Genomic DNA, 56,286 nt, shown 5'->3' with positions numbered 1-56,286 from the left:
GCCCAGCGGTCTAGCCGACGCCGGGGGCTCCTTGGCGCGCCGACCGGGGGCGTCCTTCTCCGCGTCGTCCGCCCCGGTGCCGTCCGTCTTCGCGTCGTTGGTCTCCGGGTCCAGCAGGGCCAGGTCCTCGACGGACTTGAAGGGCTTCGCGCCGGGCGGGTCCGGCGGCTCGGCACCGTACCCGGCGACGATCGCCGCCCACGCGGCCTCCTCGTCGAAGGGCACGCTCTGCTCGTCACCGAGCGGCGGGTCCTTCTCGTCTGGCTCGCCGCGGTCCGCGTCGTACTCAGCCACCGGTGGCCGTCCCTTCCTGCTGACTCACCTGACCCGCTTCGGACTCCTCGCCGACCTCGGGCGCGAGCCGGCCGATGAACGCGTAGCTCTCCTCGAAGATCCGGTCCGCGTCATGGTCCAACGTCGCGACGTGGTAGCTCTGTTCCAGCAGGATCTCGGTCACGTCCGTGGACGACACCCGGCTGAGGATGCGGGCCGAGTCGGCGGGCGGCACGACATGGTCCTGGGGGCTGTGCAGCAGCAGCATCGGCTGCGTGACCTGCGGCAGCTCCGCGTCGACCACCCGGAAGAAGTTCCGCAGCGAGTGGGCGGCGTGCAGCGGCACCTTGTCGTAGCCGATCTCGACGCCGCCCTCCTTGGCGATGTCGCTGGTGAGCCCCTTCGTCGTGCGCACCAGGTGCCGCAGGACCGGAAGGGCGTACGCGGAGAGTCCGTGCACCTTGTTCGCCGGGTTGACGACGACGATGCCGCTGATGTCGTCCCCGTGCCGGGCGGCCAGCCGCAGGGTCAGGGCGCCGCCCATGGACAGGCCGCAGACGAACACGCGCGTGCACCGCTCCCGCAGGGCCCGCAGCTCGCGGTCCACCTCCGCGTACCAGTCCTGCCAGCCGGTGAGCTGCATGTCCTCCCAGCGCGTGCCGTGCCCGGGCAGCAGCGGCAGCGCGACGGTCAGACCCCGCTCGGCCAGGTACTCCGCCCAGGGGCGCAGCGACTGCGGGGAACCGGTGAAGCCGTGACAGAGGAGGACGCCGGTCTCTCCGCCTTCGTGGCGGTACGGCTCGGCTCCGGGAAGGACCGGCACCTTCGGTCTCCTTGCTCATCAGGGGGCGGAACGGTCATGTGCGGGCGGAACGGGTCACGGGCGGGCGAACCGGAGACGGCACGACGACCGGGGCGGCACGTGCGCCCGAGGGTCCCGAGGGTTCGGGGCGTACTTCACCGTACGCGACCGCACTGACACCGACCAGGGTCGTCGGGGCCATTGGCAGTGCTCCGGGTTAAGGTCTGACCGACGACACAGGAGGCACTCGGTTGATCTACGGCGCAATGAAGTTTTCCATCGGAGGGCCACTGAAGCTCGCCTTCAGGCCCTGGGTGGAAGGCCTCGAGAACATTCCCGCCGAGGGCCCCGCCATCCTGGCGAGCAATCACCTGTCGTTCTCGGACTCGTTCTTCCTCCCCGCGGTCCTCGACCGCAAGGTGACGTTCATCGCGAAGGCCGAGTACTTCACCACGCCCGGCATCAAGGGGCGGATGACCGCGGCCTTCTTCAAGGGCGTGGGCCAGCTTCCCGTGGACCGCTCCGGAGGGCGCGGCGCGGGGGAGGCGGCCATCAAGAGCGGGGTCGACGTCATCGAGCGCGGTGAGCTGTTCGGGATCTATCCCGAGGGCACGCGCTCGCCCGACGGGCGTCTGTACCGGGGCAAACCCGGCGGTCTCGCGCGCGTGGCACTGGCCACCGGTGCCCCGGTGATCCCGGTCGCCATGATCGACACGGAGAAGATCCAGCCGCCCGGGCAGGTGATGCCGAAGCTGATGCGGCCCGGCATCCGCATCGGCAGGCCCCTGGACTTCAGCCGGTACAGCGGCATGGAGCACGACCGCTTCGTGCTCCGCGCCGTGACCGACGAGGTCATGTACGAGATCATGAAGCTCTCCGGCCAGGAGTACGTCGACATCTACGCGACGGCCGCCAAGCGGCAGATCGCGGAGGCGGCCAAGGCGGAGAAGGAAGCCGAGAAGGCGGCCAGGGCCGCGCTCGCGCAGGCGGAGAAGGACAGGGCCCAGGCCGCCAGGGACCGGGCCCAGGCGGAACAGGACGGCAGGGAACGGGCGGACGGGGAACGGTCCGGCTCGTAACCGCGTCCGTCATGTGGGGGTGGGGGACATGGCCAAGCGCGAGAGAGTCATGAGGATGTCGGTCGAGCAGCCGCTGTGGCGTGCGCTCACCGCGTACCGCGTCCTGACCCTGTTCTACGCGATCGGGCTCTTCGTCACCGCGTACGACAGGTTCCCCCGGCCCTGGGTGGCCGTCGGCTACTACGTGGTGCTGGCCGGGTGGACCCTCGCGACGCTGCCCCGGGTCGCCGGGGCCGCGGCGTGCACCAAGCCGTTCCTCGCCGCCGACCTCACCGTCGCGCTGGCGGGCGTCCTGCTCACCCGGGTCGCCGACGACGTGTCCCGGATAGAGGCCGGCGGTCCGACCCTGCCGTCGATCTGGACCGCGGGATCCGTGCTGGCCTTCGCCATCAAGGGCGGCTGGCGCTGGGCGGCCTTCGCCTCCACGCTCGTCGCGGTCGTCAACATCGCCGAGCGCGGCGCCCCGACCCGGGACACCGTCCACAACGTGATCCTCGTCTGGGTCGCCTCCATCGCCATCGGCTACGTGGTCGAGGTCGCCCGCGCCTCCGAGCGCACCCTCGCCCGGGCCCTGGAGATCGAGGCGGCGACCCGGGAGCGGGAGCGCCTGGCCCGGGACATCCACGACGGTGTGCTCCAGGTCCTCGCCATGGTGCAGCGGCGGGGCGCGGTGCTCGGCGGCGAGGCGGCCGAACTGGGGCGGATGGCGGGCGAGCAGGAGGTGGCCCTGCGCTCACTGGTCTCCGGAGGGCTCGTGCCGGTCTCGCGGGTCTCCGAGGACGTGGCGCTCGGTGCCGTCGTCCGCGCGGTGGACGAACCGGACGAGGAGACGGGCGAGCCGGTCGACCTGCGCCCGCTGCTCGCACGCTACGCACGCGCGCGGGTGACCCTCTCCGAGCCAGGCGCGCCGGTGCCGCTGCCCCCGGTCGCGGCGCGGGAGCTGGCCGGTGCCGTCGGCGCCGCTCTGGACAACGTCCGTGAGCACGTCGGGGAGAGCGCCCGCGCCTGGATCCTGGTCGAGGACGAGCCGGACGCGGTGATCGTGACCGTGCGCGACGAGGGGCCCGGCATCCCGGAGGGGCGGCTCGCCCAGGCGGAGGGGGAGGGGCGGCTCGGTGTCGCCCTCTCGATCCGGGGTCGGCTGCGGGACATCGGCGGCACCGCCGAGCTGATCTCGGTCCCCGGGCAGGGCACGGAGGTCGAGCTGAGGGTGCCGAAGGCCGCGCGGGGGGCCGCGGGGGTGCGCTGACACGGCGGGGCACAGGCACAGGCGCAGGCACCGATACCGGGCCGGGCCGGACGGAACGACGAGCACGACGAGCACGGCGACGAGCCGTACGACGACAATCGCGACGACGAGGACGACGGGGCAGTGATGACGGAGACGACGACGGGGACGACGGGGGCGGCGCAGCAGCCGGGCGGGGACCCGATCAGGGTGATGGTCGTCGACGACCACCCGATGTGGCGCGACGCGGTCGCCCGCGACCTCGCCGAGGCCGGTTTCGACGTGGTCGCCACGGCGGGCGACGGCGAGCAGGCCGTACGCCGGGCCCAGGCCGTCTCGCCCGAGGTCCTCGTCCTGGACCTGAACCTGCCCGCCAAGCCCGGCGTCCAGGTCTGCAAGGAACTCGTCGGCGCCGACCCCGCCCTGCGCGTCCTGGTCCTGTCGGCCAGCGGCGAGCACGCCGACGTGCTGGAGGCGGTCAAGTCCGGCGCCACGGGCTACCTGCTGAAGTCGGCGTCCACGGAGGAGCTGATCGACGCGGTGCGCCGGACGGCGGTCGGCGACCCGGTGTTCACCCCCGGACTCGCGGGCCTGGTCCTCGGCGAGTACCGCAGGCTCGCCTCCGAGCCCGCGCCCGCCGCGGGCGCCGACGAGCCCAAGGCCCCCCAGCTCACCGACCGGGAGACGGAGGTCCTGCGGCTGGTCGCCAAGGGCCTGAGCTACAAGCAGATCGCCGAACGCCTGGTCATCTCGCACCGCACCGTGCAGAACCACGTGCAGAACACCCTCGGCAAACTCCAGCTGCACAACCGCGTCGAGCTGGTGCGCTACGCCATAGAGCGCGGCCTCGACGACGCCTGACACCCCGCCGGGTAAACCGCCCGTTCGCACCGACGAGTGACGGCACAGTGATCAACTCCCGGACATTGCACCGGAATTGACCTTCCGCCCCATGCCGAAGTGACCTGGATCACTATTAGCGTGAGTTCCATCAGGCAACCCGGCGAAGGGACTTTTCCATGCGAGTCGGAGTACTGACCGGAGGCGGCGACTGCCCCGGGCTCAACGCCGTCATCCGGGGCATCGTCCGCAAGGGCGTGCAGGAGTACGGCTACGACTTCGTCGGCTTCCGGGACGGCTGGCGAGGCCCCCTGGAGAACGACACCGTGCGGCTCGACATCCCGGCGGTGCGCGGGATCCTGCCCCGCGGCGGCACCATCCTCGGCTCCTCGCGCACCAACCCCCTCAAACAGCAGGACGCCGTCCGCCGGATCAAGGAGAACCTCGGCAAGCAGGAGGTCGAGGCGCTCATCGCGATCGGCGGCGAGGACACGCTGGGAGTCGCCGCGCGGCTCAACGACGAGTTCGGCATCGGCGTCGTCGGCGTCCCGAAGACCATAGACAACGACCTCTCGGCCACCGACTACACCTTCGGCTTCGACACGGCCGTCGGCATCGCCACCGAGGCCATCGACCGGCTCCACACCACCGCCGAGTCCCACATGCGGGTCCTGGTCTGCGAGGTGATGGGGCGGCACGCGGGCTGGATCGCCCTCCACTCGGGCCTCGCGGGCGGCGCGAATGTGATCCTGATCCCCGAGCAGCGCTTCGACGTCGAGCAGGTCTGCGCCTGGGTGACCTCGCGGTTCAAGGCGTCGTACGCCCCGATCGTGGTCGTCGCGGAGGGCGCGATGCCCAAGGACGGCGACATGGTCCTCAAGGACGGCACCCTCGACTCCTTCGGGCACGTGAGGCTCTCCGGCGTCGGCGAGTGGCTGGCCAAGGAGATCGAGCGGCGCACCGGCAAGGAGGCCAGGACCACGGTCCTCGGGCACGTCCAGCGCGGCGGCACCCCGAGCGCCTTCGACCGCTGGCTCGCCACCCGCTTCGGACTGCACGCCATCGAGGCCGTCCGCGACGGCGACTTCGGGAAGATGGTCGCCCTGCGCGGCACGGACATCGTCCGCGTCCCGATGGCGGAGGCCACGGCCAGGCTCAAGACCGTCGACCCGAAGCTGTACGAGGAGGTCGGCGTCTTCTTCGGCTGACCCTGGCCCGTCCCCGGCCGACCGGCGCCCCGGTGGTTGCCGCCCTATATTCGGCGGTAACCACCTCAGCCCGGGAGGAACCGTGGAGATCCTGGCCTTCGGCGTCCAGTCCGACGAGAAGCCGCTGATCGAGAAGGCCTTCGACGGACACTGCGAGGTCCGCTGTCTCGACGTCTTCCTCACCGAGGACACCGCCCCCATCGCGGCCGGCCACGAGATCGTCTCCAGCAGCGTCAACGCCGAACTCGGGCCCCGCGTCCTGGAGATCCTGGCGGCCGGCGGCACACGGATGATCGCCCAGCGCTCGACCGGCTTCAACAACATCGACCTGGACGCCGCCGGGCGCCTCGGCATGACGGTCGCCCGCGTCTCGTACTACTCGCCGTACTCCGTCGCCGAGTTCGCCTGGACCCTCGGCATGGCCGTCAACCGCCGGGTCGTGCGCGCCGCCAACCGCACCCGCGACTTCGACTTCCGGCTCGACGGGCTGATGGGCCGCGACATGCACGGCCGCACCGCCGGCGTCCTCGGGACCGGCAAGATCGGCGAGGCGTTCACCCGGATCGCCCACGGCTTCGGCATGCGGCTGCTCGGCTGGGACGTCGCCGAGAACCCCGCCTGCATGGAACTCGGCATGAAATACGTCCCGAAGCAGCAGCTCCTCGCCGAGTCCGACCTGGTCACCCTGCACCTGCCGCTGATGCCCGAGACCCAGCACCTCATCGACGCCGCCGCGCTGCGCTCCATGAAGGACGACGCGATCCTCGTGAACTCCAGCCGGGGCGGCCTGGTCGACACCCGGGCCCTCGTCGCCGAGCTGCGCGAGGGCCGCTTCACGGGGGTCGGACTCGACGTGTACGAGGCCGAGGCGGGCCTGTTCTTCGTCGACCGGTCCCTGGAGGCCGTCGACGACGACACCCTGGCCCGCCTCGTCACCTTCCCGAACGTGCTGGTCACCTCCCACCAGGCGTACTACACCGAGGACGCCGTCGCCCAGATCGTCGACACCACCGTGCGCAACGTCCTCGACTACCTGGCGGGCCGGCGCTCGGAGAACGTGCTGGTGCCGGCGCTCGCGCGCAGCTGAGCCAGCAGCTCCCGCACGATCTCCGTACCGCGCAGCGACAGCACCGACTCCGGATGGAACTGCACGCCGGCGAACCCGGGCCCGCGCAGCGCGTGCACCTCGCCGGTGGCGCTCAGCCCGACCTCGACGTCCCGGGCGGCGAGCGCGGCGCGGTCCCGGTCGTCGCAGCGGGCCGTGAAGCTGTTGTAGAAGCCGACCGTCTCGGTGCGCCCGAACAGGTCGATGTCGCTCTGCGCGCCCTGGTGGGGGACGTCCTTGCGGACGATCGAAAGGCCCAGCTCGGCGGCGATCAGCTCGTGGCCGAGGCAGACGCCCAGCACCCCGTGCCGGTGCCCGCGCAGCACCTCGGCGGTCAGGGCGCGCAGGAACCGCATCTTCGGGTCAGCGGTGTCCGAGGGGTCACCGGGACCGGGGCCGAGGACCACCGGCCCCTCGTGTCCGAGGACGGCCTCCCGCAACCCCGGCTCGTCGTACCGCCGCACGGTCACCGTGAGCCCGCACGACCGCAGTACGTGGGCCAGCATCGCGGTGAAGGTGTCCTCGCCGTCCACGACCAGCGCGTGCCCGGCCGGCCCCTCCGCCCGCTCCTGCATCCGCAGCCAGAACGGCGCGAGCGCGGCCCGCCGCCCGTCCAGCGCCGCCCGCACCCGCGGATCGTCCGCCAGCTGCGGCCGTACGCCCTCCGCCCGGTGCCTGCCCGGACGCACCCCCAGCGCCGCCAGCACCCCGGCGGCCTTCGCGTGGGTCTCGGCGACCTCGCCCGCCGGGTCCGAGCCGCGGACCAGCGTGGCGCCCACCGGCACGCGCAGCCCGCCCTCGGAGTCGATGTCGGCGGTCCGGATCAGGATGGGGGAGTCGAGGGTCTGCGCCCCGCCCGCGTCCCGGGCGAGGAGGGCCAGCGCTCCGGCGTAGTAGCCCCGCCCGCCCACCTCGTGCCGCTCGATCACCCGGCAGGCGTTCTGCACCGGCGACCCGGTGACGGTCGCCGCGAACATGGTCTCCCGCAGCACCTCGCGCACGTCCAGCGAGGAGCGGCCCCGCAACTCGTACTCGGTGTGCGCGAGATGGGCCATCTCCTTCAGCCGCGGCCCGATCACCACGCCGCCCCGGTCGCCGACGGTGCACATCATCTTGAGCTCCTCGTCGACGACCATCGACAGCTCCTCGATCTCCTTGCCGTCGGCGAGGAAGCCCAGCAGGTCCTCGGGTGTCGGCCCCTGCTCCGGATAGCGGTAGGTCCCGCTGATCGGGTTCATCACGACGGTCCCGCCGGACATCCGGACGTGCACCTCGGGGCTCGCCCCGACCAGCGTCCGGTCCCCGGTGTGCACGACGTACGTCCAGTAGGCGCCCCGCTCGCCGACCAGCAGCCGGCGGAAGAGGGCGAGGGCGTCGGCCCGGCCGAACCCGGGGATCCGGCCCTCGTACGTACGCCGGATGACGAAGTTCGCGCCCTCGCCCCGCCCGATCTCCTCCTCCAGCACCCGGCCGACGATCCCGGCGTACTCCTCGTCAACGACGTCGAAGCCGCCGTCCTCGACGCGCACGTCGTGCGACGGGAGCTGTGCCAGCGCCTCGTCGAGCGGGATCACGCGGGTCTCCTCGGCGGTCAGCACCGAAAGCGGGGTGCCGTCGTCGCGCACGTCGAAACCGCGCTCGCGGATCTGCCGGAAGGGCACCAGCGCCAGGGAGGGGCGCTCGCCCACCGGGATGTCGGCCAGGCTCTCCACCTCGCGCACCGGACCGAGCAGCAGCTCCACCGTGTCGTGGTCGTGGCCGGGGGTGCGACGGCGCAGCAGGGCGAACGGACGGGGATCGTCGAGCAGGTCGGGCAGGTTCATCGGTCCTGTTCCTTCTCGGAGGGCGGAGATCCACCAGGAGGAACGGCCGGGCCGGGAAACACCGAAGGCCGCCCCTCGGGCGGCCTTCGCGACGTGATGTGAGTACGCGCAGTCAGTGGGCCGCCGGATGAGCGGTCCACCACCAGTTCTGGGTCGAGTGCGCGAACATGCGCCGCACCCTACCCGACGGCCGGGACCGGCAACAGCGTGAACCGCGGCGGCGAGGGGTTCGCGGGGCGCCCTCGGCGGCCATTCATGGCCAGGAAGCCCGACCGAGGAGAGAGCCATCCAGTCAGCCCTTTCATCCCGAGTCCGCCGCCGCGGCGCCCGTGCGCTCACCGTGCTCACCGCCGCCACCGCGCTCGCCGCCGGACCGCTCGCCGCGGCCCCGGCCGCGCCCCTGCCCCAGGAGGAGACCGTCGAGGTCGCCTACCGGGGCCACGTGTTCACCGTCCCCGCGTCCTGGCGGGTCGTGGACCTGGAGAAGGACCCCGACGCCTGCGTCCGCTTCGACCGGCACGTCGTGTACCTCGGGACTCCGGGCGAGCGGCAGAACTGCCCCGCGGACCCGGCCGGGCGCACCGAGGCGCTCCTGGTGCAGCCCGCCGGGTCCGCCGCGGCCGACGTCACCGAGAACCGCACGGCCGGCACCTACCTGGCCACCGCCGACCGGATCGCCGTCACCGCCGCGTACGGACAGGACCGCTCCCGCATCCGGGAGATCCTGCGCACCGCCGGGCTGCCCGTCACCTCCGCGCACGCCGAGACGCTCTCCGGGGCACCGGTCGCGCTGCCCGCCGACGCGACGAGCTTCCAGGGCAAGGGCTTCGACGCCTGCACCGCCCCCGGCCAGTCGGCGATGGACGCCTGGAAGGGCACCTCCGGCTACGGCGCCGTCGGCGTCTACATCGGCGGCATCAACCGCGCCTGCGCCCAGCGCAACCTCACCGCCGACTGGGTGCGGACCCAGTACGCCAACGGCTGGAGATTCTTCCCGCTCTACGTCGGCCGGCAGCCCTCGTCCGACGGCGGCAGCTGCGGGAGCGGCTGTGCGGCGATCACCGACCCGGAGCCGCAGGGCACCGCCGCCGCCGACGACGCGGCCCGGCAGGCCGGGGCGCTCGGGTTCGGCAAGGGCACCGTGATCTACAACGACCTGGAGCACTACGTCCGCGGCGCGGCGGTGACCAAGCGCGTGCTCGGGTACCTGGAGGCGTACACCGTGCGCCTGCACGAGCTCGGCTACCGCTCGGGGGCGTACGGCAGCGCGACCTCCCTGGTCCCCGACCTGGTCGCGAACGCGGACGGCGGCACGCTCCCCGACGTGATCCACTTCGCCCGCTGGAACGACTCCGCCACCACGTCCGACCCGGCGCTCCCGGAGAACATGTGGGCGGACCACCAGCGCATCCACCAGTACGCGGGCGACCGCACCGAGACCCACGGCGGGGTGAAGATCGGCATCGACCGCAACCAGCTCGACGTGGGCTCCTGACCGCGCGCCGTGCCCGGCGGGCCCCGCAGCGCCGGGCCCGCCGCCGGTCTCGCCGGCCGCCCTCGTCCCCGCGCCGTACGAGCGGACCCCGTCTCACTTGATGAGCAGGTGAATGGACGCCGGAGCCGACCCCGTAATGTTGGGGAGGTGACCGTGAACGCTAAGTCCAGCGCGAGCGCTGGCAACACCTGGCGAGACCTTCCCGCGGCGCAGCAGCCCGAGTACCCCGATGCCGAGGCTCTGCGCGATGTGATCGCGGACCTCGAGTCGTATCCGCCGCTCGTCTTCGCGGGCGAGTGCGACCAGCTGCGCGCCCGGTTGGCGTCCGTCGCCAAGGGAGAGGCGTTCCTCCTCCAGGGCGGCGACTGCGCCGAGGCCTTCGACGCGGTGTCCGCCGACCAGATCCGCAACAAGCTCAAGACCCTGCTCCAGATGGGCGCCGTGCTCACGTACGCCGCCTCGGTGCCGGTCGTGAAGGTCGGCCGGATCGCGGGCCAGTACTCCAAGCCGCGTTCCAAGCCGACCGAGACCCGCGACGGCGTGACGCTCCCCACGTACCGGGGCGACTCCGTCAACGGCTTCGACTTCACCGAAGAGGCCCGCATCCCGGACCCCGAGCGCCTGAAGCGGATGTACAACGCCTCCGCCTCGACGCTCAACCTGGTGCGCGCCTTCACCACCGGCGGCTACGCCGACCTGCGCCAGGTGCACGCCTGGAACCAGGACTTCGTGAAGTCGTCCCCCTCCGGCCAGCGCTACGAGCAGCTGGCCCGGGAGATCGACCAGGCGCTGAACTTCATGCACGCCTGCGGGGCGGACCCGGAGGAGTTCAAGACCGTCGAGTTCTACGCCTCCCACGAGGCGCTGCTGCTCGACTACGAGTCGGCGCTCACCCGCGTGGACTCGCGCACGGGCCGGCTGTACGACGTCTCGGCCCACATGGTGTGGATCGGCGAGCGCACCCGTCAGCTGGACGGCGCGCACATCGAGTTCGCCTCGAAGATCCGCAACCCGATCGGCATCAAGCTCGGCCCGACGACGACGGCCGAGGAGGCGCTGCAGTACATCGAGCGCCTCGACCCGGACCGCGAGCCCGGCCGCCTCACCTTCATCGTGCGGATGGGCGCGGACAAGGTCCGCGACAAGCTGCCCGAGCTGGTCGAGAAGGTCACCGCCTCCGGCGCGACCGTCGCCTGGATCACCGACCCGATGCACGGCAACACCTACGAGGCGGCCTCCGGTCACAAGACCCGGCGCTTCGACGACGTGCTCGACGAGGTCAAGGGCTTCTTCGAGGTCCACAAGGCCCTCGGCACCCACCCGGGCGGCATCCACGTCGAGCTCACCGGTGACGACGTCACCGAGTGCGTGGGCGGCGGCGACGAGATCTTCGTCGACGACCTGCACCAGCGCTACGAGACGGCCTGCGACCCGCGCCTGAACCGCAGCCAGTCCCTGGACCTGGCGTTCCTGGTCTCCGAGATGTACCGGGACCAGTAGCGGCTCACCGGCCGGTCCGGTGTTCACCTCGGTGTGAAGTGGGGCGCGGATCACATGCGATCCGCGCCCCGACCCACTTTTGCGGTTCCCGAGCTATGGGTAAGGTTAGGTTTGCCTCACCGAACAATCGGGACGGCATGACCAGGGATCCCGTCGGGAGGTGAGCCGCGTGTTCGTCTGCAACTGCTTCGGTGTCACCGAGGCTCAGGTGAAGCAGCACGCGGAGGCCGGTGCCTGCACCCCCCGCCAGATCGCCTCGGCCTGCAAGGCCGGCACGGACTGCGGTTCCTGCGTCCGCCGCATCCAGGCACTGCTCGGCCGGGGGGCCACCCCGCGTCCCGAGCTGCTGGACCGGGCGCGTCCGGTGCTCGCCGAGACCGCGGCGCCCGCGGCCCTGGGCGAGGCCGCCTAGCCCGCCTCCGGCTCAGCTCTCCGGCTGCTCGATCAGCTGCGCGATGTAGAGCGCCTCACCGAGTTTCTCGACCAGCTCCAGCTGGGTGTCCAGGTAGTCGATGTGGTGCTCCTCGTCCGCGAGGATCGACTCGAAGATGTTCGCCGAGGTGACGTCGCCCTTCGCGCGCATGACGTCGATCCCGCGCCGGAGGCGGTCGATCGCCTCCACCTCCACCTGCCGGTCCGCCTGGAACATCTCGGTCACCGTCTGTCCCACCCGGACATGGAAGAGCCGCTGGTAGTTCGGCAGGCCGTCCAGGAACAGGATCCGGTCGGTGAGCAGCTCGGCGTGCTTCATCTCGTCGAACGACTCGTGCCGCGTGTACTTCGCGAGCTTCGTCCAGCCGAAGTTCTCCTGCATCTTCGCGTGCAGGAAGTACTGGTTGATCGCGGTGAGCTCGGCGGTCAGCTGCTCGTTGAGGAATTCGATGACCTCGGGGTCGCCCTGCATCGCAGAGGCTCCTTCCAGGCGGGGAGTGGGCAGGTTGCGCCGCATCCTCGCATCGGCACCCGGGGCAGTCCAGTAAGTGCACGCTTAGTAGGAGTTGCCCGAATCGGGACAGGCCTGGTCATGTGCACCGCCCCAGGTCTGTCAGGATGGAGTCATGGGTCAGCCGGTGGAGCGTGAATCTGGAGAAGCGGCACAGCCGGACCTTCCGCCGGGACAGCGACTGCAGCGTGGCTGGCCGGTCACCCACTACGGCCCGGTGCCCAAGTTCCGCCCCGAGCGCTGGGAGTTCAGGGTCTTCGGCGCCACCGCCGACCAGGAGAAGCGCTGCTGGACCCACGAGGAGTTCACGGCCCTGCCGTACGCCACCGTGGTCGCCGATCTGCACTGCGTCACGAAGTTCAGCATGATCGGCGCCGAATGGGGCGGCATCCCGGCGCGCACGATCCTGGAACTCGCCCCGCCGGCGCCCTCCGTCACCCATGTGATGGTGTGGGCGGAGTACGGCTTCAGCTCGAACCTGCGGCTCGACGACTTCGCCTCCGAGCGCAGCATCTTCGCCACCCACAAGGACGGCGAACTGCTCACCGCCGAGCACGGCTTCCCGCTCCGCCTGGTGGTGCCGCACCTGTACGCCTGGAAGGGGCCCAAGTGGGTCCGCGGCGTCGAGTACATGACGGCCGACCGCCGCGGCTTCTGGGAGGAGCGCGGCTATCACAACGTCGGCGACCCCTGGCGCGAGCAGCGCTACTCGTACCAGGAGGAGCCCGGGGACGGCCCCGAGCTCTGACCCTCCCGGCACCGGCCCCTCAGTGGTGGTACCGGTGCACCACCGCGTGGCCCTTGCCGCGGCCGATCATCCACCGGTTCACCGGCGTCGTCACCACGAAGGCGATGGCCAGCGAGATCGCCAGGGCGCCCCAGAACAGCAGGTCGTCCAGGTGGGCGTCCATGGCGTCCGGCCACAGGGCGATCACCGAGTTGTCGATCAGCTCCATCACCGCGATGGACAGGGTGTCCGCGGCCAGCGCGATCCGGAACGCCGTCCGGAAGCCGACGCCCGCCTTGAGCACGCCGCGCAGCGTGAGCGAGTAGCCGAAGAAGAACGCCAGGACGATCGCCAGGACCATCGTCGGCACGTTGCCCCAGCCGAGCGCCGTGCCGATCACCATGCCGAGCACCTCACCGATGGCGCAGCCGGTCAGGCAGTGCAGCGTGGCCTGGGCGGCCATCGCCCAGGTGACCTCGGCCTGGTGCGCGTGCCCCGTGTGTGTGTCGTGACCCATGAGATGCCCCCATCGTCAGGTAGCGGTTCCTGCGTCTGACAGGAACCGTATACCCCCCCGGGGTATTCCTCAACGGGGTCAGCCGTCGCGGAGCTTCTTCAGCCGCTCCACGTCCGCCGCGTGCCCCTCCTTGCCGCCGGGTGTCTCGATGACCAGCGGTACGCCCTCGGTCGCGGGGTGCGTCATCAGCTCACGGAACGGGTCCTCGCCGATGTGGCCGGAGCCGATGTTGGCGTGGCGGTCCTTGTGGGCGCCGACCACGTCCATGGAGTCGTTGGCGTGTATCAGCCGCAGACGGCCCGCGCCGACGGTGGAGACCAGCAGGTCCAGGGTCTGGCGCATGCCGTCGGGGCCGGTCAGGTCGTGGCCCGCGGCGAAGATGTGGCAGGTGTCGAGGCAGACCCCGAGTTTCGGGTGGGCGTCGAGCGCCTCGAAGTAGGGCGCGAAGTCCCAGGTCCGCGAGCACAGGGAGGAGCCCTGGCCCGCCGTCGACTCCAGCAGCAGGTACGGGTCGTCGTCGTGGGTCAGCTCGTCCAGCAGCGGCAGCATCCGCTCCCGTACCTGCGCGAGGGCCGTCGCCCGCTCCCGGCCGCCGGTGGCGCTCCCGGTGTGCACGACCACGCCCAGCGCGCCGATCTGCCGGGCCCGGCGCAGCGAGTGACGCAGCGAGGACACCGACTTCTCGACGGTCGCCTCGGTGTGCGAGCCGAAGTTGATCAGGTACGGGGCGTGGACGTACGCCGGGATCGACTCGGCGGCGCAGGCCGCGCGGAACGCCTCGTCCTGCCTGGGGTTGCCGACCGGCGTCGCCCAGCCGCGCGGGTTGGCGACGAAGACCTGCACGGCCTCGGCGCCCATCTCACGCGCGTAGGTCAGACCGACGGTGTCGAGGCCGCCGGCCACCGGGACATGGCCGCCGACGGGATTGCGGAGCTGCTTGCTTGTCACCCCTTCAGGGTGTCATGCACAGCCGGGTGCTCCGGCGGTGAGCCCGCCGGACCGGCGGCCGCTCCCGGGGGAGCGGCCGGGAACCGCTCAGCGGATCTCGATGCTGATCGTCGATCCCTTGGGGGCCTTGTCCCCGCCGTCCACCGACTGGCTCTCGACGGTGTCCCCGAAGAGGCCGAGCAGCCCGCGGTTCTTGTCGACCTCGAACCCGGCGTCCTCCAGCTTCCGGGTCGCGTCGTCCACGCTGTCCCCGACGACGTCCGGGACCTCGATCATCTCCGGGCCCTTGGAGAGGGTCAGCGTCACGGTGTCGCCCTCCGCGAGCTGCTTCTCGTCGCCGCCCGGCTTCTGCTCGGCGACCTCGCCCTTGTCGAACTCCGACGACGTCACCCGCTCCGCGGCGACCTCGACCTTCAGGCCCGCGTCCTCCAGCTCCTCGGTGGCGTCCTCGACCGAGGAACCCGTGACATCGGGCACGTCGATCGCGCGGCCCTTGCTCACCGTGATCGCGATGGCCGACCCGGCGTGCCGCTCGGTCCCGGCCCCGGGCTCCGTGCCGATCACTGAGCCGCGGTCGACGTCCTCGCTGAAGTCGCGGGTGACCATCCCGGCCGCCAGGCCCGCCGACTTCAGCCGGTCCCTGGCGCTCTCCAGCGTCTCGCCCTCCAGGTCCGGCACCTTCACGACCTCGGGGCCCTTGGAGATGGTCAGCGTCACCGAGTCGTTCTCCCGGATCCGCTCGCCGACACCGGGGTCGACCTTGCTGACCGTGCCCCGCTTCACCGTGTCGCTGAAGTCGCGCCGGACCTCCTTCACGTCGAGGCCGGCCGCCTCCAGCCGGTCCCTCGCCTGGTCCTCGGTCTTCTCCAGCACCGCCGGGACCTTGGTGAACTGGCCGGAGTTGATGTACCAGACGCCCGCGCCGACGCCGAGCACCAGCAGCACGGCCGCCACGATCGCGACCATCCCGCGCCGGGGCCGCACACCGGCGCCGGGGCGCCGGCGCGGCGGGACCGGCGGGCTCGCGAGGACGCTGGTGCGGTTCAGCGCCGCCTCGTCCTCGTTCACCGGCAGCGGCCGCTGCCCGGAAAGCGAGCGCGGGATCACGCTCGTCCGGTCCTCGGCGTTGTCGTGGTTCACCGCCACGGCCTTCGGCGGTACGGCGTCCAGCTGCTCGGCGCTCAGCCCGCCGCGCGCCTCCAGCACCTCGGCGAGCAGCGCCACCGCGTCGTACGGACGCACCTCGGGATCGCGCGCGGTCGACGAGGCGACCAGGTCGTCCAGGACGAGGGGCAGCCCCGGCACGGCGGCCGACGGCGGCGGCACGTCCGCGTTCAGGTGCTGGTAGAGCACCTGAGCGGGGGAGTCGCCCGAGTGCGGCTTGTCGCCGGTGAGCATCTCGTACAGGACGACGCCGCAGGCGTACACGTCGACGCGGGGGTCCGCCGTGCCGTGCTCTATCTGCTCGGGGGCGAGATAGGAGACGGTGCCGAGGACGGACCCCGTGGTGTTCGTCACGGTGTCCACGGCGCGCACGAGTCCGAAGTCCGCCACCTTGACCCGGCCGTCGTCCCCTATCAGGACGTTCTCCGGCTTCATGTCGCGGTGGACGAAACCGGCGCGGTGGGCGGCGCCGAGCGCGGCGAGGACCGGCTCCAGGATGTCGAGCGCGGCCCGCGGCTGGAGCGCCCCGCGCTCGCGCAGCACGTCACGCAGGGTGCACCCGGCGACGTACTCCATGGCCAGGTAGACGTACGACCCGTCCGTCCCCTGGTCGAAGACCTGCACCACGTTCGGGTGGGCGAGCCGGGCCACGGACTTGGCCTCCCGGATGAACCGCTCGACGAAGGAGCCGTCGGCGGCCAGCGCCGGGTGCATCACCTTGAGCGCGAGCACGCGGTCGAGGCGGGTGTCCAGGGCCCGGTAGACCGTGGCCATCCCGCCGACCGCGATCCGCGCGTCGACGCGGTAGCGGCCGTCGAGCACCTGCCCGACAAGCGGGTCCTGAAGGGTCGTATCCACGCAGGTGAGTCTACGAGCCGCCACCGTCACGCCCACCCGGTCCGCTCTTTCCGGGGTCGGAATGCAGCAGAGCTGTGACTGTTGTGTGGCCGGTCCGACGCGGGCCCGCCGGGCCGCCGGCTGCTAGGGCCTGTCGTTTGGATCAGGCCGGTGTCGCGGGGTCTGGCACGCACATCTGCGGCGTTGTCGTCGGTCGCCGACTCCCCCACTCTCGGCTCCGCTCGAGCGGGGAGACCCCCATTTGCTTCGACTCCCTCCTCCGCCTTGCAGCTGCACGCACCAGACCCCGCTCGGGTCGGCCGGGACGAACCGTCTGTCACGGCCGACCTGATCCAAACGACAGGCCCTAGAAGGCGGGGCGCTCGGGGTCCAGCCGTGCGCGCCCCTCCACCGGGGAGGAGGCCTCCGCGAAGTGCCGGCGCGGGATGCGGCCCGCCCGGTACGCCAGCCGCCCCGCCTCCACCGCGTGCCGCATGGCGTCGGCCATCAGCACCGGCTCCTGCGCCCGGGTCACGGCCGAGGCGAGCATCACACCCGCGCATCCCAGCTCCATGGCGAGCGCGGCGTCCGACGCGGTCCCGGCGCCCGCGTCCAGGATGACCGGCACGCGCGCGTGCTCCACGATCAGCTGGAAGTTGTGCGGGTTGCGGATGCCGAGGCCGGAGCCGATGGGCGAGCCCAGCGGCATGATCGCGGCGCAGCCGACGTCTTCCAGCTTCCGCGCCAGCACCGGGTCGTCGTTCGTGTACGGCAGCACCGTGAACCCGTCGTCGACGAGCGTCTCGGCGGCGTCCAGCAGCTCGATCGGGTCGGGCAGCAGCGTGCGCTCGTCGGCGATGACCTCCAGTTTCACCAGGTCGGTGCCGAGGGCCTCCCGCGCGAGCCGGGCGGTGAGGACCGCCTCGCCCGCGGTGAAGCAGCCCGCCGTGTTCGGCAGGACGCGGATGCCGAGCCGGTCGAGGACGGACAGCACCGAACCGTGCGCCCGCGGGTCGACCCGGCGCATCGCGACCGTCGTCAGCTCCGTGCCGGAGGCCACCAGGGAGCGCTCCAGCAGGTCCAGGCTGGGGGCGCCGCCGGTGCCCATGATCAGGCGGGACGCGTAGGACGTGCCGCCGAGGACGAAGGGGTCGTCGGCCATGGGTCAGCCTCCTTGGACGGCGGTGAGGACTTCGACGCGGTCCCCGTCGGCGAGGGCCGTGCCGGCCCACTGCCCGCGCGGGACGACGGTCTCGTTGAGGGCGGCGGCGACACCGGACGGGGCCGCGGTGAGGGTCGCGACGAGGGCGTCGAGCGCGGTGCCCGGGGCGACGTGCCGGCGCTCCCCGTTGACGAAGATGTTCATGCGGGCTGCTCCGTGAGGGCGGTGCTGAAGCGGCGGGGGGTGAAGGGGCGTGCCACGTCCGGGAGTTCACCGGTGGTCAGGACGTGCGCCATGGCGTCGCCGGTGACCGGGGTGAGCAGCACGCCGTTGCGGTGGTGGCCGGTGGCCAGCAGCAGGCCGTCCAGTCCGGTCGGCCCGAGCAGCGGGGCGTTGTCCGGCGAGCAGGGGCGCAGCCCGGCGCGGGTCTCGGTCAGCGGCAGTTCGGTGATCCCGGGGACCAGCTCGTGGGCGTCGCGCAGCAGCTCGTACACACCGCCCGCGGTGACCGTGGTGTCCCAGCCCAGCTCCTCGCTGGTGGCGCCGACGACCAGCTCGCCGTTCTCGCGCGGCACCAGGTAGACGTGGCTGCCGCGCACGACGGCGCGCACGGTCCGGCTCAGGAACGGCGCGTAGCGCGGCGGCACGGTCAGCCGCAGCACCTGCCCCTTCACGGGGCGCACCGGCGGCAGCAGGTCCTCCGGGACGCCCGCCAGCCGTCCGCTGAGGCTGCCCGCGGCGAGGACGACCCGGCCGGCCGGCAGGGCGGTGCCGTCCGTGGTGACCACCCCGGTGGCCCGGCCCCGGACGACCTCCAGCCGCTCGGCCCAGGTGCGGTGCAGGACGACACCGGCGCGCTCGCAGGCCACGACCAGGGCGGCGGCGAGCCGGCGCGGGTCGACCTGGTGGTCGCCGTCCACCCGCAGCCCGCCGCGCACGCCCGGTGCGAGCATCGGCTCCAGCCGGCGGCAGTCCCGGCCGCTGAGCCACTCCGACTCCAGGCCCGACCGGCGCTGCAACGCGTGCAGTTCGCGCAGGTGGGCGCGGTCGTCGGCGTCCAGCGCGACGGCGAGCGTGCCGCAGCGGCGGTAGCCGAGACCGAGACCGGTGACCTCGGTCAGCTCCGCCGCGAAGTCGGGGTAGCGCTCGGCGGAGGCCAGGTTGAGGCCGAGCAACGTCTGCTCGCCGTAGTGGAGTTCGGTGACGGCGGCCAGCATGCCGGCGGCCACCTGGGCGGCGCCGCCGCCCGGCTCGGGGTCCACGACCGCGGTGGTGAGCCCGCGCTGCGCGGCCCGCCAGGCGGTCACCAGACCGATGATGCCCCCGCCCACGACGAGGACGTCCGGCGAGCCCGAGGGCCCGCGTGCGGTGTCCGTGGACTGTGAGGTACGCGACATGGGCGTCCAGCCCCTCCCTTCGCCGGCATGACCCGGATCAGGTTCGTACGGTCGGAGGCCGTCCAGCCTCCCTCTCAGCCCGGTGCGTCCGGGCTCCCGCGTGTGCTTTACGTTGGCCACCCTAGCCCGTCGCCCCGGCCCCCCAGTAGAGGAGCTCCCCGCATGGCCCGCTCGCTCGACGGCCTCGTCCTCGCCCCGGTCGCCGACCAGGCGCCGGGCCAGGTCGGCACCCGCACCCGGTTCACCTACCACGAGCGGGAGGGACGGATCTGGGCCGACTACGCGGGCGGCGATGTCGTACGAGGTCATCTCGTGGGTAGTCGTGAGGGTGACCGCCTCGACTTCCGGTACGTGCAGCTGAAGCACGACGGAACGACATCCTCCGGGCACTGCGTGTCCCTGGTCGTCGAGCTGGCCGACGGACGGGTACGGCTTGAGGAGAACTGGCAGTGGGAGTCGCAGGAGGGCAGTGGGACGAGCGTGGTGGAGGAGATCGTCCAGCACGCCCGGTGACTGACGTGTCAGGTGTCTATGGTGATCACGTGAGCGAGCAGACGCAGTCCGGGGAGCGCACGGCGCCGCGAGTCGTCGTCGTGGGCGCGGGCATGGCCGGGGTGCAGACCGCGGTCGCCCTGCGGGAACAGGGCTTCACCGGCACGGTGACTCTGATCGGCGGGGAGCCGCACCAGCCGTACGACAGGCCGCCGCTGTCCAAGGCGGTGCTGCTCGGCAAGGCCGAGGGCTCCGCCTTCGACGTCGACTTCGAGGCGCTCGGCATCGGACTGCGGCTCGGCTGCGAGGTGCTCGGCGCCCGGCCCGGGGACCACGAACTGGACACCGCCGACGGGCCCGTGCCGTACGACGTCCTGGTGATCGCCACCGGGGCGGAACCGATCCGGCTGCCGGGCACCGAGGGCATCCCCGGAGTCCACCTGCTGCGCACCCTGGACGACGCCGAGCGGCTGCGCCCGGTGCTCGCCGAGCAGCACGACATCGTGGTCGTCGGAGCGGGCTGGATCGGCGCCGAGTTCGCGACCGCGGCCCGCGAGGCCGGATGCGCGGTGACCGTCGTCGAGGCCGCCGACCGGCCGCTCGCCGGTGCGCTGCCTCCCGAGGTGGCCGCCCCCATGGCCGGCTGGTACGCCGACAGCGGGGCCGCGCTGCGCACCCACGCGCGCGTGGAGCGCGTCGAGCCCGGCGCGGTGGTCCTGGACGACGGTTCGCGGGTGCCCGCCGGCGCGGTCGTCGTCGGCATCGGGGCCCGCCCCGCGACCGCCTGGCTCGCCGGCTCCGGGATCGAACTCGGCGCCCACGGCGAGATCGTGGCCGACGCCCACCTGCGCACCTCCGCGCCCGACGTCTACGCGGTCGGCGACTGCGCCTCCTTCCCGTCGGGCCGCTACGAGGGGCGCCTGCTGGTCCACCACTGGGACAACGCCCTCCAGGGGCCGCGCACGGTGGCGGCGAACATCATCGGCGAGGCCCCCGCGGCGTACGACCCGGTGCCCTACTTCTGGTCCGAGCAGTTCGGCCGCTTCGTCCAGTACGTCGGCCACCACGCCTCCGCCGACACGACCCTGTGGCGCGGTGACCCCTCGGGCGCCGCCTGGACGGTCTGCTGGCTCCGCGAGGGCCGCCTGGTCGCCCTGCTCGCCGTGGGCCGGCCCCGGGACCTCGCCCAGGGACGCAAGCTGATCGAGGCGGGGACGCCGATGGACGCCGACGCGCTGACGGACCCGTCCAAGCCGCTGAAGACGGCGGCGGCGTAGGGCGTCCGGAGGTCCGCCGCCCGCCTGCTCCTCCCCAGGTCGGACGGCCTCGGCTTCCGACTGTCGGTCCCAGATGGCAGGCTTGTCCCGTGACCGAGATTGACGCAAAGATCGATGCTCTCGTCCCCGCCTGGCTCACCCTCCCCGACATCGCCGAACTGCTCGGCGTCGAGGTGACCCGCGTCCGGCAGCTGGTCAAGGACGGCCAGCTCATCGCCGTACGCCGTGGTGAGAACCGCGCGCTGCACGTCCCCGCCGCCTTCATCGACGGGGCCGAGCAGAAGGTCGTCAAGGGCCTGTCCGGCACCTTGACGCTCCTGCGGGACGACGGCTTCACCGACGAAGAGATGCTGGAGTGGCTCTTCACCCCCGACTCGACCCTGCCCGGCACCCCCGCGCAGGCTCTGAGCGAGAATCGCGGCACGGAGGTGAAGCGCCGCGCCCAGGCGCTCGCCGTCTGATCCGACAACCTTCCGGTGTACGGACCACGGCCCGCCGGCCCGACCGGCCGCCGTGGTCCGTACGCCACCGACCACGGGGGACCCAGCCATGCCCGAGACCGGTGCCGACGCCCGCGCCCAGCTCGCCGACGCCCGCCTCTACCTGTGCACGGACGCCCGCAGGCGCCAGGGCGACCTTCCGGAGTTCCTCGACGCGGTCCTGGCCGGCGGGGTCGACCTCGTGCAGCTGCGGGACAAGAGCCTGGAGGCGGCGGAGGAGCTGGACCTCCTGGACCTCTTCGCCGAGAAGTGCCGCCGCCACGGCGCGCTGCTCTCGGTGAACGACCGGGCGGACGTGGCCCACGCGAGCCGCGCCGGGCACCCGGGCGGCGCCGCGATCCTGCACCTGGGCCAGGGTGACCTGCCGGTCCCCGCGGCCCGCGCGATCCTCGGCGACGACATCCTGATCGGCCGCTCCACGCACTCCGAGTCCGAGGCCGGGGCCGCCGCCGTCCAGCCGGGCGTCGACTACTTCTGCACGGGCCCCTGCTGGCCCACCCCCACCAAGCCCGGCCGCCACGCCCCCGGCCTCGGCCTGGTCCGGCACACGGCGTCGCTCGGCACCGACCGCCCCTGGTTCGCCATCGGCGGCATCGACCTGGGCAACGTGGACCAGGTCCTGGAGGCGGGCGCCCGCCGGGTCGTCGTCGTCCGGGCGATCACCGAGGCCGACGACCCGGGAGCGGCGGCGGGCGAGTTCGCCAAGCGGCTGCGCGGGGTGTGAGACGGCGGAGGGTGACGCTGAGTGTCCGAAGGGTGGACAAGAAGTCGACAAAACGGACAAATATCATCGGTTCGGTTGGGGTCACGGCGTCCCCTGGCTAACCTGCGGTCATGGCCCTCGGATCTGCTTCCACCAGGACTGACCGCGCACGCACCGTGCGCGACATGCTCGCGACCGGCAAGAAGACGTACTCGTTCGAGTTCTCCGCGCCGAAGACCCCCAAGGGCGAGCGGAACCTGTGGAACGCGCTGCGCCGGGTCGAGGCCGTCGCACCCGACTTCGTCTCCGTGACCTACGGCGCGGGCGGCTCCACGCGCGCGGGCACGGTCCGGGAGACCGAGCAGATCGTCGCCGACACGACGCTCACCCCGGTCGCCCACCTGACCGCGGTGAACCACTCCGTCGCGGAACTGCGCAACATCATCGGGCAGTACGCGGACGCCGGGATCCGCAACATGCTCGCGGTGCGCGGCGACCCGCCCGGCGACCCCATGGGCGACTGGGTGCCGCATCCCAAGGGCCTGACCTACGCGGCCGACCTGGTGCGTCTGATCAAGGAGTCCGGTGACTTCTGCGTCGGCGTCGCGGCCTTCCCGGAGATGCACCCGCGGTCCGCGGAATGGGACCTGGACGTCGCCCACTTCGTCGACAAGTGCCGTGCCGGCGCCGACTACGCGATCACCCAGATGTTCTTCCGGCCGGAGTCGTACCTGCGGCTGCGCGACCGTGTCTCCGCGGCCGGCTGCGGCACCCCGGTGATCCCCGAGGTGATGCCGGTGACCAGCGTGCGGATGCTGGAACGGCTGCCGCAGCTGAGCAACGCCTCGATCCCGGCCGAGCTGAAAGAGCGGATCCTCACAGCCAAAGACGATCCGGCGGCTGTACGCTCCATTGGGATCGAGTTCGCCACCGAGTTCTGCGCGCGACTGCTGGCCGAGGGAGTTCCCGGACTGCACTTCATCACGCTCAACAACTCCACGGCGACGCTGGAGATCTACGAGAATCTGGGCCTGCACCACCCACAGCGGGCCTAGACCGGCCGCGCCGGTATACGACACACTGCGTAGCGGTTACTGGGAGAGGGGCGTACATGGGCTGGACGGTCCTCTACATCGCGTTCGGGATGGTCGCGCTGTGGCTGCTGGGTGAGGTGCTGCTGCAGTACAAGGCACGGCTGCGCTGGCGCCTGCTCGCCTTCGGCGGCTTCCTCTGCGTCGTGCTCGGCGTGCTGATCCCCTCCGTGGTGGTCATCGGCCTGGGCGCCGCCGCCTTCGCGGTCGGCCAGACGTACGTCACGCTCTCCTTCCGCCGCGGTTTCTCGACCGGCTGGGCCATCGGCGGCCGTCCCGGCGCGAGCAAGCGGCGCCGCGGCGAGCCGGACCGACAGGACCCGACGCTGGAGGTCTCCGACCTGGAGGCGCCCGGCCGTCCGTCCTACGCGCCGGACGACGACTACGACCCGGACGACGTGTTCACCCCGGCGCAGCCCGCCTCCGCCGCTCCGGCCGCCGAGGCCACCGCCGTGTACGAGCCGCAGCCGCTGCCCGACGACACCGGCTCCTACGGCGTCTACGACGAGAACGCGTACGCGGCCCAGCAGTCCTACGGGAACGCCGACCAGTCCCAGAACCAGCAGGCGTACGCCTACGACGGCTACTCGGGATACGACCAGCAGCAGTACGGCTACGACACCGGGCAGCAGCAGTACGCCGCCTACTCCGACCCGTACATCGGCACGCAGACCTACGGCAGCGCCTCGTACGACACCGCTTACGGCGGCCAGCAGCAGTACGGTCAGCAGGGCTACGACCAGTCCCAGTACGGCGGCGGCCAGCCCGGCGAGACCCCGGCCGGCGGCGTCTGGGTGCCGCAGCAGCGCAACGCCGACGACCCCTACGGCGGCGAACTCCCGCCGGAGCAGCCGTATCCCTACCAGGGCGACGGCAACGGGCACGGCAACACCGGCTACGACGAGCAGTACCGGTACTGACCCGGCGACGGGGCCGCCGCCGGCCCCGCCCGGACGCCCCGTCAGGTCACTGCGAGCCCCGGAAGTCCGGCCCCTCCACGACGAGACCGGCCACCAGGGCGCCCGACATGCCCGCGTGCGGCAGCCCGCCGCCCGGATGCGCCCAGCCGCCCACGGCGAACAGCCCCGGCAGACCCGTGCCGTTGGACGGGTGCAGTAGCCGGCCCTCCGCCGCTGCGAGCGCCGGGGCGGGTACCGCGCCACCGGCCGCGCCCGTCGCCTCGGCGATGTCCGCGGGCGTACGCGCCTCGTGCCACAGGAGACGGTCGCGCAGCCCCGGCACGGCCCGCTCCGCGATGTCCAGCAGCCGCTCCACGTCCTGCCCGGACACGTCAAGGCCCGAGGGTGCCGTGGCGGTCAGCGTCACCGCCTCGTGGTCCGCGTCCGGTGCCGACGCCGGGTCGCCGGGACGCAGTACCGTGACCGTCGGCGTGGCGGCGAGCCCCGGGTGCTCACCGAAGAGGCGGCTCAACTCGGCGTCCCGGTCCGGCGCGTGGACCACCGTGCGGTGCGCCGCGCCCTCGGGACGTCCGCCCCGCAGCGCCGCCAGCACGGTCAGGCGGCTCGCCGCACCCCGCTGCGGCGGAACGGCGCCCGCCTCACCCCGCGCCGCCGGCCCGGACGCGAGGGCGTCCAGCACACCGGGCGCGACGCCGGCCACCACGAAGTCGGCCTCGGCGACCGCCCCCGCCGCGGACCCCGCGAGTTCCACGCCCGCGGCCCGCCCGTCCTTCTCGACGATCCGCACGACGTCGGCACCGAAGACGAACTCCACCTTGCGGGCCAGGCACCGCTCGTACACCGCCCGGGCCAGCTCCCGCAGCCCGCCGCGCACGTACCAGGTGCCGAAGGCGTGCTCCATGTACGGCAGCACGGCCGCGCTCGCGGGGGCGGTGCGGGGGTCGAGCCCGTACGCGAGGGCGTGGCTCTCCAGCAGCGCCGAGAGGCGCGCGTCGCGCAGCTCCCAGGCGCCGACCTCGGCGAGCGTCGTGGCCCGCCGGGTACGCAGCAGCCGCTTGTGGGGCACCGACGGATAGGGTTCACGCTCGGCGAGCACCTGCCAGTTCGGCCACAGCGGCTCCTCCAGGAGGGGCCGGCGCGTGCGGTCCCAGGCCTCGCGCGCCCGCACCAGGAAGTCACCCCAGCGGGCTCCCGCGCCCGCTCCGAACGCCTCGTCCAGGGCGGACACGACGCCCGCGCGGGAGGCGTTCGGCAGGGCGATCTCGGTGCCGTCGGCGAACAGGTGCCGCGAGGAGGGGTCCACCTGGACCAGCTCGACGCAACTCTCCAGCGGCTCCCTGCCGGTCTTGACGAACAGGTCGCGCCAGACCGCGGGCAGCGTCAGCAGCCCGGGACCCAGGTCGAAGGAGAACCCGTCGCGCTCGAACCGGCGCACCGCCCCGCCGTACGTCCGAGTGCGCTCGTACACCACCACCCGGTGGCCCGCGACGGCCAGCCGGGCAGCGGCCGCCATCGCGCCCATCCCGGCGCCGATCACCGCAATCCGTGCCATGCCAGGGACTTTATCGGCCACCGCCGACAGCCCGGCGCGCGGCCGTCAGTCGGGCGCCGTCCGGGCCCGCGCGGCGAGCAGCCGCTCCTCCCGGCGCTGGGCCCTGCGGCGCAGGAACCGCCGGATGCGCGAGACCAGGAACCAGAGCAGCAGCAGCCCGGACAGCAGCAGGATGCCCGCGATGACCGCCGCGGCCTGCGGATGGAACATCGCGAAGGTGATGATCCCGGCGACCCCGAGATCCTCGGCCGTGCTCACCACGATGTTGCTGAACGGCTCGGGCGAGCTGTTGATCGCCATCCGGGTGCCGGCCTTGACCGCGTGGCTGGCCAGCGCGGTCGAACCCCCGAGGGCGCCCGCCGCGAGATCCGGGAGCGAACCGCTCTGCCCGGCGAGCAGCGCCCCGACCACCGCACCCGAGGCGGGCCGGATCACGGTGTGCACCGAGTCCCACACCGAGTCGACGTAGGGGATCTTGTCGGCGACCGCCTCGCACAGGAAGAGGACTCCCGCGGTGATCAGGACCTCGGGGCGCTGGAGGGACTCCGGCACCTCGTCGGTCAGGCCGGTCGCGCCGAAGACACCGAGGAGCAGCACCACCGCGTACGCGTTGATGCCGCTGGCCCAGCCGCTCGTGAACACCAGGGGGAGTACGGACACGGACGCGATCGTAGCCATTCGGCGGCGCCGCGTCCTGGGTCCGGGTGCCCAGGACTGAGTACCGGTACCCAGGGGGCCGGATGAGTAGGTGCACGGATGGGCCCGGCCCGCCGGGCACGACAGAGTGGAGGCCACGGGAAGGGGCGCGGCTCCGGCACCGCCGACACGGGGCGGCGGAACGGTACGGCGCCTCGACCGCTCCTTCCGCCGGCCTGTCGGCGGGAGCGAGGCACGGGGGACCCGGCGGGTGACCGCGCGGGTCCCGACGGGGGCACGGGGGAGACGGGGAGCGCCGGTTCGAGTTGGCCCGCGGGGGACGCGGCCACAGCGGACCGGCGCTTCTCCGTGTCCGCCCAGCGGGTCAGCGGCTGCCGCTCACGCGTCCCTGGAGGAGCCGGGAGAGCGCCGCGTGGACGTCGTCCAGGGAGCGTTCCGGCTGGAAGGCCTGCCAGTCCAGGGCGGCCACCAGGACCATGCCGACGAGCGCTGCCGCCGTCAGCGGGATGTCGAGTTCCTCGCTGAGCTCGCCGCCCGCCACGCCGTCGCGCAGGACGTCCTCGACGACCGCGACCGCCTGCTGCCTGACCACCATCAGGGTGGACTGCCAGGCCCGGTTGGTCCGCCACAGCTCGGCCACGTACAGCTGCGTGAACGCGGGGTAGCGGTCGATGAAGACGAGCCCCGCGCGGATCATCGCGTCCAGCGCGTCGACCTTGCTGCCGCCCTCGCGCGCCGCCTTCTCGGAGGCCTCGCGGAGAGAGGCGGTGAGGAGCCCGACACCGTGCCGCAGCAGCTCCTCGAAGAGGACCGACTTGCTCGCGAAGTTGTAGTAGACCGTGCCCTTCGCGACTCCGGCACGTTCGGCGATCTCGTCCACGGTGGTGGCGGAGAAACCCTGTTCGGCGATGAGGGTGACGGCCGCCTCGTAGAGCTTCTGCCGGGTCGCCTCGCGACGGCTGCTCCCGGCCCCCGTGGCACTGGTGCTTTCCATGGCGTCGATTGTCACAGGAACGGTCACAGGGTCAGCTCCGGGTGCAGCCGGTCGAGGGTCCACACCTGCCTGCGGCGGGCGGAGACGGCGGTGAGCGCGAGGGCGCCCGCGGTGAAGGCGGCCAGGACGGCGCACGCCTGCCAGACGGGGCCGAGGCCGCCGCCGGTGATGAGTCTGCGCAGGGCGTCGACGACGTGGCTCATCGGCAGGAAGGGGTGGATCGCGTTGAAGAAGCCGGGACTGGTCTGCACGGGGTACGTGCCGCCGGCCGAGGTCAGCTGGAGCATCAGCAGGGCGAGGACGAGGATGCGGCCCGCGGCCCCGAAGCGCGCGTTCAGCCACTGGACGATCGCCGCGAAACAGGCGCTGACCAGGAACAGGAAGCCCACCGTCCCGGCCGCCCTGACCATGTCCAGGCCGATCAGCCAGTGCAGTACCGACATCAGGGCGGCGGTCTGCAGGACGCCCAGGGCGGCCACGGGAAGCCAGCCCGCCACCGCGATCCGCCAGGCGGGGGCGCCCGCCGCGAGCGCGCGCCGGTTGAGCGGCGGGATCAGCATGTACGCCACCATCGCGCCCACCCACAGGGACAGCGGGATGAAGTAGGGCGCGAACCCGGTGCCGTAGTTGGGCGCCTTGTGCAGGTCCCGCGAGGCCAGCTGCACCGGGTCGGACATGACCTGGGTGCGCCGGTCGCGGTCGTCCTCGTCGTAGTCCGGGATCTTCCCGGCCCCGTCGTGGAGGCCGCCGGCGAGCTTCCCGGAGCCGTCGGCCAGCTTGTACATGCCCCCGTTGAGATCGACCGCGCCCGTGCGGAGTCTGCCGAGGCCCGCGTCGAGGTCCGTCGCGCCGGTCTTCGCCGTGCCGAGTCCGGTGTGCAGCTTCTTGGCCCCCGCCGCGACCTTCCCGGCACCGCTGTTCAGCTGATTGATCTTGGAGACGGCGTTGTCCAGGTCCTCGGAGAGGTGCGGTGAGCGCTCGGCGAGGTGCGCGGCCTGCTTCTGGAGGGTGGCGAGGTTCTTGTCGAGCTTGTCGAGGTCGCCGTCCTGCCCGGCCACGAGGGCGTTCACGTCGTCGGCGACCTTCGCCACGTCCGCGGCGGCCTTCGCTGCCTTCTTGAGGTCCGGGCACGCGGGGTCGGGCACCGGCGCGGTCTCGCAGCGGGCCTTGTGGACGCGGTCGAGGGCGTCGGAGGCCGCGTGGGCGCTCCTGGCCGCGGTCGGCGCCGTCTTGACCAGGGTGTCGAGGTTGTGGCGGATCGCGGACGCGGAGTCGGCGACCAGCCGGGCCGTGTCACCGATCGTCTTCTCGTTGTCCCTCAGGAAGGGCCGCACGTCGTCGGCGACGCCGTTGACCTTGTCGGCGAGTGCCCGGGTGCCGTCCGCGACCCGTTTCGACCCGTCCTCGAGGTCGCCCGCCCCCTTGTCGAGCTTCTTCAGGCCGCCGGCCAGCTTCCCGCTGCCCGCCTTCGCGTCCTTCAGCCCGTCGGCGAGGTCCTTGGAGCCCTTCTTCGCCTTGCCGATCCCGCCCTTGAGCTTGTCGGCCCCCTCGGCGGCCTTCACGGTCTTGCCGTGGATGTCGGAGAAGGAGATGAAGATCCGGTCCAGGAAGGACCGCGAGGCCTTCGTGGACGCGGCCGTGCGCACCTCGCTGAACACCGTCCGCGAGATCTGCCCGACGATGTAGTTGTTCGCGTCGTTCGTACGCACCTGGAGGGCGCCCGTCTCGGGGGAGTCCCCGGAGCTGGACGCGATCCGCCGGCTGAAGTCCTCCGGCATGGTGAGCGACAGGTAGTACGTGCCGTCCTCGACGCCCCGGCGGGCCTCGGCGGCGCTCACCTCGTGCCACTCGAAGGTGTCGCTCTCGCGCAGCCCCTCGGTGATGTCGTCGCCGGCGGTGATCTTCCGCCCGGCGGCGCTCGCCCCCGCGTCGTCGTTCACGAGCGCCACGGGAATGCGGTCCAGCCGCCCGTACGGGTCCCAGAACGAGTACAGGTACAGGGCGCCGTAGAGCAGGGGCAGGAGCAGCAGGGCGGCCAGTGCCGCACGCGGCAGCCTGCCCCTGCCGAACCGCCTGAGCTCAAGCGCGGCCAGTCTCGGCGAGCGCATCCGCTGTCTCCTTGCCGTCGTCGTGGTCGTCTTCGTCGCCGTCCGGGGTCCCCGCGCCCGGTGCGTCCGGGGCGCCGGCGTCGTCCGGCCCGTCCGGGTCCGCCTCGCCGGGGGCGGGGCGCGTGGACACCACGACGGCACCCTCCGGGGCCCGGCTGCACACCGCGAGGACGGTCGGGCCGGAGTCGGCCAGCGACCTCAACAGCGCCCAGACCTCGGTGCGTTCGGCCTCCGAGAGCTTGAGGTCGGTGTCGTCGACGGCCAGCAGCCGCGGTTCGTCCACGAGGGCCAGCGCGAGGGAGAGCCGCAGCGCCTCCAGCCGTTCCAGGTCGCGTACGGCGGTCCGCGCCCCCTTGGGCAGCGCCGCGAGGTCGAGCCCGACGGCGGCCAGCACCCGGTCGACGCGCCCTCTCGCCTCGGCCAGCCGCTCGGCGCGCGGACGCAGCAGTGCGCGCAGGCTGTCGCGCAGCGGGCCGGTGAACCGGCGCCTGAGCAGGGCCCGTTCGAGGAGGTGCTCCCCGACGGTCAGGGCCGGCTCCAGGTCCGTGACGCCGGGGACATGGGCGAGGGCGCTGATCGCACGCACCGCGGACATCTGCCGGGGCAGGTGGAAGGGGCCGACCGTGGCCCGCCCCTCGCTCGGCTTCATCCGGCCGGTGAGCGCGAGCAGCAGACACGTCCGGCCGGAGCCGGACGGCCCCTCCACCGCGATCAGGGTGCCGGGCCCGGCGTCGACTCCGACGCCCCGGAACACCCAGCCGCGCGGCCCCTTGAGCCCGAACCCCGCCGCGCCCACGGCGACCGCGGCGGCTGTCTCTGGCTCGCCCATGTCCCCCCGCTCCCCTGGAAGCAGGTCCCGGTCGAGGCCCTGCTTTTGAACTGACTGGTCAGTGCAAAAACTATCTCGAACCTTCGAGCGAGGCAAAAGGCCAGGTCAGATCGGATTGTCAGTGCCATACCGCACGATGGGCACATACGGCCACAGTGCCGTCACACAGACGACAGGAGGTTCGTCATGGCCAGCTCCTCCGCAGCCGCCGCCCACCGGCGCCGCGCCGGCGGCCCTGCCCCCTCACTGACCGGCCCGGCGAGCGACGTGCACCCCGTGCTCCGCCGGACGACGGCCCCACCCGCCGCCCTCGACCTGCTCGCCCAGGCGCGCGCGGGACTGGAGGAGGCGACCACCCTCGACACCCCGAACGAGCGCTACGCCACGGCACACCTCGCCGCCCTGCGCACCGCGGCCGCCGTGCTCGCCGCGCGGGGACGCCCGGAGACCACCCCCCGACGCCGGGCGCGCATCCGGAGCGCCTGGGAAGTGCTCCCCGAGATAGCACCCGAACTGGCCGAGTGGAGCGCGCTGTTCGCCTCCGGAGCCGCACGCCGCGCCCGCGCCGAAGCGGGCATACGCGGCGCGGCCGGCCCCCGCGACGCCGACGACCTGATCCGCGACGTGGCCGTGTTCCTGCGCCTCGTCGAGCGGATGCTGGTCCTCCAGCCCGTCCTGCCGCAGCCACGGCACGACGCGGACCACGAGGTCCCGGACGCGGGTTGACGGCCCGCCACCGGAGCGCGACGGGAAGCGGCGGGGCCCCGCCCGCACCGGGCACCGGCGCCCTCCGCGGCCCGCTCCGCACGTCCCGGACGGCACGCGGTCCGCCGATGATCCACCGCGTGAGACGGGGGGCCGGGCACGGCGGCGGAGGCAATAGGGTGGGAGGCGCACGCAGCCTCCCAGCGGGAGGCGTCCCGATCGCTCCGCCGGCAGCAGGCGGTGCCGCGCCGAGGAGTCAACTGCCGTGTCGGACCCGATGCGCCCCCGCGCTTCTCTCCGTACCGCCGTGGTCTGGGAGGTCCTCCAGGACGCCCTCGACCGCCGCGTGAAAGCCACGGGGCGGGAATCGCTCGACGTCCTCGACACCGGCGGGGGCAGCGGCAACTTCGCGGTGCCCGTGGCCCGCCTCGGCCACCGCGTCACCGTCGTCGACCCGAGCCCGAACGCCCTGTTCGCCCTGGAGCGCCGCGCCGCCGAGGCCGGCGTCGCCGACCGGGTGAAGGGCGTCCAGGGCGACGCCCACGGTCTCTTCGACGTCGTCGAGCGCGGCGGCTACGACGTGGTGCTCTGCCACGGCGTCCTGGAGTACGTGGACGACCCCGCCGAGGGCGTGCGCAACGTGGTGGACGCGCTGCGCCCCGAGGGCGTCCTCAGCCTGCTCGCCGCCGGGCTGGGCGGAGCGGTGCTCGCGCGCGCCCTCGCCGGGCACTTCAAGGAGGCCCGGCACGCGCTCGACGACCCGGACGGACGCTGGGGCGAGGGTGACCCCGTACCGCACCGCTTCACCGCCGCACAGCTCACCGGACTGGTCGAGGGAGCGGGCCTGCGGGTGGGCGCCGTCCACGGCGTACGGGTCTTCGCCGACCTGGTCCCGGGCGTCCTCGTGGACACCGAGCCGGGCGCCCTGGAGGCCCTGCTGAAGCTGGAGGCCGCGGCGGCCGAGCTGGACGCGTTCCACTCCGTGGCCACGCAGCTCCATGTGCTGGGTGAGCACCGGGGTGCCGACGGGGCGTGAGCCGCCTGCCGTGAAGCGCCGCTGATCAGGGCCGGGGCGGCAGATGGAGTACGCCACAGGCCCCCCGATCGGACGCTCTGCGCCGTATGATCGAGGGAGACCACCCGGCATGACGGGTCGGCCGCTGGGGAATGCACGCTTCAGCGAGCCGGACCGCCGTGGCGGGTTCCGGTTGGCCAATTGGCGTAGAGGGGCGGGTTTCACGGGGGCGATTCCCTGCCTATCCTGAAGGGGACCCCCAGTCGCCCCGGCGACTGCACGATGAGGAGGACTCCGTGCCGCTCTCGGAGCACGAGCAGCGAATGCTCGAGCAGATGGAGCGAGCGCTGTACGCCGAAGATCCCAAGTTCGCGACAGCGCTTGAGGGAAGCGGGCTGCGTACGTACACCCGGCGACGGGTCTACCAGGCGGTCGCGGGCTTTCTGGTGGGTATCGCGCTCCTCATGGCCGGAATGGTCGCACAGCAGATCTGGATCAGCGTGGTGGGTTTCCTCGTCATGCTGGGCTGCGCCGTGCTCGCCGTCACCGGTTGGCGCAAGGCCCCCAAACCGGGTGAGCAGCCGGCCGCGGGTGCGCCGGGTGCCCGCCGTCAGCCGCGGCAGCGCCGCTCCATGATGGACCGCATCGAACAACGCTGGCAGCGCCGCCGGGACGAGCAGGGCCACTAGCGCCTGTCGTTCGGCCCAGGCCGACGCCACGGACATCGCGTGAGGGGGTGTCCTGCCCACCGGGGCAGGACACCCCCTCACGCATGCCTGCATCCTGCGCCCGCGGGACGGACGGCGGCGTCGGCCGCGGGGACGGCCGGGCCGGCAGTCGCCCCGAGGAGCGTGCCCGCCGTGACCCGCCCGCCCGGCGCGCGGGCGCACCCCGTGGAGCGCGAAGCCGATGCCTGGCGCGCGCAGCCAGGGGAGCGCGAGGGCGGTGGCTTGGCGCGCACAGCCCGTGGAGCCCGAGGGCCGTGCCTGGTGCGGGTAGGCCGTGGAGCGCGAGGGCCGTGTCTGGTGTGGGGCACCCTGTGGAGCCCGAGGGCCGTGTCTGGTGCGGGGCACCCTGTGGAGCCCGAGGGCCGTGTCTGGTGCGGGGCACCCCGTGGAGCCCGAGGGCCGTGCCTGGTGCGCGTAGGCCGTGGAGCGCGAGGGCCGTGTTCGGCGCGGTGTCGTCGCCCCGCACGATCCGGCAGCGGCCCCCCACCCGGCGGGTGGGGGGCCGCTGCGACACTGCCGGTGACCTCAGCCGTTCTGCCCCGAGGGGCGTCGCAGCAGGGTCGCGCGCCGGGCCGAGAGCGAGGCGAGCAGAGCCGTCCAGCGGGCCGAGGCGGCCCAGGCCACCCGGACGGCCGAGCGCGGTGCCAGCAGTGCGCGCAGCCGCGTCGGACGGCTCACCGACGCGTGGAGCGCGTCCGCCACGCGGCGGGCGTCTTCCGCCAGTCCCGGTACCGGGCGGGGCCGCGGCGCGTACAGGACCTGCTCCACCGTCGACGCCAGCCGGTGCACCGCCGCCTCCGCGTCCGGGTCCAGACGACCCAGCCGGACGATCCGGGCCGCGGCGCCGCGCGGCGTCAGGGAGTCGTCGGGCCCGATGCCGTGGTCCCAGGCCGTGTCGATGACCTCCTGCCAGGCCGCGAGGGCGTGGGCGGCCATCGCGTCCTCCGTACGCCCGTGCGCCCCGAGCCGCACCGACCGCGTCCGTATCCGCCACAGCATCGGCAGGAACGGCACCGCCAGCAGCGCGAGCCCGGCCAGCCCGACCAGCGGCCACAGCCACCAGGGCCGCCCGCTGTCGCCCGAGCCGGGCGCCGCCAGGGCGGACTCGGTCGCGCACGCGTCCAGCTTCTTCTGCTGGACCGAGCAGCTCTCGCTCGCCGACGGCGCGGCGGACGGGGCCGTGGAGGCCGACTCGGACGGCCTCGGCGCCGACGGGACGCTGTTGCCCGGGGTGTCCGCCTGCGTGTACTCCGGCACCGTGCCCCGGTTGGGGGTGGGCTCGAAGCGGGTCCAGCCCACCCCTTCGAAGTACAGCTCGGGCCAGGCGTGGGCGTCCCGCAGGCCCACCGACATCGAGCCGTCCGCCTGCGGGGAGCCGGGAGTGAATCCCACCGCGACCCGGGCCGGGATGCCGAGGGTGCGGGCCATCGAGGCCATCGCGAAGGAGAAGTGGACGCAGAAGCCCTCCTTCTCCTTGAGGAAGCGCGCGATCGCCGCCGAGCCGCTGCCGACCTGCACCTGGGTGTCGTAGGTGAAGCCGCCGTTCACGGCGAAGTAGTCCTGGAGGTCGACCGCCTTCTCGTAGTCGTTCGCGGCGCCCTCGGTGACCTTCAGCGCGGTCCGCGCCACCTCCGGCGGCAGCGACTCGGGGACCTTGGTGAACTCGCGCTGGAGGGCCTCCGGCGCCTGCGGGGCCGCCGCCAGCTGCTCCGCGGTCGGCTGCACGATCAGACTGGAGACCTCGTACAGCGCGCCCCGGGTGTTCTGCCCGTGGTCGCCGACGAGCGTGCGGCCCAGCGGCTCGTAGCGCCAGTTGCCGTCGATGTCCACGCTGCTGGCCGGGTAGGGCATCGGCAGCCAGTCCTGCGCGTACCAGTCGGCCGCGGAGATCCGGGTCCTGATCTCGCTCCTGCGGACATCCGGGCCGAGGCCGATGGGGGTCGGGAAGGTGTCGGGCACCGCCTGGATGCGGCGCTGGGCCGGCTTCCACGCCGTGCCGTCGAACTCGTCCAGGGAGACGATCCGCAGGTACAGGTCCTGGGTGTCCTTCGTGTTGGTCCGGTACGACATGACCTGGCGGTCCTCGTTCACGTTGAGGCTGTCGCGCAGGGAGACCAGCGGGTTCACCGCGGAGATCGTGCCGCCGCCACCGGTGCCCGACCCGACACCCTTCCCGGCGCCGTCCAGCAGGCCGCCGTCCAGGGCGGGCAGGCCGAACGGCACCACGAGTGCGATGCCGAGGGCCACCGCGCCGATGCGCCGGCCGGTGCGGACCGGCGCGACCGCGCCGCCCCCCGTGTCCATGCCGGGGGCGCGGGGCCCGCCGCCGAAGACACGGCCCCACGCCGAGAGCCGGTCCCGGCCCTCGGCCAGCAGCAGCGTCAGATAGCCGCAGGCCGCGAGCAGGAACCACAGCCAGGCCGTGCCGCCGTCCGACAGGCCCGCGGCGACCGAGTACAGCGCGAGCAGCGGCAGCCCGGCCGGGGCGGCGCTGCGGAACGTCACGGCCAGCGCGTCCACCGCGAGACCGATCACCAGCACGCCGCCGACCAGCATCAGCCGGATGCCGTCGGACAGCGGCGCGGGGATCGCGTACCGCCCCACGTCGTCCGTGCCCGCCTGGAGCAGCTCCGTCAGCCGGTGGAGCGCCTGGGGCCCCGGGATCAGCCCGGCGAAGGCCTGCTCCCGGGCGAAGGCCAGCGTCAGCAGCATCAGCGTCACCAGCGCCTGGAGGGCCACCGTCAGCGCACGGGCCAGCGGGACCCGCCGGGCCAGCGCGCCGACCCCGGTCTGCACGGCCAGCAGCATCGCCGCCTGGAGGATCCACGTCGCCGGGTCGACGAGCGGCAGCAGCGCGCAGGACGCCATCAGTGTCGCCGCCGCGGCGCACAGCGCCAATCGCGCGCGCCCGCTCATGAGCCGCCCCCCGCCGTGCCGCCCGTCACCGCGGCCCTCGTGCGCTGCTGGTCCGCCTGCCGCCACAGGTCGGCGAAGGCGGCCCCCCGCGGCACCGTCACGGCGGTCCAGCCCGCCTCGCGCAGCATCCGTAGCCGCTCCCCGCTCCGGTCCGGCGAACCGGGGGCGGTGCCCGGACCGCGCACCCACCCGTCGCTCTCCAGCAGGAAGGCGACGGCACCGCCGCTGCGCTGGCGCATCTTGGCCAGCACCGTGGCCTGCTCCTCGTCCAGGTCGCCGAGGAAGGCGATCAGCAGACCCTCGCCGCCCCCGCGCAGCACGTCGTAGGCGCGGGAGAGTCCCGCGCCGTCGGAGTGGTCGACCACGGCGAGGGTGTCCATCATCAGCCCCGCCGCGTCCGCCGACTCCTGGCTGGCACCCGCGAAACCGTCGGCGCCCTCACCGGGCACCGAACTGCCCGTGTCCGTCAGCAGCCGCACCGAGAAACCCCGTTCGAGCATGTGGACCAGCGTGGACGCGGCGCCCGACACCGCCCACTCGAAGGCCGAGTCCGGGCCGGCGCCGGCGAAGGCGATGCCCCGGGTGTCCAGCAGCACCGTGCAGCGGGCGCGCTGCGGCTGCTCCTCGCGGCGCACCATCAGCTCGCCGTAGCGCGCGGTGAGCCGCCAGTGCACCCGGCGCAGGTCGTCCCCGTGCCGGTAGCCGCGCGGTATGACGTCGTCCTCGCCGGCCAGCGCGAGCGAGCGCTGCCGCCCGTCGCCGTACCCCTTCGCCTCCCCGCTCAGCCGCACCGGCGGCAGCGGCTCCACGCGCGGGATGACCGTCAGGGTGTCGTGCGTCGAGAAGGAGCGGGTCAGCTCGCACATCCCGAAGGGGTCGGTGAGCCGCAGCTGGAGCGGGCCGAGCGGATAGCGTCCGCGCAGGTCCGACCGCACGCGGTACGACACCTCGCGGTGACCGCCCGCCTCGACGCGGTCCAGGACGAACCGGGGACGCGGACCGAGCACGTACGGCACCCGGTCCTGGAGCATCAGCAGGCCCGTGGGCAGCCGCGAGACGTTGTCCATCCGCAGGTGGACGCGGGCCTCGGAACCGGCGGGCACGCGCGCGGGGGAGAGGCGGCGGCTGCCCGCGACCCGGTAGCGGGTGCGGTACAGCACGGTCGCGCAGACCAGCGGCAGCACCGCCAGCAGCAGGCCGACCCGCAGCAGATCGCTCTGCCCGAGGACGTACGCGCAGACGGCGGCCGCCACCCCGGCGGCCAGGAAGGAACGCCCGCGCGTGGTGAGCCCGGCGAGCGCCGTGCGCAGCCCGCCCTGGGACTCCTCCGCGTGGCCCGTCCCGCCGGACGTCATCACAGCCTCCGCGGCGGCTGCTGGTCGAAGGCGGGCGCGCCACGGCCCACGGGGAACCCGCTCGGGGGCTGCGGGGCCGAGGGGACGGGGGTGCGCTGGAGGATCTCCTGGACGACCTGCTCGGCCGTACGGCGGTTCAGCTGCGCCTGGGCCGTGGGCAGCAGCCGGTGCGCCAGGACCGCCACGGCGAGTGCCTGGAGGTCGTCCGGCAGGGCGTAGTCCCGGCCGCTGAGGGCGGCGGAGGCCTTCGCGGCGCGCAGCAGGTGCAGCGTGGCACGCGGCGAGGCCCCGAGTCTGAGGTCCGGGTGCGTGCGGGTGGCCGCGACCAGGTCCACCGCGTAGCGCCGGACGGGGTCCGCGACGTGGACCGTGCGGACCGCGTCGATCAGCTTCACGATGTCGTGCGCGTGCGCCACCGGCTGGAGGTCGTCCAGCGGGGAGATCCCGCCGTGCACGTCCAGCATCTGGAGCTCGGCCTCCGCGCTGGGATAGCCGATGGAGACCCGGGCCATGAAGCGGTCGCGCTGGGCCTCGGGCAGCGGATAGGTGCCCTCCATCTCGACCGGGTTCTGCGTGGCCACCACCATGAAGGGGCTCGGCAGCTCGTAGGTCTGGCCGTCGATGGTGACCTGGCGCTCCTCCATGGACTCCAGGAGGGCCGACTGGGTCTTCGGGGAGGCGCGGTTGATCTCGTCGCCGATCACGATCTGCGCGAAGATCGCCCCCGGCTTGAACTCGAAGTCCCGGCGCTGCTGGTCCCAGATGGACACACCGGTGATGTCCGAGGGCAGCAGGTCGGGCGTGAACTGAATACGCCGCACCGAGCAGTCGATGGACCGCGCCAGTGCCTTGGCCAGCATCGTCTTGCCGACGCCGGGGACATCCTCGATCAGAAGATGTCCCTCGGCGAGCAGCACGGTCAGCGAAAGCCGTACGACCTCAGGCTTGCCCTCGATCACTCCTTCCACCGAACTGCGGACTCGCTCCGCAGTGGCGGTCAGATCCGTAAGGCTCGCTCGATCGTCATAGGTCGTCACCCGGCCCTCCTCGGCCCGTTCTCGGGCCGACGCTGCGATGCGGACCGGCCCACCCCGAAACACGGACACCACGCGCGAAAAGTTCCGCGTGACGCCACACCCGCATTCTTGTTGCCGTTACCGGTTCGTGTCACTCGACTGTGGACAACTGACCGTGCTATGTCACGTCTTACGACCTTTTGGGCACCGGATCTTGTCGAGGTTTCCCCGCGGTGAGCCTCGCACGGGAGCCGCGAGGGGCCGCTAGGCGGGGTCGATCTCGCGCAGCAGACCCGTCTTCACGTCGAAGACGAAGCCCCGCACGTCCCCGGTGTGCAGCAGGAACGGCGAGGTGCGCACCCGCTGCATCGACTGCCGTACGTCCTGATCGACGTCCCGGAACGCCTCGACCGCCCAGGCCGGACGCTGGCCGACCTCCATCTCCAGGTCGTGCCGGAACTCCTCGGTGAGGGACTCCAAGCCGCAGCCCGTGTGATGGATGAGGACGACACTGCGCGTGCCGAGCGCTCGCTGGCTGATCGTGAGGGAGCGGATCACGTCGTCGGTGACCACGCCGCCCGCGTTGCGGATCGTGTGGCAGTCGCCCAGTTCCAGGCCGAGAGCGGCGTGCAGGTCGAGCCGGGCGTCCATGCACGCGACCACGGCGACCTGGAGCACGGGGCGGGCGTCCATTCCGGGGTCGCTGAAGGCGGCCGCGTACTGCTCGTTCGCCTCGATGAGCCGGTCGGTGACGGAGCCACGGGCCGCTATGGCGTCTTCGGGCTCTGTGGGCACGGATGCAGAAGTCGTCATGCCCAAGACGTTACTGGTCACCCGGGGCGTGGTCCTGCTGTGAGAGAGGACAAAGAACGCCATCGTGGCTTGTTGTGAGGTAATCCACACGGGCGGTGGCGGCACCCCCGAACGGGTGATTTCGACCGGTTCGCCGCTTCGAGGGGAGGGCGGCCCACGACGCGCATGCCGGTTGATTGACCGCGAGACACCGTGGACTAAAGTGACGCGAAGCGGGAGGCGAGGTTCTCCCCGCTGGACTTTTTACCCGGAGGACCCGGTGGTTTCCGGGCCCTCCCCGCGTGCGCCGCGCGTACGTACGGCTCGGCCTCCTCCCGCTCCCGGTCGGCTGACGCCACTCACCAGGCGCCGGCGGACCTCCCCTTCCACGAGCGGGAGGGGACCCGGCAGTGCGTACGACGGCGCCGGACCTGAGAGGGCCCCTTGAGCCAGAGTCGACATGTCCCGGTGATGCTCCAGCGGTGCCTGGACATGCTGGCGCCCGCGCTGGAGCGGCCCGGAGCGGTGGTCGTCGACTGCACCCTCGGCCTCGGCGGCCACAGCGAGGCCCTCCTCACCCGCTTCCCCGACGCCCGCCTCGTCGCCCTCGACCGGGACAAGGAGGCGCTGCGCCTGTCCGGAGAGCGGCTCGCCCCCTACGGGGACCGCGCCACCCTCGTGCACGCGGTCTACGACGAACTCCCCGACGTCCTCGACCGGCTGGACCTGCCGAAGGTGCAGGGCGTGCTGTTCGACCTCGGCGTCTCCTCCATGCAACTGGACGAGGCCGACCGGGGGTTCGCCTACGCGCAGGACGCCCCGCTCGACATGCGCATGGACCAGACGACCGGCATCAGCGCCGCCGAGGTGCTCAACACCTACCCGCCGGGCGAACTCGTGCGCATCCTGCGGGCGTACGGCGAGGAGAAGCAGGCCAAGCGGATCGTGTCCGCGGTCGTGCGCGAACGCGACAAGGAGCCCTTCAGCAACAGCGCCCGGCTCGTCGAGCTCATCCGCGACGCGCTGCCGCAGGCCGCCAAGCGCACCGGCGGCAACCCCGCCAAGCGGACCTTCCAGGCCCTGCGCATCGAGGTCAACGGCGAACTGACCGTCCTGGAGCGGGCGATCCCCGCGGCCGTGAAGGCGCTCGCCGTCGACGGGCGCATCGCGGTGCTGTCGTACCACTCCCTGGAGGACCGGCTGGTGAAGCAGGTGTTCGCCGCCGGCGCCGCCTCCACCGCGCCGCCCGGCCTGCCGGTCGTCCCCGAGCGCTACCAGCCGCGGCTCAAGCTCCTCACCCGCGGTGCCGAACTTCCCACCGAGGAGGAGATCGCCGAGAACCGGCGGGCGGCTCCCGCCCGGCTGCGCGGGGCTCAGCGCATCCGCGAGGACGCCGAGTGAGGCGCGGGAAGGAAACCGTGTGAGGCACACGAAGGGGGAGCGCGAGTGAGCCGGAAACCCACACAGACCGGGAGGGTCCGTGCGTAGGAAACCCCAGCTCAGGGGACGCGCGGCCCGGCTCGCGCGGCTGCTGCCCACCGGCGCGGGCCAGGCCGCCCGTACCCCCTTCGTGCTGCTGGTCGTGCTGCTCCTCGGCGGCGGCCTCATCGGGCTCCTCGTGCTGAACTCCGCGCTGAGCGAAGGGTCGTTCAGGCTCGACGACCTCCAGAAGGAGACGAAGAGCCTCACGGACGAGGAGCAGGAGCTCCAGCGGGACGTGGACTCCTACTCGGCCCCCGACGCCCTCCAGCGCCGCGCCCGTGAACTGGGCATGGTCCCCGGCGGCGACCCGGCCTTCCTCGACCCCGACGGCACCGTCAAGGGCGTCCCGGGCGCGGCCGCCGAACGGTCCTCGCTCCGCGACCCGGTGGTCCTGCCGCCCGAGGCCATCGTCCCCGTGCCGCAGCCGCTGCCCAGCCCCACGCCGACCCCCTCGCCGGCCCCGGGCGATCCCTCCGCGCAGTTCTTCTTCACGGCGGCGCCCACCGCGCCGCCCACCACCCCCGCCCCGTCCGCAGAGCCCTTCACAACCCCCGGCAGGTGACGGAAGTGTCCGACAGGGAACCGCCGCGCCGCCGCGTGCCAGGACCGGCCCGGCCCGCCCGCCCCGACGGCCGGCGCCGTCCGGGACCCGGTGCCCGCCCCGCGCGCCGTCCCGCTCCCCGCCCCGGCGGCCCGCGCGTCATCCGGCTCGGCAGCCCGCGCCCCCGCCTGCGCATGGTGAGCCTGGCGCTGACCCTGGTCATGGTGGCGTTCGTCGTCCGGCTGCTCCAGGTGCAGGCCGTGGACGCGAGCGCGTACGCCGCGAAGGCCGAGCAGAACCGGTACGTCGGACGCACCCTGGCCGCCGAGCGCGGCGGGATCACGGACCGCAACGGCGTGGAACTCGCCACCAGCGTCGACGCCTACGACATCACCGCCGACCCGACCATGTTCACGCCCGAGACCACGAAGGCCACGGACGCGCCCGAGCAGGCGGCGGCGCTCCTCGCCCCGATCCTCGGCCAGGACATGGACACCGTCGCCGGGAAGCTGCGGGCGAAGAACACCCGCTACACGCTGCTGGCACACCGCCAGACGCCCCAGGTCTGGAAGCAGATCAAGGATCTGAAGACCACGCTCGCGGCGAAGTCGGAGACCGACGAGAGCACGGTCAACGTCCTCGCCGGCGTCCTCGCGGTCCCCGCCAGCAAGCGCGTGTACCCGAACGGCGAGCTCGCCGCCGGGATACTGGGCTGGGTCAACGCCGACGGCAAGGGCGGCGGCGGAGTCGAGCAGCAGCTGAACGAGGAACTCGCCGGCAAGGACGGCAAGATCCGCTACGCCCAGTCCGGCGGGCGCCAGGTACCCACCGCCGGCTCCACCGAGACGCCCGCCGTCGCCGGGTCCGACGTCGAGCTGACGATCGACCGCGACATCCAGTGGGCCGCGCAGAACGCCATCTCCGAGCAGGTGAAGAAGTCGGGGGCGGACCGCGGGTACGTGATGGTGCAGGACGCCCGGACCGGCGAGATCCTCGCCATGGCCAACTCGCCCGGCTTCGACCCGAACGACCTCTCGCAGGCCAGCTCGGCGGCGCTGGGCAACGCGGCCCTCCAGGACGCGTACGAGCCCGGCTCCACCGCCAAGGTCATGTCGATGGCCGCGGTGCTGGAGGAGAACGTCGCCACACCGGCGACGCACGTGGTGGTGCCGAACCGGCTGCACCGCGGCGACCGGCTCTTCCAGGACGACATCGACCACCCGACCTGGAACCTGACGCTGAACGGCGTCCTCGCCAAGTCCAGCAACATCGGCACCATCCTGGCCACCGGCCAGCTCGGCAAGACGCAGAAGCAGGCCAACCGGGTCCTCTACTCGTACCTGCGCAAGTTCGGCATCGGCCGCCCCACCGGACTCGGCTTCCCCGGCGAGACCAAGGGCATCCTCGCGCCCGCCGACAAGTGGTCCACCTCGCAGCAGTACACGATCCCTTTCGGCCAGGGCGTGTCGATCAACGCGATGCAGGCGGCCTCCGTCTACTCGACGATCGCCAACGGCGGCGTACGCGTCGAGCCGACCCTCGTGCGCGGCGCGAAGGGACCCGACGGGCGCTTCACACCGTCCCCGAAGCCCAAGAAGACCAGGGTCGTGAGCGAGAAGACCGCGAAGACCCTCGCCCAGATGCTGGAGTCCGTCGTGGACGACGAGGAGGGCACCGGCACCAAGGCGCGTATCCCCGGCTACCGGGTGGCGGGCAAGACGGGCACGGCCAACCGCGTGGATCCGGCCACCGGCAAGTACCACGGCTACACGTCGTCGTTCGCCGGATTCGCGCCCGCGGACAAGCCCCGGATCACCGTCTACTGCGCGATCCAGAACGCGACCAGGGGCAGCTACTTCGGCGGGCAGATCTGCGGACCCATCTACAAGCAGGTGATGGAGTTCGCGCTCAAGACCCTCCAGATCCCGCCCACCGGGACCCAGCCCGCCAGACTGCCGGTCGGCTTCGCCCCCTGAACCGCCGGCCCCACGCCCTGATCAGCACCGACCGGACATCCCGGCACCACCCGGAACACCGACCAGGAACCAGCTCGTGACAACGATCACTCCCGACCACGGGAACCACGGCCCGCCACGCCCCTCGCTTCGCTCCGGCGGGCCCACGCCCGGTACGCTCACCGCCGTGCCACACGCTGATCAGTCCCAAACCACCCAGAAGGGCGCTCCTGTGACATATCCGGGGCCGCCGCGACCGGTTCGGATCTCCGCCACACCCCTCGCGGAGCTCGCCGATCAGCTGGGCGCCCCCGTCCCGGCTTCGGACGCGGACATCACGGGCATCACGCACGACTCCCGTGCCGTGCGCCCCGGGGACCTGTACGCGGCGCTGCCCGGCGCCCGCCTGCACGGTGCCGACTTCGTGACGCAGGCGGCGGGCCTCGGCGCCGCCGCCGTGCTGACCGACCCCGAGGGCGCCGAGCGCGCCGCGGCCACCGGTCTGCCGGTGCTCGTCGTCGACGAGCCGCGCCGGCAGATGGGCGAGCTGGCCGCCACGATCTACGGCCACCCCGGACGCGACCTGCTCCAGATCGGCATCACCGGCACCTCGGGCAAGACCACCACGGCGTACCTCGTCGAGGGCGGTCTGAAGACGGTCCGCTCCACCGGCCTCATCGGCACGGTCGAGATGCGCATCGGCGACGAGCGCATCAAGTCCGAGCGCACCACCCCCGAAGCCACCGACCTGCAGGCCCTGTTCGCGGTCATGCGCGAACGCGGGGTCGAGGCGGTCGCCATGGAGGTCTCCAGCCACGCGCTGGTCCTCGGCCGGGTCGACGGCTGCGTCTTCGACGTCGCCGTCTTCAACAACCTCAGCCCGGAGCACATGGAGTTCCACTCCGGGATGGAGGACTACTTCCAGGCCAAGGCGCAGCTGTTCACACCGGAACGCAGCCGGCTGGGCGTGGTCAACCTCGACGACGAGTACGGGCGCCGGCTGGTCGGGCAGGCCACCGTCCCGGTCGTCACCTTCTCCGCGGAGGGACACCCGGACGCCGACTGGCGGGCCGAGGACGTCCAAGTCGGGCCCATGGACTCGACGTTCACCGTGGTCGGCCCGAAGGAGGAGCGGATCACGGCGAGGTCGCCGCTCGCCGGGACCTTCAACGTGGCCAACACCCTCGCCGCGATCGTCTCCCTCGCCGTCGCCGGGATCGACCCGCAGGGCGCCGCGGACGGCATCGCCGCGGTACCCGGCGTACCGGGCCGGCTGGAGCGCGTGGACGAGGGCCAGCCCTACCTGGCGGTCGTCGACTACGCCCACAAGACGGACGCCGTCGAATCGGTGCTGCGCGCCCTGCGCAAGGTCACCGAGGGCCGCCTGCACATCGTGCTCGGCTGCGGCGGCGACCGCGACACGACCAAGCGCAAGCCGATGGGCGCCGCGGCGGCCCGGCTGGCCGACACCGCCGTACTGACATCGGACAACCCCCGCTCGGAGGACCCGCTGGCGATCCTCGCCACGATGCTCGCCGGTGCCGCGGAGGTCCCGGCGCACCGGCGCGGCGACGTCGCGGTCTTCGAGGACCGGGCCGCCGCCATCGCCGCGGCCGTCGCCCTCGCACAGCCGGGCGACACCGTGCTGGTCGCGGGCAAGGGCCACGAGCAGGGCCAGGACATCGCCGGAGTGGTCCGTCCCTTCGACGACCGCCAGGTGCTTCGCGAAGCTATCCAGAAGACCCAGGGATGAACTTGTGATCGCCCTCTCTCTCGCCGAGATCGCAGCAGTCGTCGGCGGGCAGACGCACGACATACCGGATCCGGCGGTACAGGTCACCGGACCCGTCGTCAGGGACTCCCGTGAAGTGGAGCCCGGCAGCCTCTTCGTCGCCTTCGTCGGCGAACGCGCGGACGGCCACGACTACGCCCGCTCGGTCGTCGAGGCCGGCGCGGTCGCCGTACTGGCCTCGCGGCCGGTGGGGGTGCCCGCGATCGTCGTGGACGACGTGCAGTGGGCCCTCGGCGCCCTCGCCCGCCACGTCGTCGAACGGCTCGGCGCGACCCTCGTGGCCCTCACCGGCTCCGCGGGCAAGACCAGCACCAAGGACCTGATCGCCCAGGTGCTGCGGAGCAAGGCGCCGACCGTCTTCACGCCCGGCTCGCTCAACAACGAGATCGGGCTGCCGCTGACCGCGCTCAGCGCCACCGAGGAGACCAGGTTCCTCGTGCTGGAGATGGGCGCGCGCGGTATCGGGCACATCCGCTACCTCACCCAACTGACCCCGCCGAAGGTCGGGCTCGTCCTGAACGTCGGCTCCGCCCACATCGGCGAGTTCGGCGGCCGGGAGCAGATCGCCCAGGCCAAGGGCGAGTTGGTGGAGAGCCTGCCCGAGGACGGCGCCGCGATCCTCAACGCCGACGATCCCCTCGTACGCGCCATGGCGTCCCGGACGAAAGCGCGCGTGCTCCTCTTCGGAGAGTCCGACGAAGCGGACGTACGTGGCGAGAACGTCCGTCTCACGGAGACCGGACAGCCCAGCTTCAGCCTTCGCACACCCTCCGGGTGCAGCGATGTGACCATGCGCCTGTACGGTGAGCATCACGTGTCGAACGCGCTCGCCGCGGCCGCCGTCGCCCATGAGCTGGGCATGTCCGCAGACGAGATCGCCCGTGCGCTCTCCGAGGCGGGCTCCCTCTCCCGCTGGCGCATGGAGGTCACCGAGCGCCCGGACGGCGTGACGGTCGTCAACGACGCCTACAACGCGAACCCCGAGTCCATGCGAGCCGCTCTGCGCGCGCTCGTGGCGATGGGCAAGGGGCGGCGGACCTGGGCGGTGCTCGGTCAGATGGCCGAGCTCGGGGACGAGGCGCTCGCCGAGCACGACGCGGTCGGACGGCTCGCCGTCCGGCTCAACGTCAGCAAGCTCGTCGCGGTCGGGGGCAGGGAAGCGTCCTGGCTGCAACTGGGCGCATATAACGAGGGTTCGTGGGGTGAGGAGTCGGTGCACGTGTCCGACGCACAGGCGGCTGTCGACCTGTTGCGCAGCGAGCTGCGCCCAGGGGACGTCGTACTCGTGAAGGCGTCCCGGTCGGTCGGGCTGGAACGGGTGGCGCTGGCGCTGCTCGAGCCCGGTGCCGAGGGTGAGGTTTCCGCCCGATGATGAAGCAGATCCTGTTCGCGGGAGTCATTGGCCTGTTCCTGACCCTGGTCGGCACTCCGCTGCTGATCAAGCTCCTTGCCCGCAAGGGCTACGGCCAGTACATCCGTGACGACGGCCCGCGCGAGCACCACAGCAAGCGCGGTACGCCGACCATGGGCGGTATCGCCTTCATCCTGGCGACGATCATCGCGTACTTCCTGTCCAAGGTGATCACGGGCTACGCGCCCACCTTCTCCGGCCTGCTGGTCCTCGGCCTGATGGCCGGCATGGGCCTGGTGGGCTTCCTGGACGACTACATCAAGATCGTCAAGCGGCGGTCGCTCGGTCTGCGGGCCAAGGCCAAGATGGCCGGCCAGCTGATCGTCGGCGTCTCCTTCGCCGTGCTCTCCCTGCAGTTCGCGGACAACCGCAACAACACCCCCGCCTCCACGAAGCTATCCTTCGTGCAGGACTTCGGCTGGTCCATCGGCCCGGTGCTGTTCGTGGTCTGGGCGCTGTTCATGATCCTCGCGATGTCGAACGGCGTGAACCTGACGGACGGTCTGGACGGCCTCGCCACCGGCGCCTCCGTCATGGTCTTCGGCGCCTACACCTTCATCGGCGTCTGGCAGTTCCAGGAGTCCTGCGCCAACGCGCAGGCCCTCACCAACCCGGGCGCCTGCTACGAGGTGCGCGATCCGCTCGACCTGGCCGTGGTGGCCGCCGCCCTCATGGGCGCCTGCTTCGGCTTCCTGTGGTGGAACACCTCACCCGCCAAGATCTTCATGGGCGACACCGGCTCGCTGGCCCTCGGCGGCGCGCTTGCCGGCCTCGCGATCTGCTCCCGCACGGAGTTCCTGCTCGCGCTGCTCGGCGGCCTGTTCGTCCTGATCACCATGTCGGTGGTCATCCAGGTCGGCTCCTTCCGCCTCACCGGCAAGCGCGTCTTCCGCATGGCGCCACTGCAGCACCACTTCGAACTCAAGGGCTGGTCCGAGGTCCTGGTGGTGGTCCGCTTCTGGATCATCCAGGGCATGTGCGTGATCGTCGGTCTCGGCCTCTTCTACGCGGGATGGGCAGCCAAGAAGTGACCGACTGGCAGGGGAAGAACGTCACCGTCGCCGGGCTCGGCGTCTCCGGCATCCCGGCGGCCCGCGTGCTGCACGGCCTCGGCGCCGTCGTCACGGTCGTCAACGACGGCGACGACGAGCGTGCGCGGGCCCAGGCGGTGGAGCTGGAGGCGCTCGGGGTCACCGTGCGCCTCGGCGACGGGGCGACCCTGCCCGCGGGCACCGAACTCGTCGTCACCGCCCCCGGCTGGAAGCCCGACAAGCCGCTGTTCACCGCGGCCGCCGAGGCGGGCGTCCCGGTCTGGGGCGACGTCGAGCTGGCCTGGCGGCTGCGCGGGCCCGACGCGGCGCCCTGGCTCGCGGTCACCGGCACCAACGGCAAGACGACGACCGTCCAGATGCTCGCCGAGATCCTCAAGGCGGCCGGGCTGCGCACCGCGGCCGTCGGCAACATCGGCGTCTCGCTGCTGGACGCGGTCCTCGGCGACGAGCCGTACGACGTGCTCGCCGTCGAACTCTCCAGCTACCAGCTGCACTGGGCGCCCTCCGTGCGCGCCCACTCCGCGGTCGTCCTGAACCTCGCGCCCGACCACCTCGACTGGCACGGCTCCATGGAGGCGTACGCCGCCGACAAGGGCCGTGTGTACGAGGGGAATCGGGTCGCCTGTGTCTACAACGTGGCCGACAAGGCCACCGAGGACCTGGTGCGCGAGGCGGACGTCGAGGAGGGGTGCCGGGCGATCGGCTTCACGCTCGGCACACCCGGGCCCTCCCAACTCGGCGTCGTGGAAGGCATCCTGGTCGACCGCGCCTTCGTCGAGGACCGGCAGAAGAACGCGCAGGAGCTGGCGCAGGTCTCCGACGTCGACCCGCCCGCCCCGCACAACATCGCCAACGCCCTTGCGGCGGCGGCCCTGGCGCGTGCCTTCGGGGTGCCCCCGGCGGCCGTACGCGACGGACTGCGGGCCTTCCGTCCGGACGCCCACCGCATCGCGCACGTCGCCGACGTGGACGGAGTCGCGTACGTCGACGACTCCAAGGCGACCAACACCCATGCCACGGAAGCCTCTTTGGCGGCCTACGAGTCGATCGTGTGGATCGCCGGCGGGCTCGCCAAGGGCGCCACCTTCGACGAACTGGTCGCCAAGTCGGCGAACCGGCTGCGGGGCGCGGTGCTCATCGGCGCCGACCGGGCCCTGATCCGGGAAGCGCTGGCGCGACACGCGCCCGAAGTCCCGGTCGTCGACCTGGACCGGACGGACACTGGGGCGATGCTCGCGGCGGTCCAGGAGGCGAGGCGGCTCGCCGAGCCGGGGGACACGGTCCTGCTGGCTCCGGCCTGTGCCTCGATGGACATGTTCGCCAACTACAACAAGCGCGGTGACGCGTTCGCGGAGGCGGTTCGCGGACTCGGCGCCTGACCCGGCCGCCTGCCGGGCGACCTTTGGGAGGGACGGACGCGTGACACCGTTGTGGCCCGGAGACGCCGATGCCCAGTAGCCGAACCGGCCGACCCCCCGTGCAGCGGGCCGCCAGGCGTCCCGCCGCCCCGCGCTCCCCGGGTGAGAACCCCCTGCGGGGCTTCGTCGTGCGCGCCCGCCGCGCCTGGGACCGGCCGCTGACCGCGTACTACCTGATTTTCGGCAGCGCCCTGCTGATCACCGTGCTCGGCCTGGTGATGGTCTACTCGGCCTCCATGATCAAGGCGCTCCAGCTGTCGCTGCCGGGGTCGTACTTCTTCCGCAAGCAGTTCCTGGCCGCCGCGATCGGCACCGGACTGCTGCTGCTGGCCTCGCGGATGCCCGTGAAGCTGCACCGGGCGCTGGCCTACCCGATACTGGCCGGATCCGTCTTCCTGATGGTCCTGGTGCAGGTGCCGGGGATAGGGATGGCGGTCAACGGCAACCAGAACTGGATCTCCGTCGGCGGCCCCTTCCAGCTCCAGCCCAGCGAGTTCGGCAAGCTCGCGCTCGTGCTCTGGGGCGCCGACCTGCTCGCGCGCAAGGAGGACCGGCGGCTGCTGACCCAGTGGAAGCACATGCTGGTGCCGCTGGTCCCGGTCGCCTTCATGCTGCTCGGACTGATCATGCTCGGCGGCGACATGGGAACGGCGATCATCCTCACCGCCATCCTCTTCGGCCTGCTGTGGCTCGCGGGTGCCCCCACACGGCTCTTCGCTGGCGTCCTGGCCGTCGCCGCGACCATCGGCGTCATCCTCATCAAGACCAGCCCCAACCGCATGTCACGGCTCGCCTGCATCGGCGCGACCGATCCCGGTCCGAACGACCAGTGCTGGCAGGCCGTGCACGGCATCTACGCCCTCGCCTCCGGCGGGCTCTTCGGATCCGGGCTCGGCGCGAGTGTGGAGAAATGGGGTCAACTGCCGGAAGCGCACACCGACTTCATCTTCGCCATCACCGGGGAGGAACTGGGACTGTCAGGGACGCTGTCGGTGCTCGCCCTCTTCGCGGCTCTAGGCTATGCGGGTATCCGCGTGGCCGGACGTACGGAGGACCCCTTCGTCAGGTATGCCGCGGGTGGCGTGACCACCTGGATCACGGCCCAGGCCGTGATCAACATCGGTGCGGTGCTCGGCCTGCTGCCGATCGCCGGAGTCCCGCTCCCGCTGTTCTCCTACGGGGGTTCCGCCCTGCTGCCGACCATGTTCGCCATCGGGCTGCTGATCGCCTTCGCACGCGACGAGCCCGCTGCGCGGGCGGCGCTTGCCATGCGGCAACCCCGCTTTGGTAGAAAGCGTGCTGCGGTCAGAGGCTCCGCAGAGCCTCGGAGATGGAACACGATGCGACGGCGCGCCACGGCGCGTTCGTCCGGAGAGCGGTGAATTTCGGTGCATGTCGTACTCGCCGGTGGGGGGACCGCCGGCCACATCGAGCCCGCGCTCGCCCTCGCGGACGCCCTGCGCAGGCAGGACCCGACCGTGGGAATCACGGCCCTGGGCACGGAGCGCGGACTTGAGACCCGACTGGTGCCCGAGCGGGGCTACGATCTCGCGCTCATCCCCGCCGTGCCGCTGCCACGCAAGCCCACCCCCGAGCTGATCACCGTCCCCGGACGGCTGCGCGGCACGATCAAGGCCGCCGAGCAGATCCTGGAGCGCACCAAGGCGGACGCCGTGGTCGGGTTCGGCGGCTACGTCGCCCTGCCGGGCTACCTCGCCGCCAAGCGCCTCGGGGTGCCGATCGTCATCCACGAGGCCAACGCCCGCCCCGGCCTGGCCAACAAGATCGGCTCCCGGTACGCGGCCCAGGTGGCCGTCTCGACGCCGGACAGCAAGCTGCGCGGCGCCCGCTACATCGGCATCCCGCTGCGCCGCTCCATCGCCACCCTGGACCGGGCCGCCGTGCGCCCCGAGGCACGGGCCGCCTTCGGCCTGGACCCCGCCCTGCCGACGCTGCTGGTCTCCGGCGGCTCGCAGGGCGCCCGCCGCCTCAACGAGGTCGTCCAGCAGGTCGCTCCGTACCTCCAGCAGGCCGGCATCCAGATCCTGCACGCGGTCGGGCCGAAGAACGAACTGCCGCAGGTCCAGCAGATGCCGGGGATGCCCCCCTACATCCCGGTACCGTACGTGGACCGGATGGATCTCGCGTACGCGGCGGCCGACATGATGCTCTGCCGCGCGGGTGCGATGACCGTCGCCGAACTCTCCGCCGTCGGGCTCCCGGCCGCCTACGTCCCGCTGCCCATCGGCAACGGCGAACAGCGGCTCAACGCCCAGCCGGTGGTGAAGGCGGGCGGCGGACTGCTGGTCGACGACGCGGAACTGACGCCGGAGTGGATCCAGGCGAACGTGCTGCCCGTGCTGGCCGACCCGCACCGGCTGTTCGAGATGTCCCGTGCCGCCAGCGAGTTCGGCCGCCGGGACGCCGACGACCTGCTCGTCGGCATGGTGTACGAGGCGATTGCGTCGCGCCACCGCGCGTGACAGAAGGCAGGGGAGCGTGGCCGGACCGACGACCGCCGAACGCGGCGAACGGCAGAAGACCGAGTCCGGCCCGCCCCGGCCGTCCCGCGCCGGGCGGCTGCCCCGCCCTCGTACGCTCATCATCCTTTTGCTGGCCGTGGTGTTGACCGGGGCCGCCTCCGTCTGGGTCCTGTACGGCTCCCACTGGCTGCGCGTCGAGCAGGTGCCCGTTACCGGGACGCGGGTCCTCACGCCGCAGCAGGTGCGCGAGGCGGCCGACGTCCCGGTCGGCTCCCCGCTGGTCTCGGTCGACACCGACGCCATCGAGGCCCGGCTTCGCGAGGCGCTGCCCCGGATCGACTCGGTCGACGTGGTCCGCTCCTGGCCCCACGGAATCGGACTGAACGTGACCGAGCGCACTCCGGTGCTGATCGTCAAAAACCGTGAAAAGGGGGGCAAGTACGTCGAAGTCGACGCCAAGGGCGTGCGATTCGCCACGGTTTCGCGCCCCCCGAAGGGTGTACCCGCACTGGAGTTGACGGTCACTCACTCCGCCGGGCTGCGCCGCTTCGGCACCGACCGGCTGGTGCGCGAGGCGGTACGCGTCGCCGGGGACATCCCGGCCGCCGTCGCCCGCGACACCAGGACCGTCAAGGTCCGTTCGTACGACTCGATCTCGCTGGAGCTGAGCGGCGGGCGCACCGTCACGTGGGGGAGTGGCGAGAAGGGGCGCGCCAAGGCGCGTACGCTCACCGCTCTCATGAAAGCAGCTCCCGAGGCCCGGGACTTCGACGTGAGCGTGCCCACCGCCCCTGCGTCATCGGGGAGTTGACGCACATCCGCGCAGGCCAGCACCCTGGTTGGGCAGCGCTACGCCTGATCACATAGGGTGAAAAGAAAAACGGGAGGTTCGGCGTGTTCGTTGAACGTGCGCCACTTGTCGACTTAGTGTCCTGTTCGGAAGAGTCCAAGGAACAGACACACTGGTAACCCTAAACTTCAGCGTTAGGGTTCGGGTCGGCGTTCGGACCGTCCCATTCGGCATCAGTCGTCGGATCGCGAGACAGCGAGGCGGCGACACGTAACTCGAGGCGAGAGGCCTTCGACGTGGCAGCACCGCAGAACTACCTCGCAGTCATCAAAGTCATCGGTGTCGGCGGCGGTGGTGTCAATGCCATCAACCGGATGATCGAGGTCGGTCTCAAGGGCGTCGAGTTCATCGCCATCAACACCGACGCGCAAGCTCTGTTGATGAGCGACGCCGACGTCAAACTCGACGTGGGCCGTGAACTCACCCGCGGACTCGGCGCCGGAGCCAACCCGGCCGTCGGCCGCAAGGCGGCCGAGGATCACCGCGAGGAGATCGAGGAGGTCCTCAAGGGGGCCGACATGGTCTTCGTCACCGCCGGCGAGGGCGGTGGCACCGGCACCGGCGGCGCACCTGTCGTCGCCAACATCGCCCGCTCGCTCGGCGCCCTCACCATCGGCGTGGTCACCCGCCCCTTCACCTTCGAAGGGCGGCGCCGCGCCAACCAGGCCGAGGACGGCATCGCGGAACTCCGCGAAGAGGTCGACACCCTCATCGTCATCCCCAACGACCGGCTGCTCTCCATCTCGGACCGCCAGGTCTCCGTCCTGGACGCGTTCAAGTCCGCGGACCAGGTCCTGCTGTCGGGTGTTCAGGGCATCACCGACCTCATCACCACCCCCGGCCTGATCAACCTCGACTTCGCCGACGTCAAGTCCGTGATGTCCGAGGCGGGTTCGGCCCTCATGGGCATCGGCTCGGCCCGCGGCGACGACCGCGCGGTGGCGGCGGCGGAGATGGCGATCTCCTCGCCCCTCCTCGAAGCCTCCATCGACGGCGCACGCGGCGTGCTGCTCTCCATCTCCGGCGGCTCCGACCTCGGCCTGTTCGAGATCAACGAAGCCGCCCAGCTGGTCAGCGAGGCGGCCCACCCGGAGGCCAACATCATCTTCGGCGCGGTCATCGACGACGCGCTCGGCGACGAGGTGCGGGTCACCGTCATCGCCGCCGGCTTCGACGGCGGCCAGCCGCCGTCCAAGCGGGACACCGTCCTCGGGTCCTCCTCCGCCAAGCGCGAGGAGCCCACCCCGGTACGGGCCTCCGACAGCCGCCCCACCTTCGGCTCGCTCGGCAGCGTCACCCCGAAGGAGGCCCCGGAGCCCGCTCCGGAGCCGACGAACGAACTGCCCGTGTCCCCGCCGGTCCCGCCTTCCCGCTCCTACTCGGACAGCGCGGCCGAAGAGCTGGACGTGCCGGACTTCCTGAAGTGATAGGAACGCGCTCCGGAACGAGCACACAGAGCGGCGCGCACTTCGCCTTCACCGACCGGTGGGGCGGAGTGAGCGCCGTTCCGTACGAGGAGCTCAACCTCGGCGGAGCGGTCGGCGACGACCCCGGCGCCGTACGCACCAACCGCGAACTGGCCGCCAAATCCCTGGGACTCGACCCGGCTCGGGTCGTGTGGATGAACCAGGTGCACAAGGCGGACGTGGCCGTGGTCGAGGAACCGTGGGGGGAGCGGGCGGTGCCCGAGGTCGACGCGCTCGTCACGACCCGCCGCGGGCTCGCCCTCGCCGTGCTCACCGCCGACTGCACGCCGGTGCTGCTCGCCGACCCCGTCGCCGGGGTGGCGGCCGCAGCGCACGCCGGGCGGCCCGGCATGGTCGCCGGCGTCGTCCCCGCGGCGGTCGCGGCGATGGTGGAGCTCGGCGCCGAGCCGTCCCGGATCGTCGCCCGCACCGGACCCGCCGTCTGCGGGCGGTGCTACGAGGTGCCGGACGCCATGCGCGCCGAGGTCGCGGCCGTCGAGCCCGAGGCGTACGCCGAGACGAGCTGGGGCACTCCCGCGGTCGACGTGACCGCCGGTGTGCACGCGCAGCTGGAACGGCTCGGGGTGCGCGACCGGGAGCAGTCGCCGGTGTGCACGATCGAGTCGGACGACCACTTCTCCTACCGACGGGACCGCACGACCGGGCGGCTCGCGGGCTATGTCTGGCTGGACTGATGGGGCATGACGGACCGTAAGGCGCAACTCGCCGCGAATCTGGCGGAAGTGGAAGAACGCATTACCGCGGCGTGCACGGCCGCGGGGCGCAAGCGTGAAGAGGTGACCCTGATCGTGGTCACCAAGACCTATCCGGCGAGCGACGTGCGGATCCTGGCGGAACTCGGTGTCCGGCACGTCGCCGAGAACCGGGACCAGGACGCGGCGCCGAAGGCCGCGGCATGTTCGGATCTGCCCCTTTCCTGGCACTTCGTCGGCCAGTTGCAGACCAACAAGGTCCGCTCCGTGGTCGGTTACGCCGATGTCGTGCAGTCCGTCGATCGTCCCAAGCTCGTCACAGCTCTGTCGAAGGAGGCGGTCCGCGCGGAGCGCGAACTGGGCTGCCTCATCCAGGTCGCGCTCGACGCGGAGGAGAGCGGCCGGGGCGCGCGCGGGGGCGTGGGGCCCGGCGGGATCGAGGAGTTGGGGAACCTCGTGGCGGACGCTCCGGGGCTCCGGCTGGACGGGCTGATGACCGTCGCCCCGCTCACCGGCCCGTACGCGGGCCGCCAACCGGCGGCGTTCGGGCGGCTGATGGATTTGTCGACTGCCCTGCGCAGCGCCCATCCGGCTGCGAACATGGTCTCGGCAGGGATGAGTGCGGACCTCGAGCAGGCCGTGGCCGCCGGAGCGACACATGTACGCGTCGGCACTGCGGTACTCGGCGTCCGCCCCGGGCTCGGGTAACGTCGCCAAGAAGTCGGACCACAGCAGAAAATATGGTCATTACCGCCAAAGGCGGGCAAAACGACCTCGTGGATCGCAGGCACTTGGCAAGTCGTCAGCCGATCCACCACAGAGCGGAGGACTCAGAGCATGGCCGGCGCGATGCGCAAGATGGCGGTCTACCTCGGCCTCGTGGAGGACGATGGGTACGACGGCAGGGGATTCGACCCCGACGACGACTTCGAGCCCGAGCTCGACCCGGAGCCCGAGCGGGACCGCAGGCGGCACGAGCCGTCTCATCAGTCGCACCAGGCACATCAGCCCCAAAGGGACGAACCGGTGCGAGTGGTGCAGCCACCGGTGCAGCGCGACCCAGTACCGCATTCCGCTTCGCTTCCCGCGGAATCCGGGCGTCCGGCGCGAATCGCCCCCGTGGCATCCATCACACAAGAACGTCAGAGCATGGAGAAGAACGCACCGGTGATCATGCCCAAGGTCGTGTCCGAACGAGAGCCGTACCGGATCACCACGCTGCACCCGCGGACCTACAACGAGGCCCGTACCATCGGGGAACACTTCCGTGAGGGCACCCCGGTGATCATGAATCTGACTGAGATGGATGACACAGACGCGAAGCGACTTGTCGACTTTGCGGCCGGTTTGGTGTTTGGTCTTCACGGCAGCATCGAGCGGGTGACGCAGAAGGTGTTCCTGTTGTCGCCTGCTAACGTCGATGTCACGGCGGAGGACAAGGCCCGCATCGCAGAGGGCGGGTTCTTCAACCAGAGCTGAGACGCAGGACCGGACACGGCACGGAACAGGGGAGAGGGACGCACGGATCATGGGCGTGGTTTTGGAGATTCTCTACGTCGCGCTGATGTGCTTCCTCATCGTGCTGATCTTCCGGCTGGTCATGGACTACGTCTTCCAGTTCGCCCGCTCATGGCAACCCGGCAAGGCGATGGTGGTCGTTCTGGAGGCCACCTACACTGTCACCGATCCACCGCTCAAGCTGCTGAGGCGGTTCATCCCGCCACTGCGTCTCGGGGGCGTGGCACTTGACCTGTCCTTCTTCGTACTGATGATCATCGTCTACATCTTGATCACTCTCGTGGGAAATCTCGCGAGGTGACTGTGGACGATACGGTCTTGCCGACTGCCGATGACTACGTTGAGGTGAAGAGATGCCGTTGACCCCCGAGGACGTGCGGAACAAGCAGTTCACGACCGTCCGCCTCCGAGAAGGCTATGACGAGGACGAGGTCGATGCCTTCCTCGACGAGGTCGAAGCCGAACTGACGCGGTTGCTCCGCGAGAACGAGGACCTGCGCGCCAAGCTGGCGGCGGCCACGCGCGCGGCTGCGCAGAACCAGCAGCAGGGCATGCGCAAGCCGCCCGAGCCGCAGGATCAGCAGCACCAGCAGCATCAGCAGCAGGGTCCGCCGCAGGGCATGCGCGGTCCCGGTGCTCCCGTGCCCGCCGGCATATCGGGCCCGCCGCAGCAGCAGATGGGTGGCCCCATGGGTGGCCCGCCCCAGCTGCCGAGCGGTGCGCCGCAGCTGCCCGCCGGCCCCAGTGGCCAGGGCGGTCCGCAGGGTCCCGGCCCGATGGGCCAGGGTCCGATGGGCCAGGGTCCCGGTCAGATGCAGGGCCAGATGCAGCAGCACATGGGCGGCCCGATGGGCGGTCCCATGGGCGGTCACGGCCCGCAGATGCCGCAGCCCGGTCAGGGCCCCGG

54 protein-coding genes and 1 riboswitch (2 of these 55 cut by a window edge) are annotated in these 56,286 nt (G+C 72.2%); of the genes, 34 read left to right on the top strand and 20 right to left on the bottom strand.

The window, feature by feature from the left end; all coding sequences use genetic code 11:
- Both ACZ4VA_RS18820 and ACZ4VA_RS18815 read right to left on the bottom strand, forming a co-directional pair.
- Positions 1–294, bottom strand: the 5' portion of a protein-coding gene (locus ACZ4VA_RS18820) for a hypothetical protein (protein WP_356174827.1). 339 nt of this gene lie to the left of the window's left edge; only the first 294 of its 633 coding nucleotides appear in the window; the start codon lies at positions 292–294; the stop codon falls past the left edge of the window.
- A complete protein-coding gene (locus ACZ4VA_RS18815; RefSeq protein WP_355781376.1) occupies positions 287–1,096 on the bottom strand; it encodes an alpha/beta hydrolase in 810 nt (269 codons plus the stop codon). Before ACZ4VA_RS18815 ends, ACZ4VA_RS18820 begins: the two co-directional genes overlap by 8 nt.
- A 245-nt stretch (positions 1,097–1,341) precedes the next feature.
- Between ACZ4VA_RS18815 and ACZ4VA_RS18810 the strand changes: the two genes are divergently transcribed.
- From ACZ4VA_RS18810 to ACZ4VA_RS18790, 5 genes are all read left to right on the top strand, one after another.
- The gene (locus ACZ4VA_RS18810) at positions 1,342–2,154 is read left to right on the top strand and encodes a lysophospholipid acyltransferase family protein (protein WP_468082080.1); all 813 of its coding nucleotides are present in this window, start codon (positions 1,342–1,344) and stop codon (positions 2,152–2,154) included.
- A gap of 28 nt (positions 2,155–2,182) precedes the next feature.
- On the top strand, positions 2,183–3,403 hold the full coding sequence (gene macS, locus ACZ4VA_RS18805; protein WP_355781373.1) for a MacS family sensor histidine kinase: 1,221 nt from the start codon (positions 2,183–2,185) through the stop codon (positions 3,401–3,403).
- A 192-nt stretch (positions 3,404–3,595) separates the two neighbouring features.
- Entirely contained in the window at positions 3,596–4,243 is a 648-nt protein-coding gene (locus ACZ4VA_RS18800) for a response regulator (protein WP_389392540.1), read from the top strand.
- A 158-nt stretch (positions 4,244–4,401) separates the two neighbouring features.
- Entirely contained in the window at positions 4,402–5,430 is a 1,029-nt protein-coding gene (locus ACZ4VA_RS18795; RefSeq protein ID WP_355781367.1) for a 6-phosphofructokinase, read from the top strand.
- 82 nt (positions 5,431–5,512) lie between these two features.
- The gene (locus tag ACZ4VA_RS18790; RefSeq protein ID WP_356174833.1) at positions 5,513–6,517 is read left to right on the top strand and encodes a 2-hydroxyacid dehydrogenase; all 1,005 of its coding nucleotides are present in this window, start codon (positions 5,513–5,515) and stop codon (positions 6,515–6,517) included.
- Here ACZ4VA_RS18790 and ACZ4VA_RS18785 read toward each other — a convergent pair.
- A complete protein-coding gene (locus ACZ4VA_RS18785; protein WP_388907237.1) occupies positions 6,460–8,358 on the bottom strand; it encodes an anthranilate synthase family protein in 1,899 nt (632 codons plus the stop codon). The two genes, ACZ4VA_RS18790 and ACZ4VA_RS18785, sit on opposite strands and share 58 nt — an antisense overlap.
- 112 nt (positions 8,359–8,470) lie before the next feature.
- On the bottom strand, positions 8,471–8,527 hold the full coding sequence (locus tag ACZ4VA_RS18780; protein ID WP_071528813.1) for a trp operon leader peptide: 57 nt from the start codon (positions 8,525–8,527) through the stop codon (positions 8,471–8,473).
- Between the two features lie 171 nt (positions 8,528–8,698).
- Here ACZ4VA_RS18780 and ACZ4VA_RS18775 point away from each other — a divergent pair, with 171 nt between their 5' ends.
- The 3 genes from ACZ4VA_RS18775 to ACZ4VA_RS18765 all read left to right on the top strand — a co-directional run bounded on the left by ACZ4VA_RS18775 (position 8,699) and on the right by ACZ4VA_RS18765 (position 11,765).
- Positions 8,699–9,853 (top strand): glycoside hydrolase domain-containing protein, encoded by a 1,155-nt coding sequence (locus tag ACZ4VA_RS18775; protein ID WP_356174842.1) that lies wholly within the window; start codon positions 8,699–8,701, stop codon positions 9,851–9,853.
- A 147-nt stretch (positions 9,854–10,000) separates the two neighbouring features.
- Positions 10,001–11,353, top strand: a complete 1,353-nt coding sequence (locus ACZ4VA_RS18770; RefSeq protein WP_355795256.1) for a class II 3-deoxy-7-phosphoheptulonate synthase — start codon at positions 10,001–10,003, stop codon at positions 11,351–11,353.
- Between the two features lie 160 nt (positions 11,354–11,513).
- Entirely contained in the window at positions 11,514–11,765 is a 252-nt protein-coding gene (locus tag ACZ4VA_RS18765; protein WP_356238832.1) for a (2Fe-2S)-binding protein, read from the top strand.
- Between the two features lie 12 nt (positions 11,766–11,777).
- Here ACZ4VA_RS18765 and bfr read toward each other — a convergent pair whose 3' ends face one another.
- A complete protein-coding gene (gene bfr, locus ACZ4VA_RS18760; protein ID WP_355788874.1) occupies positions 11,778–12,257 on the bottom strand; it encodes a bacterioferritin in 480 nt (159 codons plus the stop codon).
- A 154-nt stretch (positions 12,258–12,411) separates the two neighbouring features.
- On the opposite strand from bfr, the gene ACZ4VA_RS18755 reads away from it, so the two are divergent.
- The gene (locus tag ACZ4VA_RS18755) at positions 12,412–13,044 is read left to right on the top strand and encodes a sulfite oxidase-like oxidoreductase (RefSeq protein ID WP_452924140.1); all 633 of its coding nucleotides are present in this window, start codon (positions 12,412–12,414) and stop codon (positions 13,042–13,044) included.
- Between the two features lie 19 nt (positions 13,045–13,063).
- Here the strand turns inward: ACZ4VA_RS18755 and ACZ4VA_RS18750 are convergent, their stop codons facing one another.
- The 6 genes from ACZ4VA_RS18750 to thiO form a co-directional block, all read right to left on the bottom strand.
- Positions 13,064–13,540 (bottom strand): DUF4396 domain-containing protein, encoded by a 477-nt coding sequence (locus ACZ4VA_RS18750; protein WP_468082074.1) that lies wholly within the window; start codon positions 13,538–13,540, stop codon positions 13,064–13,066.
- A 78-nt stretch (positions 13,541–13,618) separates the two neighbouring features.
- Positions 13,619–14,488: a deoxyribonuclease IV gene (locus ACZ4VA_RS18745; protein WP_355788881.1), complete on the bottom strand. Its 870-nt coding sequence runs from the start codon at positions 14,486–14,488 to the stop codon at positions 13,619–13,621.
- A gap of 87 nt (positions 14,489–14,575) precedes the next feature.
- Positions 14,576–16,510 (bottom strand): Stk1 family PASTA domain-containing Ser/Thr kinase, encoded by a 1,935-nt coding sequence (gene pknB, locus ACZ4VA_RS18740; RefSeq protein WP_356238838.1) that lies wholly within the window; start codon positions 16,508–16,510, stop codon positions 14,576–14,578.
- Between the two features lie 346 nt (positions 16,511–16,856).
- Positions 16,857–17,651, bottom strand: coding sequence for a thiazole synthase (locus tag ACZ4VA_RS18735; RefSeq protein ID WP_355792728.1), 795 nt, complete (start codon positions 17,649–17,651; stop codon positions 16,857–16,859).
- A gap of 3 nt (positions 17,652–17,654) precedes the next feature.
- Positions 17,655–17,855, bottom strand: a complete 201-nt coding sequence (thiS, locus tag ACZ4VA_RS18730) for a sulfur carrier protein ThiS (protein ID WP_356170157.1) — start codon at positions 17,853–17,855, stop codon at positions 17,655–17,657.
- Positions 17,852–19,048, bottom strand: a complete 1,197-nt coding sequence (thiO, locus tag ACZ4VA_RS18725) for a glycine oxidase ThiO (RefSeq protein WP_356170160.1) — start codon at positions 19,046–19,048, stop codon at positions 17,852–17,854. Before thiO ends, thiS begins: the two co-directional genes overlap by 4 nt.
- Positions 19,046–19,158: riboswitch (TPP riboswitch) on the bottom strand. It overlaps the preceding gene by 3 nt.
- A gap of 52 nt (positions 19,159–19,210) precedes the next feature.
- On the opposite strand from thiO, the gene ACZ4VA_RS18720 reads away from it, so the two are divergent.
- From ACZ4VA_RS18720 to ACZ4VA_RS18695, 6 genes are all read left to right on the top strand, one after another.
- Positions 19,211–19,561: an avidin-fold protein gene (locus ACZ4VA_RS18720; RefSeq protein ID WP_355792719.1), complete on the top strand. Its 351-nt coding sequence runs from the start codon at positions 19,211–19,213 to the stop codon at positions 19,559–19,561.
- Between the two features lie 29 nt (positions 19,562–19,590).
- Positions 19,591–20,817 (top strand): NAD(P)/FAD-dependent oxidoreductase, encoded by a 1,227-nt coding sequence (locus ACZ4VA_RS18715; RefSeq protein WP_356170163.1) that lies wholly within the window; start codon positions 19,591–19,593, stop codon positions 20,815–20,817.
- Between the two features lie 89 nt (positions 20,818–20,906).
- Positions 20,907–21,278 (top strand): Rv2175c family DNA-binding protein, encoded by a 372-nt coding sequence (locus tag ACZ4VA_RS18710; protein WP_355791340.1) that lies wholly within the window; start codon positions 20,907–20,909, stop codon positions 21,276–21,278.
- Positions 21,279–21,366: 88 nt separating this feature from the next.
- On the top strand, positions 21,367–22,041 hold the full coding sequence (thiE, locus tag ACZ4VA_RS18705; RefSeq protein WP_355791343.1) for a thiamine phosphate synthase: 675 nt from the start codon (positions 21,367–21,369) through the stop codon (positions 22,039–22,041).
- Between the two features lie 110 nt (positions 22,042–22,151).
- Entirely contained in the window at positions 22,152–23,075 is a 924-nt protein-coding gene (gene metF / locus ACZ4VA_RS18700) for a methylenetetrahydrofolate reductase [NAD(P)H] (RefSeq protein ID WP_355791346.1), read from the top strand.
- Between the two features lie 56 nt (positions 23,076–23,131).
- The gene (locus tag ACZ4VA_RS18695) at positions 23,132–24,031 is read left to right on the top strand and encodes an SCO2102 family sporulation regulator (protein WP_355791349.1); all 900 of its coding nucleotides are present in this window, start codon (positions 23,132–23,134) and stop codon (positions 24,029–24,031) included.
- 46 nt (positions 24,032–24,077) lie between these two features.
- Here ACZ4VA_RS18695 and ACZ4VA_RS18690 read toward each other — a convergent pair whose 3' ends face one another.
- The 5 genes from ACZ4VA_RS18690 to ACZ4VA_RS18670 form a co-directional block, all read right to left on the bottom strand.
- The gene (locus ACZ4VA_RS18690; RefSeq protein ID WP_468082067.1) at positions 24,078–25,583 is read right to left on the bottom strand and encodes a phytoene desaturase family protein; all 1,506 of its coding nucleotides are present in this window, start codon (positions 25,581–25,583) and stop codon (positions 24,078–24,080) included.
- Between the two features lie 45 nt (positions 25,584–25,628).
- The gene (locus ACZ4VA_RS18685; protein WP_355790040.1) at positions 25,629–26,243 is read right to left on the bottom strand and encodes a DUF4126 domain-containing protein; all 615 of its coding nucleotides are present in this window, start codon (positions 26,241–26,243) and stop codon (positions 25,629–25,631) included.
- A 361-nt stretch (positions 26,244–26,604) separates the two neighbouring features.
- A complete protein-coding gene (locus ACZ4VA_RS18680; protein WP_355790037.1) occupies positions 26,605–27,234 on the bottom strand; it encodes a TetR/AcrR family transcriptional regulator in 630 nt (209 codons plus the stop codon).
- 23 nt (positions 27,235–27,257) lie between these two features.
- Positions 27,258–29,342: a YhgE/Pip family protein gene (locus tag ACZ4VA_RS18675; RefSeq protein WP_468082064.1), complete on the bottom strand. Its 2,085-nt coding sequence runs from the start codon at positions 29,340–29,342 to the stop codon at positions 27,258–27,260.
- Positions 29,314–30,171, bottom strand: coding sequence for an ATP-binding cassette domain-containing protein (locus ACZ4VA_RS18670; protein WP_356238856.1), 858 nt, complete (start codon positions 30,169–30,171; stop codon positions 29,314–29,316). The genes ACZ4VA_RS18675 and ACZ4VA_RS18670 overlap by 29 nt, the downstream gene beginning before the upstream one ends.
- Before the next feature lie 186 nt (positions 30,172–30,357).
- Here ACZ4VA_RS18670 and ACZ4VA_RS18665 point away from each other — a divergent pair, with 186 nt between their 5' ends.
- The 3 genes from ACZ4VA_RS18665 (at position 30,358) to ACZ4VA_RS18655 (ending at position 32,580) form a co-directional block, all read left to right on the top strand.
- Entirely contained in the window at positions 30,358–30,897 is a 540-nt protein-coding gene (locus tag ACZ4VA_RS18665) for an SAV_6107 family HEPN domain-containing protein (RefSeq protein WP_356170180.1), read from the top strand.
- A 244-nt stretch (positions 30,898–31,141) separates the two neighbouring features.
- Entirely contained in the window at positions 31,142–31,912 is a 771-nt protein-coding gene (locus ACZ4VA_RS18660) for a methyltransferase (protein WP_356170183.1), read from the top strand.
- Positions 31,913–32,187: 275 nt separating this feature from the next.
- Positions 32,188–32,580, top strand: a complete 393-nt coding sequence (locus ACZ4VA_RS18655) for a DUF3040 domain-containing protein (protein ID WP_356170186.1) — start codon at positions 32,188–32,190, stop codon at positions 32,578–32,580.
- Positions 32,581–33,144: 564 nt separating this feature from the next.
- On the opposite strand, the gene ACZ4VA_RS18650 is transcribed toward ACZ4VA_RS18655, so the two are convergent.
- The 4 genes from ACZ4VA_RS18650 to ACZ4VA_RS18635 all read right to left on the bottom strand — a co-directional run bounded on the left by ACZ4VA_RS18650 (position 33,145) and on the right by ACZ4VA_RS18635 (position 38,719).
- Complete coding sequence (locus tag ACZ4VA_RS18650; protein ID WP_356170189.1) at positions 33,145–35,535, bottom strand: transglutaminase TgpA family protein; 2,391 nt, start codon at positions 35,533–35,535, stop codon at positions 33,145–33,147.
- On the bottom strand, positions 35,532–36,890 hold the full coding sequence (locus ACZ4VA_RS18645; protein ID WP_356170192.1) for a DUF58 domain-containing protein: 1,359 nt from the start codon (positions 36,888–36,890) through the stop codon (positions 35,532–35,534). The genes ACZ4VA_RS18650 and ACZ4VA_RS18645 overlap by 4 nt, the downstream gene beginning before the upstream one ends.
- Positions 36,890–37,927: an AAA family ATPase gene (locus tag ACZ4VA_RS18640; protein WP_355789361.1), complete on the bottom strand. Its 1,038-nt coding sequence runs from the start codon at positions 37,925–37,927 to the stop codon at positions 36,890–36,892. The genes ACZ4VA_RS18645 and ACZ4VA_RS18640 overlap by 1 nt, the downstream gene beginning before the upstream one ends.
- Positions 37,928–38,170: 243 nt before the next feature.
- Positions 38,171–38,719 carry a beta-class carbonic anhydrase gene (locus tag ACZ4VA_RS18635; protein WP_355789364.1) on the bottom strand — a complete coding sequence of 183 codons (549 nt, stop codon included), beginning with the start codon at positions 38,717–38,719 and terminating at the stop codon, positions 38,171–38,173.
- A gap of 423 nt (positions 38,720–39,142) precedes the next feature.
- Between ACZ4VA_RS18635 and rsmH the strand changes: the two genes are divergently transcribed.
- From rsmH to ACZ4VA_RS18555, 16 genes are all read left to right on the top strand, one after another.
- Entirely contained in the window at positions 39,143–40,099 is a 957-nt protein-coding gene (gene rsmH, locus ACZ4VA_RS18630) for a 16S rRNA (cytosine(1402)-N(4))-methyltransferase RsmH (protein ID WP_355789367.1), read from the top strand.
- A gap of 79 nt (positions 40,100–40,178) precedes the next feature.
- Entirely contained in the window at positions 40,179–40,742 is a 564-nt protein-coding gene (gene ftsL, locus ACZ4VA_RS18625; RefSeq protein ID WP_356170197.1) for a cell division protein FtsL, read from the top strand.
- A 5-nt stretch (positions 40,743–40,747) separates the two neighbouring features.
- Complete coding sequence (locus ACZ4VA_RS18620; RefSeq protein ID WP_388907262.1) at positions 40,748–42,697, top strand: peptidoglycan D,D-transpeptidase FtsI family protein; 1,950 nt, start codon at positions 40,748–40,750, stop codon at positions 42,695–42,697.
- Between the two features lie 211 nt (positions 42,698–42,908).
- Complete coding sequence (locus ACZ4VA_RS18615; RefSeq protein WP_356238873.1) at positions 42,909–44,429, top strand: UDP-N-acetylmuramoyl-L-alanyl-D-glutamate--2,6-diaminopimelate ligase; 1,521 nt, start codon at positions 42,909–42,911, stop codon at positions 44,427–44,429.
- A gap of 4 nt (positions 44,430–44,433) precedes the next feature.
- Complete coding sequence (locus ACZ4VA_RS18610) at positions 44,434–45,840, top strand: UDP-N-acetylmuramoyl-tripeptide--D-alanyl-D-alanine ligase (protein ID WP_355786076.1); 1,407 nt, start codon at positions 44,434–44,436, stop codon at positions 45,838–45,840.
- Positions 45,837–46,910 carry a phospho-N-acetylmuramoyl-pentapeptide-transferase gene (gene mraY / locus ACZ4VA_RS18605; RefSeq protein WP_355786072.1) on the top strand — a complete coding sequence of 358 codons (1,074 nt, stop codon included), beginning with the start codon at positions 45,837–45,839 and terminating at the stop codon, positions 46,908–46,910. The genes ACZ4VA_RS18610 and mraY overlap by 4 nt, the downstream gene beginning before the upstream one ends.
- On the top strand, positions 46,892–48,310 hold the full coding sequence (gene murD, locus ACZ4VA_RS18600; RefSeq protein WP_468082057.1) for a UDP-N-acetylmuramoyl-L-alanine--D-glutamate ligase: 1,419 nt from the start codon (positions 46,892–46,894) through the stop codon (positions 48,308–48,310). Before mraY ends, murD begins: the two co-directional genes overlap by 19 nt.
- Before the next feature lie 68 nt (positions 48,311–48,378).
- Entirely contained in the window at positions 48,379–49,731 is a 1,353-nt protein-coding gene (ftsW, locus tag ACZ4VA_RS18595) for a putative lipid II flippase FtsW (RefSeq protein ID WP_355786066.1), read from the top strand.
- Positions 49,732–49,737: 6 nt separating this feature from the next.
- Positions 49,738–50,832, top strand: coding sequence for an undecaprenyldiphospho-muramoylpentapeptide beta-N-acetylglucosaminyltransferase (murG, locus tag ACZ4VA_RS18590; protein WP_356170210.1), 1,095 nt, complete (start codon positions 49,738–49,740; stop codon positions 50,830–50,832).
- A 16-nt stretch (positions 50,833–50,848) separates the two neighbouring features.
- Positions 50,849–51,643: a cell division protein FtsQ/DivIB gene (locus ACZ4VA_RS18585; RefSeq protein WP_355793870.1), complete on the top strand. Its 795-nt coding sequence runs from the start codon at positions 50,849–50,851 to the stop codon at positions 51,641–51,643.
- 275 nt (positions 51,644–51,918) lie between these two features.
- Positions 51,919–53,109, top strand: coding sequence for a cell division protein FtsZ (gene ftsZ / locus ACZ4VA_RS18580; RefSeq protein WP_355793871.1), 1,191 nt, complete (start codon positions 51,919–51,921; stop codon positions 53,107–53,109).
- Complete coding sequence (pgeF, locus tag ACZ4VA_RS18575; RefSeq protein ID WP_468082053.1) at positions 53,106–53,843, top strand: peptidoglycan editing factor PgeF; 738 nt, start codon at positions 53,106–53,108, stop codon at positions 53,841–53,843. Before ftsZ ends, pgeF begins: the two co-directional genes overlap by 4 nt.
- Before the next feature lie 6 nt (positions 53,844–53,849).
- Complete coding sequence (locus ACZ4VA_RS18570; RefSeq protein ID WP_356170217.1) at positions 53,850–54,569, top strand: YggS family pyridoxal phosphate-dependent enzyme; 720 nt, start codon at positions 53,850–53,852, stop codon at positions 54,567–54,569.
- 129 nt (positions 54,570–54,698) lie between these two features.
- Positions 54,699–55,340, top strand: coding sequence for a cell division protein SepF (locus ACZ4VA_RS18565; RefSeq protein WP_467726224.1), 642 nt, complete (start codon positions 54,699–54,701; stop codon positions 55,338–55,340).
- A gap of 49 nt (positions 55,341–55,389) precedes the next feature.
- Positions 55,390–55,680, top strand: coding sequence for a YggT family protein (locus tag ACZ4VA_RS18560; RefSeq protein ID WP_121403530.1), 291 nt, complete (start codon positions 55,390–55,392; stop codon positions 55,678–55,680).
- A gap of 52 nt (positions 55,681–55,732) precedes the next feature.
- Positions 55,733–56,286: the start of a DivIVA domain-containing protein gene (locus ACZ4VA_RS18555; protein ID WP_355791822.1), read on the top strand. It continues 598 nt past the right edge of the window; only the first 554 of its 1,152 coding nucleotides appear in the window; it begins with the start codon at positions 55,733–55,735; the stop codon falls past the right edge of the window.

It is taken from the genome of Streptomyces sp. NPDC028308 (assembly GCF_055565855.1).
This window is presented reverse-complemented; position numbering and strand designations above follow the sequence as displayed.

Excerpts from the sequence above, each read along its gene's own strand:
- ACZ4VA_RS18755 (WP_452924140.1), top strand. The coding sequence starts at position 12,412 with ATGGGTCAGCCGGTGGAGCGTGAATCTGGAGAAGCGGCACAGCCGGAC.
- ACZ4VA_RS18690 (WP_468082067.1), bottom strand. The coding sequence starts at position 25,583 with ATGGCACGGATTGCGGTGATCGGCGCCGGGATGGGCGCGATGGCGGCC.
- thiE (WP_355791343.1), top strand. The coding sequence starts at position 21,367 with ATGCCCGAGACCGGTGCCGACGCCCGCGCCCAGCTCGCCGACGCCCGC.
- ACZ4VA_RS18670 (WP_356238856.1), bottom strand. The coding sequence starts at position 30,171 with ATGGGCGAGCCAGAGACAGCCGCCGCGGTCGCCGTGGGCGCGGCGGGG.
- ACZ4VA_RS18810 (WP_468082080.1), top strand. The coding sequence starts at position 1,342 with ATGAAGTTTTCCATCGGAGGGCCACTGAAGCTCGCCTTCAGGCCCTGG.
- thiO (WP_356170160.1), bottom strand. The coding sequence starts at position 19,048 with ATGTCGCGTACCTCACAGTCCACGGACACCGCACGCGGGCCCTCGGGC.
- mraY (WP_355786072.1), top strand. The coding sequence starts at position 45,837 with ATGATGAAGCAGATCCTGTTCGCGGGAGTCATTGGCCTGTTCCTGACC.
- thiS (WP_356170157.1), bottom strand. The coding sequence starts at position 17,855 with ATGAACATCTTCGTCAACGGGGAGCGCCGGCACGTCGCCCCGGGCACC.
- ACZ4VA_RS18665 (WP_356170180.1), top strand. The coding sequence starts at position 30,358 with ATGGCCAGCTCCTCCGCAGCCGCCGCCCACCGGCGCCGCGCCGGCGGC.
- ACZ4VA_RS18800 (WP_389392540.1), top strand. The coding sequence starts at position 3,596 with ATGGTCGTCGACGACCACCCGATGTGGCGCGACGCGGTCGCCCGCGAC.
- bfr (WP_355788874.1), bottom strand. The coding sequence starts at position 12,257 with ATGCAGGGCGACCCCGAGGTCATCGAATTCCTCAACGAGCAGCTGACC.
- ACZ4VA_RS18695 (WP_355791349.1), top strand. The coding sequence starts at position 23,132 with ATGGGCTGGACGGTCCTCTACATCGCGTTCGGGATGGTCGCGCTGTGG.
- ftsW (WP_355786066.1), top strand. The coding sequence starts at position 48,379 with ATGCCCAGTAGCCGAACCGGCCGACCCCCCGTGCAGCGGGCCGCCAGG.
- macS (WP_355781373.1), top strand. The coding sequence starts at position 2,183 with ATGGCCAAGCGCGAGAGAGTCATGAGGATGTCGGTCGAGCAGCCGCTG.
- ACZ4VA_RS18560 (WP_121403530.1), top strand. The coding sequence starts at position 55,390 with ATGGGCGTGGTTTTGGAGATTCTCTACGTCGCGCTGATGTGCTTCCTC.
- murD (WP_468082057.1), top strand. The coding sequence starts at position 46,892 with ATGGGCAGCCAAGAAGTGACCGACTGGCAGGGGAAGAACGTCACCGTC.
- ACZ4VA_RS18680 (WP_355790037.1), bottom strand. The coding sequence starts at position 27,234 with ATGGAAAGCACCAGTGCCACGGGGGCCGGGAGCAGCCGTCGCGAGGCG.
- ACZ4VA_RS18750 (WP_468082074.1), bottom strand. The coding sequence starts at position 13,540 with ATGGGTCACGACACACACACGGGGCACGCGCACCAGGCCGAGGTCACC.
- ACZ4VA_RS18735 (WP_355792728.1), bottom strand. The coding sequence starts at position 17,651 with ATGGCCGACGACCCCTTCGTCCTCGGCGGCACGTCCTACGCGTCCCGC.
- metF (WP_355791346.1), top strand. The coding sequence starts at position 22,152 with ATGGCCCTCGGATCTGCTTCCACCAGGACTGACCGCGCACGCACCGTG.
- ACZ4VA_RS18570 (WP_356170217.1), top strand. The coding sequence starts at position 53,850 with ATGACGGACCGTAAGGCGCAACTCGCCGCGAATCTGGCGGAAGTGGAA.
- ACZ4VA_RS18565 (WP_467726224.1), top strand. The coding sequence starts at position 54,699 with ATGGCCGGCGCGATGCGCAAGATGGCGGTCTACCTCGGCCTCGTGGAG.
- ACZ4VA_RS18795 (WP_355781367.1), top strand. The coding sequence starts at position 4,402 with ATGCGAGTCGGAGTACTGACCGGAGGCGGCGACTGCCCCGGGCTCAAC.
- ACZ4VA_RS18650 (WP_356170189.1), bottom strand. The coding sequence starts at position 35,535 with ATGAGCGGGCGCGCGCGATTGGCGCTGTGCGCCGCGGCGGCGACACTG.
- ACZ4VA_RS18720 (WP_355792719.1), top strand. The coding sequence starts at position 19,211 with ATGGCCCGCTCGCTCGACGGCCTCGTCCTCGCCCCGGTCGCCGACCAG.
- ACZ4VA_RS18785 (WP_388907237.1), bottom strand. The coding sequence starts at position 8,358 with ATGAACCTGCCCGACCTGCTCGACGATCCCCGTCCGTTCGCCCTGCTG.
- ACZ4VA_RS18635 (WP_355789364.1), bottom strand. The coding sequence starts at position 38,719 with ATGACGACTTCTGCATCCGTGCCCACAGAGCCCGAAGACGCCATAGCG.
- ACZ4VA_RS18645 (WP_356170192.1), bottom strand. The coding sequence starts at position 36,890 with ATGACGTCCGGCGGGACGGGCCACGCGGAGGAGTCCCAGGGCGGGCTG.
- ACZ4VA_RS18675 (WP_468082064.1), bottom strand. The coding sequence starts at position 29,342 with ATGCGCTCGCCGAGACTGGCCGCGCTTGAGCTCAGGCGGTTCGGCAGG.